Source organism: Psychrobacter sp. 1U2 (assembly GCF_051847575.1).
This window is the reverse complement of record NZ_JBPYDC010000016.1, coordinates 1-57,671: the sequence shown is the minus strand read 5'-3', so window position 1 is coordinate 57,671 and position 57,671 is coordinate 1. Positions and strand designations below refer to the sequence as shown.

General features: G+C 44.6%; 47 protein-coding genes and 1 pseudogene (1 of these 48 running past the window's edge). 26 read left to right on the top strand and 22 right to left on the bottom strand.

Annotated elements, in window-relative coordinates; all coding sequences use genetic code 11:
* Window positions 1-128, bottom strand: partial view of an OmpA family protein gene (locus ACS8FD_RS09045; protein ID WP_439275518.1) — the 5' end (the start) only. 529 nt of this gene lie to the left of the window's left edge; 128 of the gene's 657 nt are visible here — the first part of the coding sequence; it begins with the start codon at window positions 126-128; its stop codon lies beyond the left edge, outside the window.
* A 584-nt stretch (window positions 129-712) separates the two neighbouring features.
* Between ACS8FD_RS09045 and ACS8FD_RS09040 the strand changes: the two genes are divergently transcribed.
* The 5 genes from ACS8FD_RS09040 (at window position 713) to minE (ending at window position 5,402) form a co-directional block, all read left to right on the top strand.
* On the top strand, window positions 713-1,702 hold the full coding sequence (locus ACS8FD_RS09040) for an acyltransferase (RefSeq protein ID WP_439275517.1): 990 nt from the start codon (window positions 713-715) through the stop codon (window positions 1,700-1,702).
* 93 nt (window positions 1,703-1,795) lie between these two features.
* The gene (locus ACS8FD_RS09035; RefSeq protein WP_439275516.1) at window positions 1,796-2,851 is read left to right on the top strand and encodes a hypothetical protein; all 1,056 of its coding nucleotides are present in this window, start codon (window positions 1,796-1,798) and stop codon (window positions 2,849-2,851) included.
* Window positions 2,852-3,104: 253 nt separating this feature from the next.
* Window positions 3,105-3,935, top strand: a complete 831-nt coding sequence (gene minC, locus ACS8FD_RS09030; protein WP_439275515.1) for a septum site-determining protein MinC — start codon at window positions 3,105-3,107, stop codon at window positions 3,933-3,935.
* A gap of 361 nt (window positions 3,936-4,296) precedes the next feature.
* Complete coding sequence (minD, locus tag ACS8FD_RS09025; protein WP_439275514.1) at window positions 4,297-5,109, top strand: septum site-determining protein MinD; 813 nt, start codon at window positions 4,297-4,299, stop codon at window positions 5,107-5,109.
* A gap of 2 nt (window positions 5,110-5,111) precedes the next feature.
* Window positions 5,112-5,402, top strand: coding sequence for a cell division topological specificity factor MinE (gene minE / locus ACS8FD_RS09020; RefSeq protein WP_439275513.1), 291 nt, complete (start codon window positions 5,112-5,114; stop codon window positions 5,400-5,402).
* A 222-nt stretch (window positions 5,403-5,624) separates the two neighbouring features.
* Here minE and ACS8FD_RS09015 read toward each other — a convergent pair whose 3' ends face one another.
* From ACS8FD_RS09015 to pilG, 7 genes and pseudogenes are all read right to left on the bottom strand, one after another.
* Window positions 5,625-6,167, bottom strand: a complete 543-nt coding sequence (locus ACS8FD_RS09015; protein WP_439275512.1) for a hypothetical protein — start codon at window positions 6,165-6,167, stop codon at window positions 5,625-5,627.
* Window positions 6,168-6,296: 129 nt separating this feature from the next.
* On the bottom strand, window positions 6,297-12,182 hold the full coding sequence (locus tag ACS8FD_RS09010; protein ID WP_439275511.1) for an Hpt domain-containing protein: 5,886 nt from the start codon (window positions 12,180-12,182) through the stop codon (window positions 6,297-6,299).
* A complete protein-coding gene (locus tag ACS8FD_RS09005) occupies window positions 12,166-12,330 on the bottom strand; it encodes a hypothetical protein (RefSeq protein WP_439275510.1) in 165 nt (54 codons plus the stop codon). The genes ACS8FD_RS09010 and ACS8FD_RS09005 overlap by 17 nt, the downstream gene beginning before the upstream one ends.
* 64 nt (window positions 12,331-12,394) lie before the next feature.
* Window positions 12,395-13,432 (bottom strand): annotated as a pseudogene (locus tag ACS8FD_RS09000) (methyl-accepting chemotaxis protein); the annotation flags it as partial.
* 435 nt (window positions 13,433-13,867) lie between these two features.
* Entirely contained in the window at window positions 13,868-14,398 is a 531-nt protein-coding gene (locus ACS8FD_RS08995; RefSeq protein ID WP_439275508.1) for a chemotaxis protein CheW, read from the bottom strand.
* A 3-nt stretch (window positions 14,399-14,401) separates the two neighbouring features.
* Window positions 14,402-14,764: a response regulator gene (locus ACS8FD_RS08990; protein ID WP_439275507.1), complete on the bottom strand. Its 363-nt coding sequence runs from the start codon at window positions 14,762-14,764 to the stop codon at window positions 14,402-14,404.
* A 91-nt stretch (window positions 14,765-14,855) separates the two neighbouring features.
* Window positions 14,856-15,233: a twitching motility response regulator PilG gene (pilG, locus tag ACS8FD_RS08985; RefSeq protein WP_025644776.1), complete on the bottom strand. Its 378-nt coding sequence runs from the start codon at window positions 15,231-15,233 to the stop codon at window positions 14,856-14,858.
* Window positions 15,234-15,630: 397 nt separating this feature from the next.
* Between pilG and ACS8FD_RS08980 the strand changes: the two genes are divergently transcribed.
* The 6 genes from ACS8FD_RS08980 (at window position 15,631) to ACS8FD_RS08955 (ending at window position 23,243) form a co-directional block, all read left to right on the top strand.
* Window positions 15,631-16,878 carry an efflux RND transporter periplasmic adaptor subunit gene (locus tag ACS8FD_RS08980; protein ID WP_439275506.1) on the top strand — a complete coding sequence of 416 codons (1,248 nt, stop codon included), beginning with the start codon at window positions 15,631-15,633 and terminating at the stop codon, window positions 16,876-16,878.
* Between the two features lie 402 nt (window positions 16,879-17,280).
* Window positions 17,281-18,000 carry a response regulator transcription factor gene (locus ACS8FD_RS08975; RefSeq protein WP_439275505.1) on the top strand — a complete coding sequence of 240 codons (720 nt, stop codon included), beginning with the start codon at window positions 17,281-17,283 and terminating at the stop codon, window positions 17,998-18,000.
* Between the two features lie 81 nt (window positions 18,001-18,081).
* The gene (locus ACS8FD_RS08970) at window positions 18,082-20,256 is read left to right on the top strand and encodes a sensor histidine kinase (RefSeq protein WP_439275504.1); all 2,175 of its coding nucleotides are present in this window, start codon (window positions 18,082-18,084) and stop codon (window positions 20,254-20,256) included.
* A gap of 248 nt (window positions 20,257-20,504) precedes the next feature.
* Entirely contained in the window at window positions 20,505-21,275 is a 771-nt protein-coding gene (locus tag ACS8FD_RS08965; RefSeq protein ID WP_439275503.1) for a methionine ABC transporter ATP-binding protein, read from the top strand.
* 30 nt (window positions 21,276-21,305) lie between these two features.
* A complete protein-coding gene (locus ACS8FD_RS08960) occupies window positions 21,306-21,992 on the top strand; it encodes a methionine ABC transporter permease (RefSeq protein WP_439275502.1) in 687 nt (228 codons plus the stop codon).
* Window positions 21,993-22,289: 297 nt separating this feature from the next.
* Window positions 22,290-23,243 (top strand): MetQ/NlpA family ABC transporter substrate-binding protein, encoded by a 954-nt coding sequence (locus tag ACS8FD_RS08955; protein WP_439275500.1) that lies wholly within the window; start codon window positions 22,290-22,292, stop codon window positions 23,241-23,243.
* Window positions 23,244-23,342: 99 nt separating this feature from the next.
* Here ACS8FD_RS08955 and ACS8FD_RS08950 read toward each other — a convergent pair whose 3' ends face one another.
* Both ACS8FD_RS08950 and ACS8FD_RS08945 read right to left on the bottom strand, forming a co-directional pair.
* A complete protein-coding gene (locus tag ACS8FD_RS08950; protein ID WP_439275499.1) occupies window positions 23,343-24,599 on the bottom strand; it encodes an amidohydrolase family protein in 1,257 nt (418 codons plus the stop codon).
* A 57-nt stretch (window positions 24,600-24,656) separates the two neighbouring features.
* The gene (locus ACS8FD_RS08945; protein ID WP_439275498.1) at window positions 24,657-25,871 is read right to left on the bottom strand and encodes an MFS transporter; all 1,215 of its coding nucleotides are present in this window, start codon (window positions 25,869-25,871) and stop codon (window positions 24,657-24,659) included.
* A gap of 489 nt (window positions 25,872-26,360) precedes the next feature.
* Here ACS8FD_RS08945 and ACS8FD_RS08940 point away from each other — a divergent pair, with 489 nt between their 5' ends.
* Window positions 26,361-27,209 carry an aldo/keto reductase gene (locus tag ACS8FD_RS08940; protein WP_439275497.1) on the top strand — a complete coding sequence of 283 codons (849 nt, stop codon included), beginning with the start codon at window positions 26,361-26,363 and terminating at the stop codon, window positions 27,207-27,209.
* A 126-nt stretch (window positions 27,210-27,335) separates the two neighbouring features.
* On the opposite strand, the gene ccmE is transcribed toward ACS8FD_RS08940, so the two are convergent.
* The 5 genes from ccmE to ccmA all read right to left on the bottom strand — a co-directional run bounded on the left by ccmE (window position 27,336) and on the right by ccmA (window position 30,990).
* Entirely contained in the window at window positions 27,336-27,836 is a 501-nt protein-coding gene (gene ccmE, locus ACS8FD_RS08935; RefSeq protein WP_439275496.1) for a cytochrome c maturation protein CcmE, read from the bottom strand.
* Between the two features lie 239 nt (window positions 27,837-28,075).
* A complete protein-coding gene (gene ccmD, locus ACS8FD_RS08930; RefSeq protein ID WP_439275495.1) occupies window positions 28,076-28,285 on the bottom strand; it encodes a heme exporter protein CcmD in 210 nt (69 codons plus the stop codon).
* Window positions 28,286-28,357: 72 nt separating this feature from the next.
* On the bottom strand, window positions 28,358-29,146 hold the full coding sequence (gene ccmC / locus ACS8FD_RS08925) for a heme ABC transporter permease CcmC (protein WP_439275494.1): 789 nt from the start codon (window positions 29,144-29,146) through the stop codon (window positions 28,358-28,360).
* Between the two features lie 250 nt (window positions 29,147-29,396).
* Window positions 29,397-30,155 (bottom strand): heme exporter protein CcmB, encoded by a 759-nt coding sequence (locus ACS8FD_RS08920; protein ID WP_439275493.1) that lies wholly within the window; start codon window positions 30,153-30,155, stop codon window positions 29,397-29,399.
* 121 nt (window positions 30,156-30,276) lie between these two features.
* Window positions 30,277-30,990 (bottom strand): heme ABC exporter ATP-binding protein CcmA, encoded by a 714-nt coding sequence (gene ccmA, locus ACS8FD_RS08915; protein WP_439275492.1) that lies wholly within the window; start codon window positions 30,988-30,990, stop codon window positions 30,277-30,279.
* A 220-nt stretch (window positions 30,991-31,210) separates the two neighbouring features.
* On the opposite strand from ccmA, the gene ACS8FD_RS08910 reads away from it, so the two are divergent.
* The 4 genes from ACS8FD_RS08910 to ACS8FD_RS08895 all read left to right on the top strand — a co-directional run bounded on the left by ACS8FD_RS08910 (window position 31,211) and on the right by ACS8FD_RS08895 (window position 35,812).
* Complete coding sequence (locus ACS8FD_RS08910; RefSeq protein WP_439275491.1) at window positions 31,211-32,302, top strand: hypothetical protein; 1,092 nt, start codon at window positions 31,211-31,213, stop codon at window positions 32,300-32,302.
* Window positions 32,303-32,380: 78 nt separating this feature from the next.
* Window positions 32,381-33,193, top strand: a complete 813-nt coding sequence (locus ACS8FD_RS08905) for a type III secretion system chaperone family protein (RefSeq protein WP_439275490.1) — start codon at window positions 32,381-32,383, stop codon at window positions 33,191-33,193.
* Between the two features lie 37 nt (window positions 33,194-33,230).
* Window positions 33,231-34,142 carry a histone deacetylase family protein gene (locus ACS8FD_RS08900; RefSeq protein ID WP_439275489.1) on the top strand — a complete coding sequence of 304 codons (912 nt, stop codon included), beginning with the start codon at window positions 33,231-33,233 and terminating at the stop codon, window positions 34,140-34,142.
* 248 nt (window positions 34,143-34,390) lie between these two features.
* The gene (locus ACS8FD_RS08895; RefSeq protein WP_439275488.1) at window positions 34,391-35,812 is read left to right on the top strand and encodes an SLC13 family permease; all 1,422 of its coding nucleotides are present in this window, start codon (window positions 34,391-34,393) and stop codon (window positions 35,810-35,812) included.
* Window positions 35,813-36,009: 197 nt separating this feature from the next.
* Here the strand turns inward: ACS8FD_RS08895 and ACS8FD_RS08890 are convergent, their stop codons facing one another.
* Entirely contained in the window at window positions 36,010-36,786 is a 777-nt protein-coding gene (locus tag ACS8FD_RS08890) for a TSUP family transporter (protein ID WP_439275487.1), read from the bottom strand.
* 47 nt (window positions 36,787-36,833) lie between these two features.
* On the bottom strand, window positions 36,834-38,186 hold the full coding sequence (coaBC, locus tag ACS8FD_RS08885; RefSeq protein ID WP_439275485.1) for a bifunctional phosphopantothenoylcysteine decarboxylase/phosphopantothenate--cysteine ligase CoaBC: 1,353 nt from the start codon (window positions 38,184-38,186) through the stop codon (window positions 36,834-36,836).
* 172 nt (window positions 38,187-38,358) lie between these two features.
* Here coaBC and radC point away from each other — a divergent pair, with 172 nt between their 5' ends.
* The 3 genes from radC (at window position 38,359) to ACS8FD_RS08870 (ending at window position 44,057) form a co-directional block, all read left to right on the top strand.
* A complete protein-coding gene (gene radC, locus ACS8FD_RS08880) occupies window positions 38,359-39,042 on the top strand; it encodes a RadC family protein (protein ID WP_439275484.1) in 684 nt (227 codons plus the stop codon).
* 431 nt (window positions 39,043-39,473) lie between these two features.
* Complete coding sequence (locus tag ACS8FD_RS08875) at window positions 39,474-42,446, top strand: acyl-CoA dehydrogenase (protein ID WP_439275483.1); 2,973 nt, start codon at window positions 39,474-39,476, stop codon at window positions 42,444-42,446.
* A gap of 240 nt (window positions 42,447-42,686) precedes the next feature.
* Window positions 42,687-44,057: a dicarboxylate/amino acid:cation symporter gene (locus tag ACS8FD_RS08870; RefSeq protein ID WP_439275482.1), complete on the top strand. Its 1,371-nt coding sequence runs from the start codon at window positions 42,687-42,689 to the stop codon at window positions 44,055-44,057.
* A 97-nt stretch (window positions 44,058-44,154) separates the two neighbouring features.
* On the opposite strand, the gene ACS8FD_RS08865 is transcribed toward ACS8FD_RS08870, so the two are convergent.
* Window positions 44,155-44,910: a TSUP family transporter gene (locus ACS8FD_RS08865; RefSeq protein ID WP_439275481.1), complete on the bottom strand. Its 756-nt coding sequence runs from the start codon at window positions 44,908-44,910 to the stop codon at window positions 44,155-44,157.
* Between the two features lie 505 nt (window positions 44,911-45,415).
* Here ACS8FD_RS08865 and nhaA point away from each other — a divergent pair.
* The 3 genes from nhaA to ACS8FD_RS08850 all read left to right on the top strand — a co-directional run bounded on the left by nhaA (window position 45,416) and on the right by ACS8FD_RS08850 (window position 48,760).
* Complete coding sequence (gene nhaA / locus ACS8FD_RS08860; protein WP_439275480.1) at window positions 45,416-46,615, top strand: Na+/H+ antiporter NhaA; 1,200 nt, start codon at window positions 45,416-45,418, stop codon at window positions 46,613-46,615.
* A 91-nt stretch (window positions 46,616-46,706) separates the two neighbouring features.
* Window positions 46,707-47,279 carry a DUF2799 domain-containing protein gene (locus ACS8FD_RS08855; protein WP_439275479.1) on the top strand — a complete coding sequence of 191 codons (573 nt, stop codon included), beginning with the start codon at window positions 46,707-46,709 and terminating at the stop codon, window positions 47,277-47,279.
* Between the two features lie 143 nt (window positions 47,280-47,422).
* Window positions 47,423-48,760 (top strand): oxygenase MpaB family protein, encoded by a 1,338-nt coding sequence (locus ACS8FD_RS08850; protein ID WP_439275478.1) that lies wholly within the window; start codon window positions 47,423-47,425, stop codon window positions 48,758-48,760.
* 41 nt (window positions 48,761-48,801) lie between these two features.
* On the opposite strand, the gene ACS8FD_RS08845 is transcribed toward ACS8FD_RS08850, so the two are convergent.
* Window positions 48,802-49,575, bottom strand: a complete 774-nt coding sequence (locus tag ACS8FD_RS08845; protein WP_439275477.1) for an NUDIX hydrolase — start codon at window positions 49,573-49,575, stop codon at window positions 48,802-48,804.
* Window positions 49,576-49,905: 330 nt separating this feature from the next.
* Between ACS8FD_RS08845 and ACS8FD_RS08840 the strand changes: the two genes are divergently transcribed.
* Window positions 49,906-50,469, top strand: coding sequence for an NUDIX hydrolase (locus ACS8FD_RS08840; RefSeq protein ID WP_439275476.1), 564 nt, complete (start codon window positions 49,906-49,908; stop codon window positions 50,467-50,469).
* Between the two features lie 100 nt (window positions 50,470-50,569).
* Here the strand turns inward: ACS8FD_RS08840 and ACS8FD_RS08835 are convergent, their stop codons facing one another.
* Window positions 50,570-53,626, bottom strand: coding sequence for an insulinase family protein (locus tag ACS8FD_RS08835; protein ID WP_439275475.1), 3,057 nt, complete (start codon window positions 53,624-53,626; stop codon window positions 50,570-50,572).
* Between the two features lie 289 nt (window positions 53,627-53,915).
* Here ACS8FD_RS08835 and ACS8FD_RS08830 point away from each other — a divergent pair, with 289 nt between their 5' ends.
* Window positions 53,916-54,377: a universal stress protein gene (locus ACS8FD_RS08830; protein ID WP_439275474.1), complete on the top strand. Its 462-nt coding sequence runs from the start codon at window positions 53,916-53,918 to the stop codon at window positions 54,375-54,377.
* 148 nt (window positions 54,378-54,525) lie between these two features.
* A complete protein-coding gene (locus ACS8FD_RS08825) occupies window positions 54,526-54,981 on the top strand; it encodes a universal stress protein (RefSeq protein WP_439241795.1) in 456 nt (151 codons plus the stop codon).
* A gap of 137 nt (window positions 54,982-55,118) precedes the next feature.
* Here the strand turns inward: ACS8FD_RS08825 and ACS8FD_RS08820 are convergent, their stop codons facing one another.
* Window positions 55,119-56,051 (bottom strand): LysR substrate-binding domain-containing protein, encoded by a 933-nt coding sequence (locus tag ACS8FD_RS08820; protein ID WP_439275473.1) that lies wholly within the window; start codon window positions 56,049-56,051, stop codon window positions 55,119-55,121.
* Window positions 56,052-56,296: 245 nt separating this feature from the next.
* Here ACS8FD_RS08820 and ACS8FD_RS08815 point away from each other — a divergent pair, with 245 nt between their 5' ends.
* Window positions 56,297-57,379, top strand: a complete 1,083-nt coding sequence (locus ACS8FD_RS08815; protein ID WP_439275472.1) for a YeiH family protein — start codon at window positions 56,297-56,299, stop codon at window positions 57,377-57,379.
* A 215-nt stretch (window positions 57,380-57,594) separates the two neighbouring features.
* On the opposite strand, the gene ACS8FD_RS08810 is transcribed toward ACS8FD_RS08815, so the two are convergent.
* On the bottom strand, window positions 57,595-57,671 hold a 77-nt coding region (locus ACS8FD_RS08810), incomplete at its 5' end, for a cold-shock protein (RefSeq protein ID WP_439275529.1).

The window sequence follows — 57,671 nt, the reverse complement described above, 5'->3', positions numbered from 1 at the left end:
CCTGCCGCGCCCGCTAAAGTACCTAGAGCGGTCTTGTTCAGACGCTGTTGCCCAGTGTTTGGATCAGTAGTACAACCACTTAAAGCTAGACCTGACGCTACTGCTGCAATCATAAGTTGGTTACGCATAATTGTTTCCTCTCAAATTAAATGAATCGTTATAATATATAGTATCACTTGAAAACGTTGCTATTTTATTTTGATAACTTGTGATTAAAAAGCCAGTTCAGACCGCCTAGTTAAAAACAGTTGAGCTTACTTAACAGCTATATTTCTAGTTAATTATATTTTTACTTTGTCCTTAAGTAAAAAACTATAGCAATTACAAAAAACAGCTTACTAGTTATCAATGACAATCGTTACTATTATGACCAGGCAAAGCTCTCTATGTGTAATATTTTGTCATACCTCTGTACAAGAACTGCATGAATTGTTTTTGATTGATTCCATTTACTATGGAATAGATTTAGAGTCATCGGATAGAGTCCATAGAGTGGTACAAGTTTAATGACTTCTAGATTATTGAGGTAGTCCCCATTAGCCGTAATCAATTTAATGTACCGATAGTTAATATACCAATAGTTTTAGTATGATTATTTACGTTTACACTCGTACACTCAGCGAAAAAACTGCTAGAATCGATACTATTTTTTAGTCATCTTTTTAGTCATCACCACCGAGTAAGCGCCACTTAAGATCAGTAAGGATACTTTATGAAACTAGCGACATTCATGCAAAAACTCCATCAGCGCACGCCAAAGCTTGGTAAAGCCGTTTCTTTGACCACTGCTACTGGCGTGATTACTGGCACTAGTATGGCAGCAGGCTTGCCAGTATGGTTTATGGGTGCAGCCAAAGTCATTACCGGCTCAAAAACAGCTGACAAAACCGTCATCAATGTGACCAATCGCTGGATTCATAGTAATAATGCGCTGATAGATAATATTTTACCTAACAAGGATTGGCGTATCAGCCTGCCTGAGGATATCAGTCCTGAGGGCAAGTATTTGCTGATTAGTAACCATCAGTCTTGGGTCGATACCAGTATTGTGCAGTATATTAGCGAAAACCGTTTGCCACTGACGCGCTTTTTTACCAAGTTTGAGCTTATTTATATTCCAGTTATCGGTCAGGCCTTTTATTTTTTGGACTTTCCAATGATGCGTCGGCATTCTAAAGAGGCGATTGCCAAAAACCCGGCGCTCAAAGGTAAAGATATTGAGGAGGCCAAACGCGCTTGCGCTTTGTTAAAAAACAAACCCTTTACTCTACTCAACTATATCGAAGGTACGCGCTTTACTCCAGCGAAGCGCGATGCACAAAATGCTCCTTATACGCATTTGCTCAAGCCGCGTGCAGGAGGGCTATCGCTTGCTATCAATGCGTTAGGAGATGAGATTGATGGAATATTGGATATGACCATTGTTTATCCCGATGGCATACCGACTTATAGTGATTTATGGAAAGGAAATATCAAGCGCTTAGGAGTTGATGTGCGCTATATCGACATACCCAAGCAGCTACTGAACGATATGCAAAGCGAGAGTTATCAAACAGACGCTGCCGTAAAAGAGCAGTTTTTTGCTTGGGTAGAGCAGGCTTGGCAACAAAAAGATCAGCGCATCACTGACATGCTTGCCGATTTTGAAAAAAACCCTCAAAATGATTCTGTGTCTGCGGCGCAAACTACGTTAAACTCTTAAGCCATAAGTTGCCTTGATTAGTTTTTACAAGGTAAGACTAAGTCTAAACCATCGCAGACTTTATGCACTCACTACTTAACAAAAGGGATAACTGTGTCCGTACTTCATAGCGCTGCAAAGCCAACTATAGACCCAAAGCTATCCCCAGATCGTCCAAAGCCCAATCGCTTCAAGCTGACTTACGATATCATTATGATTATCGTTATCAGTATCGATTTATTTTTGATTAGTCTCGATGCTATCTTAATGAGCAATTTTAGTAGTAATGTTGCAGGATGGCTGTCACTAAGCGAAGGACTGAGCTGGTATAGAGAAGTGCTGCATGATCCACTACGTACCTTAGGTGGATTTTTTACGCTATTTTTGATTTTTGAGCTACTGGTACGTTGGGCTATTGCTATCAAAGAAAACATTTATTATCGTTGGTTTTTCTTTCCCTTTATTCACTGGTATGAAGTGCTTGGTTGTTTTCCGCAATTGCGAGCGCTGCGTCTGTTTCGAGTCGTGATTATCGGTCGTCGTCTCTATCAGCTTGGTTATCAAGTATTGCCTCAGCCTTGGTTGAACCGAATTAAGTTTTATATCGACTTAGTCTTAGAAGAGCTGTCAGATCGGGTGATACTGACCGCGATTGACAACTATCGGCAACAGCTCACTAATCCGACTACCCAAAAGTCACTTATCGAATCAAGCTTAGGCAGCAATCGTGATGATATCGAGGCGGTACTACTCGATTTGCTACGCTCTGAGCTAGTGCCGCAGCTACGCAAAATTAACAATCAATCCACGGGTGAGGATATTATCGCTCAAGAGTTGGGGCATGCTATCCAAGACGGCATCGCTAATACGCCTGAGCTGCATCGTTTGCTACGCCTGATTCCTATCGCAGGCGGTCTTATCGAGTCGCAACTGCAAAGCATCGCGCACAATATCGGCGTCAACACAGCGACTTCGCTCAATGCGCGTCTACTCGATGATAAAAACCTAGATCCCCTTATGGTTGCCATTGCCAAAGGTGTAGCACAGCTTGATATCGACCATCCTGCTCTAAACACCCTGATAGCAAAAATTATTAGTGACAGCTTAGTCGCCTTTGAAGCGCAAATAAAAGTACAGCAATGGAAACATAAGGATATGCTGAGATTCTGATTGATGCTTTTTTATGAGTACTTTCTTGATTAGTAATTTTATAGAAATATAGAAACAAGCGCTTTTATAGCAAGAGTAATCGAATCGGTTGAACCTGCTAATTTTTATGCGTAAAGGCTTGTTAATATCTAGCCACCCTTAGTACACTGTCAGCTTAATAATAGTAAATGTCTGACAATCATCATAAACGTCGTTTTACTCTGTTACTCTTACCCTGTAGTGTTTTAAGCTTAGCCTTTTAAGGATTTATATAATGACCATGACGGATACTAATAGTCAAACGGCTGCTCCTGCTATGACTTTGTATGGCAAAATGCTGACGTTTTCGCGCTTACAACTACATACTAACGACTTGAGCCTGATCGACGCACAACTGGCTACTACGCTTAGTAATAAAACTAGTAATATACCCGTGATTATCGATAGTAGTGTCGAACAGGACTTGCCTGCTTTAGTTGAATTTTTATGGTCATGGGGGCTACAGCCTATCGGCGCAGTCACTGGCATACTCGAAGAGCAAGCGCGCGCGCAGCGTCTAGCCATATTTCCCGCTGACGGTAAGCGTATTGAACGGATTTTACCGGTCAAAAAGCCTGCCACGCAGCCAATAGCCGATAGCCGCGTCGAAGCTACTGATAACTCTAATAATAGTGCTATCAATGACGCAGATTCGGTAACGCCTGATTCTCAAACTAGTGCAGCCGCAGCAGCGACAGACTCCGAATCTTGGCTACCTACTGAACATATCACCAGTATGATTTATGATCAAATGCTCCGCTCAGGTCAGAGCCTAAATCACGTTGGCGGCGACTTAATCTTGACCAATAGTATCAACAGTGGCGCTGAAGCGATCACTGATAATAGCCTACACGTGTATGGCCGTGCTCAAGGGCGCCTGGTCGCCGGTGCCACAGGCGACAAAGATGCTCGTATATTCTGCCAAGTATTTAACCCTTCGTTAGTCTCGGTCGCCGGTACTTATTGTTTGCGTGACAACCTACCTCAAGATATCATCGACAAATCGGTGCAGGTGCGTTTTGTAGAAGGTGAAGGATTAGTGTTTACGGTTATGGATGGCGCCTAGTTCTTGCTATAGTAAGTCTTTGGTAGAAAGGATTGACTCATAAGAAATATAACGGTAGTTTACGGTAACAAAACTGCGCTACCATAACCTTGTTAATCCGCCATTATGGGTAGTTATTTTTATATACTATTGATAAACATTGAATTAATATAGCTTAAAGGGCAATAGCGGTAGCAACTGTAACTCTCTATCGATTTATGTTAGGGTTACGGGCGCAGACTGTAAATAAACCTTAAGTTTCAAACATCGCTAATGGTTTCGATAACTGTGAGCGCATGGCGAGTTAAAATTTATTCAATAGCTGTTTTATTAGGGTCTAGAATGGACTCTAGCTTTCATTCATTCATAGGAGTGTGCCACTGTGGCAAAGATTGTTGTAATCACTTCAGGCAAAGGCGGCGTCGGTAAAACCACGACTAGTGCCTCTTTTTCCGCCGGTTTAGCATTACGTGGCTATAAGACAGTGGTCATTGATTTTGATGTCGGCCTGCGTAACTTAGACTTAATCATGGGTTGTGAGAACCGTATTGTCTACGACTTCGTTGATGTCATCAACGGTAACGCCCGCTTGTCACAAGCTTTGGTCAAAGACAAGCAACTTGAAAATTTATATATATTGCCTGCCAGTCAAACTCGTGACAAAGATGCGCTTACTGATGAAGGTGTCGCTGAGGTTATGGCTGAGCTGTCTAAGCAATTTGATTATATTATCTGTGACTCTCCAGCCGGTATCGAGCGCGGAGCACAATTAGCCATGTATCATGCCGATGAGGCCGTTATCGTCACTAACCCTGAGATCTCGTCAGTACGTGACTCGGATCGTATCATCGGTATATTGCAAAGCCGCACTAAGAAAGTTGAAGAGAATCAAGGAACCGTACGCGAGCATCTTATCATTAGTCGCTATAATGCTGAGCGCGCGGCAGCTAATGAGATGATGGACATTGATACTATCTCGAACGACATTCTAAAAGTGCCTTTGCTTGGCGTCATTCCCGAAAGTCATTCTGTACTTGAAGCTTCTAACCATGGTGAGCCGGTTATTCACTATACCGATTCGGTAGCAGGTCAATGTTATGATGATATTGTTGCGCGCTTCTTAGGAGAAGAGCGACCACTACGTCATATTGATGTGAAGAAAAAGAGTTTATTACAGCGCTGGTTTGGGGGTTAAGGATGAGTAAAAAGAAAGGATTTTGGAGCAGTTTATTTGGCACAGAAGACAACCGCAGTGCCGGAAGTGCCAACATGGCCACTGAACGATTAAAAGTAATCGTTGCTAGTGAAAACCGCCTGAATAGTCGGTTAACCACAGACCGTATCGAAAAGATGAAACGTGAGATATTAGAAGTGGTGAATAAATACGTCAACGGCGTTCAGATTGATGATGTTAATATCAATCACCGCTCTGAAGATAGCCTTGACGTGTTAGAGATGAATATTAATTTGCCTGAACACAAGCGCTGATCTTGTTAGCTGACTTATTACAAGCACTCTGTAAATATTAGCAGCAGCGCTAACAATAAAGCCCTAAACATAAGTGTTTAGGGCTTTATTGTTAGCGCTTTATTTTTATCAGCTTTTAGATTTATCAATTCTCAGATGTATAACCCTTCAAGTTCTCTATTAGCGTCTTTACTGCTATAACTCTAAATAGACTTATTAAAATAGGTGAGAGGTTTAAAAGGCCTACTGGCTGACAGTGACTCGCTGATACGCGATTTTGTCTAAATCTGGTACGATATAGACCGTCTCTTCAATGATAATCGCCTGAAACAAATAAGAGGTAATTGACTCTTCGCTTACCTCGTCATCTGTTGCGCTTGTATCCATGACGCTATCTTTTTCATACTCTTTTGGTAACTCGCTATCTTGAACTTCGGAGATACTGACTTCAATACGGCGTAGCTCACCTTTGGTGTATAAAGCTAAGCGCTCCTGTGCCGTATTACCTTCCAACACAACCACTGTATCTGGCACTTGCTCTTTAGCTAGCAAACGAAATACTGCAACTGACTGCTGCTGCCAAGCATAAGTCTCAACAGACTCCTCGATGCTGTTCTGAGCTGCCTCGCTATAATCTCCAATATAATCTAGGCTATCTAGTATCAGTGAGCTTGGTACTATCCAGTCTGGTTGATTCATCGCCGGGATAATAGTAGCTTCAAGCATACCGTTAGCGGCAGTCAATAGACTAACGGCTTCGAACGAATGTTTCTTTATCTGACTCATACACCACTCACAGTAGATAGAAAGGTTACTCAATAAGAGACCATTTAAGTCTTTAGAGGCTTAACAAAGGCTTAAGTTGTCTTTGCTTATAATCGCTAATGCTTAATCGTAAAGCTGCAGATATAAGCCTTATACCTGTTGCTTGTCATCAATTTTTATACTTAGCAATGCCTGAATTTTTTCTAGTAGTTCGCTCTCTTGGAAAGGCTTACCCATATAGTCATTAACACCAGTCTCAAAGGCTCGCGTGCGATGTTTATCGCCAGTACGCGAAGTAATCATGATAATCGGTATCTGTTGCAAACGCTGATTATTACGGACTTGGGTCGCCACCTCAAAACCATCCATGCGCGGCATTTCGATATCAAGCAGTATCAGATCAGGCGTAGATTGTTGCAAAATCTCCATAGCGTCGACTCCGTCTTTGGCGACTACAGCGTTTAGACCTTGGCGCTCTAAGAACCGAGAAGTTACTTTACGTACCGTTACAGAATCATCTACTACTAAGATAGTCGCTTTGCGTTCTGCCGCTTCGAGGTTAGACTTTGGCTCGACAGCTTGAGTTGGCGTCACTGTTTTAATAGTCGACTGACGCAATAGTGCAATAATATCTAATATCAGCATGACTGAGCCGTTACCCATAATAGTAGCGGCTGAGATTCCTGCTAAGTGCGACAACTGTTGTCCCATAGGTTTAACAACAACCTCGATACGAGAGCCGGCAATCTGATCGACTTGTAAGGCTAAGTTCTGACCTGAGCTGTTTTTTACGATAATCACCGGTAAGCTGGTGTTGGTATTCATCATTAGCTCATTGAACTGACTACCCGATATTAACTCATTAAGATAGCGGACACGATAGTCTTTATCTTCAATCTGCATGGTTTCTTTAGCGGAGTGATAATAGTCGTATAGCGCTTCTGGATTAACTCGGACTACCCTCTCAATTTGGACCAGTGGAATAGCATAATAGCGATCTGCTACTCGGACGACTAAGGCGTCAGAGACCGCTACTGTCAATGGTATGCGCATAGTAAAGCGTGTGCCCGCGCCGGTCTCAGAGCTAACAGAGACGGCTCCGCCTAACTGGCGGATTTCACTGGCGACTACATCCATGCCGACTCCGCGGCCAGAGATTTGGGTGACTTGTTTTGAGGTTGTTACCCCAGCATTAAAGACGTACTGCATGACCTCTATATCAGTGTATTGATACTCGCTTGGGTTGATTAAGCCCTCTAAGACCGCTTTTTCGCGAACTTCATTAACGTCGATACCGCGGCCATCATCAGTGAGATGAATGACCACCTCACTACCTTCACGTAATACCTCTAAGGTAATATGGCCGCTACGATCTTTACCTGCCGTTAAGCGCTCTTGTGGGCTCTCAATGCCATGATCCACCGCGTTACGTAGCATGTGCTCTAAAGGCGATGTAATACGTTCTAAGATGGTTCTATCTAGCTCATCATCCGCGGTAATAATCGTTAGATCTACCGACTTATTCAGCTCATTTGCGGTTTGCCTTACAATTAAATCTAAGCGCGGTTTTAGGCGCAGGAACGGCACCATTCGTGAGTTCATCAGACCATCTTGCAGCTCAGTTTGGGTACGAGATAATTGCAAGAGCAAGTTTTCGTTATCTCGAGTTTTTTCGAGCAGTGTATTATTAATATCGATTAAATCTGAAGCAGACTCTGACAATGATTTTGACAACTGATTCAGTGAGGAGTACTGATCCATCTCGAGTGGATCAAAATCTTCAGATTGGATTAACTCTTCATCAATCTGCGATAAGATCTGGGCCTCAAGCTCAATCTCCATACGGCGCAGCTGATCAGCTAGACGCTGGACCGTAGCGCTCATCTCGCCGATGCTGCCAGTCAGGCTGCTCATACCCATATCGATACGCGCGCGGTTGATCGCTGACTCCCCTGAGAGGTTAATCATATGCTCAACTAGACTACCAGAGATACGGATCATCTCATCGCTACTATCCATACTGCGCTCAGGCTCAGCGAAACTACCAGACATAGCCGGCATCTGACTGATGTCCATATCGCCGCGCACCTCTCGCTGTTTAGCTTGTACAGCTAATATCGCGCTAATCTCAGTCTGTAAAGACTCAGTCGGTACGTGTTTGGAGGAGAGAGTGTCTTTGCTAAAGTCTTGCAACGCGTTAATCAGCGCCGTTGGCATAGGAGGATTAACGTGATGTTTGAGGATAAATACCGCATCCTTTAGCCAATCATGACAGCTAATCAATAGCTCAGAGATAATCTTGGTCGCTGGACGACGCCCAATCGCTAAAGACTCATAGACGCTTTCCATCTGGTGCGCAAGATCAGCGATACCATTGGCCGCTACCATACGCGCGCCACCTTTGATGGTGTGCAAGTCTCGCTGTAGAGTCTGTACCGCTGCCACATCGCTGGTATTATTTAAGAATAGTTGCAGATATTTTTGACTGTTTTCGACCAGTTCTTCTGCCTCTTCTAAGAAAACCTCCAAAATATCAGCGTCGGGCAAGCCCTTTGACCAAGATTTCGCTATTAACGACTCTAAGCTGATAGTCTCAGCGGCGGTAGTTGGCTCTACCTGCCCCTCACTATCAGCCGTTACCGTCTGCGCAGGATTCTTTAGAATTGGCAGTTTTAGAGTGACTGTTTGCGGTAGCACGTTTTGTTGCTCAAACTCATTTAGCTGCTCGATGAGCTCACGAGTCCAAAATGACTGCTGATAACGCGCGACGTATTCGAGCTGTAACGACAAGGTATCTTGTATCATTTGCATGACACTGACCCACTGTAGGCTTGCTGATACCTTATCATTAATAAAGGCTTCATAGATGCTTTCAGCAGCGTGCGTCAGATCGCCAATACTTCGGATACCTGCCATCCGTGCACCACCTTTGATGGTATGCAAGTGACGCTGCAATACTTTTAGCGTGCTGATATCAGTGACGTCTTGACGCCACTGATTGAAGGTTTGGGCAATAGCGCTATCAAGCTCCTGCGCCTCTTCTAAGAAGATTTCCAATAGCTCAACATCAGTATTGACGGCCTCTAATTGTAACTCTTCCACCGAGATGCTTTCGACGACAGGTTGTACATCCAAAGTCTCAGTTGACACTGATAACAGCGCTTTATTATCAGCGTCATTCTCGCTAGTAGCGGCAAGCTCGCCGGCATGATGCTGGCGATGACTACTGATAGCCGCTTGCAAGTCATCGAGTATTGCGTGATTTACTTTGAACGACATACGTCCTGCTAAAGAGTCGAATAAAGCCACTAAATGAGTATGAGCGGCTAATAATGCAGCTTGAATATGGATATCATTACTCGCTTGGGGTGAGCTAGTAAGGTAGCTATAACTATCAGCTAGCGCAGTTAGTATCGCTGTAAATTTCGGCGACTTGGCAGTACTATTTGCTAAGCGTGAAATCTGCTGTGCTATTTGCTCGATATAATCCTCAAGCGACTCTGTACCGAGCTCAGTGAACGCCTCTTCTAACTGCCATTCCGCATCTAACAAAGTATCGATATCTAATGCTAGTAGCTGCTCTATACTTAACTCGTTATCAGTTGGCGTACTCGGCTCTTCTGAGCTATCTAGCATCGCTTGTAGAGACTCTACGTCTTGCTTACTCTGGGTAGTCGTTGCCGAAGAGTGCTGCTGAACATTTTCTTCATAAGCATTTAGGTAGCCTTTGATGAGCGCTACCGACTGCGCTAACGCTTCTATATGTTGGGCATTGAGTGGAGTATCATGTTGCTGCAAATGCTCTAAGCTTTTTTCAATAGTTGCACTAACGTCACTAATGGCTGCCAATGCGTTAGAACCCGAAGCGGCGCGCATAGTATGAAAAGCCCTAACGATCTCTTCACTGACCTGTACTTGCGGCTGATGTTGATGGATACTGATAAAGTCATCAATTTGCTGCAATAACTCTTTGGCTTCTTCTACAAATATATCGAGGATTTCGCGCTCTTCGCTGCTTTGTGCTGCTATAACGATAGGTTTTTCGGTCATCATATCGTTGATAGAGTGGATGTTTTTTAACATCGTTTCAGCGCTACTGACCTCATTAACAGCCTTATCATTATGAATATTCTTGTCATCAACATCATTCATAATAACAAGGCTGTCTACTGCCGGGACCTCATCAATAGCAGTATCCGTCACTGCAGCGCTTGCCTCCGGCACTTCTTGAGGGAATAGCGCACTATAGCTGAACTCATCGCCCAACTGCTGACTATAAGCGTTTGCAGCAGCGATCCATAGTGGCACCATAGCTGGATAGTCCTGACTACCTTCTGCAAAAGTGTTAATGATCTCAGGATAAGCGGCTAACACATCAGCCACCAACTGCTTCATATCTTTCGATGGCGTCAGACTCTTATCCAAGAATCGATTAAGCATAGACTCTAGTGCCCAAGCAAGCTCAGCGCTGTAGTTAGCACCTACCATACGGCCTGAGCCTTTTAGAGTATGAAAGCCGCGTCTAATATCGGTTAAGCTAGCCACCTCTGTATCGTCTAGCTGCCAATGATCGTAAAGCGGCACAATCTCTTCTAAGACCTCATAAGCCTCTTCTATAAAAATCTCTTTGATATCAGGATCAGCGTCATCGGTATCTGCAGGCATCTGTTCTGTTTTTTCTACAAAAGGTAGAAGCACAGCCGGTACCTCTATGGCGGTAACCTTGTCGGCCTCAGCGGTCACTGGTTGCTGTGATTGCAGCTCTGACTCAAGAGCAGACGACTCTGTCACACTGGCTTCATTAAGCTCATCTTGCGCTTCCATACCATGAGATAACGGCAAGCCGGCGAGTAAGTTATGGCTTTGTAAAATAATCAGAGCAGGATCGAGTTGTGGCGGCTGTGCGGCGCTAAAGTTGGTAATCAAAGTCGGTAGCTGCTCTACCACCTGGGCCATTAAGCTGAAGACTTCATCATTAACCGGCAAAGACTGGTCTAGTAGATGAATCAGTATATTTTCAATAGCGCACGCCGTCTCACTGATGCTAAAAGCGCCAATCATCCTTCCTGAGCCTTTGAGGGTATAAAAGTTATGATGTATCGCTGTTAATGGCGTTAAGTCATGGATATCTTGTTGCCAAACAGGTAATAACTTCGTTAATTCTGCCAAACTCTCTGTGGCTTCCTCTATAAAGATCTGACGGATCTCTTCATTCATATCGAAAACATCAGGCTGCACTTGCGCTCTCGCCGTTTGCCAAGCTGTCAAGGCTACTGCATCACTGTCGTCGAAGCGGTCTTGATTAGCATTAGCAGCATCAGTATTAGCCACACCAACACTAGCATCAGTGCTCTTAACGTTATACGTTTCAGTCATTTGCGCGGACAATCTCTCGATCAGCGCGCGCGATGAGTCATCTAGTGTAGCAAGAGAGCTCATATTAATATAAACCATCGCCAATAGCTTATCGAGTAAATCATCAAAAGAGCGATTGTCTAAGTCTTCTACTGCGCTAGCGTCTTTGTCTTGTTGACCGATGGTCTGCTGATAGCTCGTCTCAAGCAGCTGATCTAATCCTGATAATAGTGGCACATAGTCTTGTGGTAAGGGTGATTGGTTATGAGCTAAATTATGTAGCCAAAGCTCCGCTAAGTACCATAAGCGCTGCTGTTTACTATAATTGTCTTCAGATAAATCAACGCCTTGCCATAAATAATGACAAGCCTTGGCAAGCGCAGTTAGAGCTTCAGTTTCGTTAGTGTTGGTATTTAATAGCTGCTGTACTTGCTGACGCCATCCAGCCAATAATTGCTGATAGTGTTTCGGCTGTAGGGGTTCAGTTGGCGAGTATTCAGGAAGATAGTTAGGCGCATTAGCCTCAGTCAAAAAAGAGCTAATCGTCTTATAAAATTGGGTGATTTGCTCAGCAGTAGCATCCGTGCTGCTCTGCCAGCCATCAGACAGCTGTGATAATTGCTCTTTCGACAAAGGCAGCAATGATCCTAGCGCCGCGATATCATTAGGCTGGTTTTTCATAAGGTGGTCCCAAATCGTTTATATTGCGAGTCTTATCAAGTATTGACTGACTGACAGCGGCTAAGCCACAAAGACTCATTATCAGACCATAACTATAATGACCAAAGCCGTTATAGCTATCGCTCGATAACGATAAGTTGTGACTCATCTTTTAACCTCAGTAGTGCTCTAAATACCAAATGTCGGTAGTGCCATTTAACGCCAATAAGGCATTAAACAATCTCTTCGACATCCTCAAAATGCTCGTCATCATTAGAGACTTTGAAACCAGTGACTGACTCTTGCAAGGCGGCTGCCATCTCATTTAGCTCACCGACTGAGCGCGCGGTTGCCATCGTACCTGAGGAGGTTTGTGAAGTAATACCTTGAATAATCGTCATGGTGTTAGAAATCTGACCGGCAGAGGCAGCCTGCTGCTGTGCAGTATTAGAGATGCTTTCGATAAGATCGGCCAAAGTGTTCGATACTTTTTGTACTTCTTCTAGAGCCTCACCCGCATCTTTTGCTAAGCGAGCGCCGCGTACTACCTCGGAGGTCGTTGATTCCATTGAGGTTACCGCTTCACTGGTATCGGCCTGAATGGTATTGACCAAGGTTTTGATCTGTTTGGTGGCGTTGGCTGAGCGCTCTGCTAGACGCTGTACTTCATCGGCAACAACCGCAAAACCTCGTCCGGCTTCCCCTGCCATCGATGCCTGAATAGCGGCGTTCAATGCCAAAACGTTCGTTTGATCAGCAATATCATTAATCAAGCTAACGATATCGCCAATCTCTTGCGAGGACTCACCCAAACGCTTAATACGTTTAGAGGTTTCTTGAATCTGATCCCGAATGACGTTCATACCTTCTATCGAACGCTGAACCACTTCAGCACCATTATGAGCAATCGCAACCGAGCGCTGGGCAACATTTGCCGACTCAGTAGCGTTGTCAGAAACTTGGTCAATTGAGACGGTCATCTCACTGATAGCTTTAGAGACACTAGCAATCTCTTGTGTTTGATTTTCAGAAGCTTCTACCAACTCTACGGCGTTAACCTGAGTTTGTTCGGTAGAGTTTGTTACCCTATCCGCTGTCTCGTTAATAACCAGTACCAGCTCACGTAACTGCTCAATGGCAAAGTTAACGGAGTCAGCAATCGCTCCAGTAAAATCCTCTGAGACCGTAGCATTAACGGTCAAGTCACCATCTGCCAAGTCAGCGAGCTCATCAAGCAGGCGCAAAATAGCCATCTGGTTACGCTCATTCTCTTCTTGGATTTGGCTTGAGCGTTCTGATTCGATATTGGCTTCTTGACGACGGCGCAGTGTTTCTTGTTCAATCAATAAGCGTTCGTTAGCACCTCGTTCTTTAAGCAGCCGTGACAAAGCGTAAGCTGCTCCAACCAGCGCTACTATAAAGATAACAGCGGGCAAAGATATCAGCTGATTAAAATCATTCACATATTGGCTGATTGACGCCAGTGAGCTGACAAGCCATATCAAACAGGCCACACTCACTAAAGCAAAAACGGCTAATACAACTCTCCACTTGCTTGCAGCATCTTTTACAGCTGGTGTTTGGTTACTGACACCAGTACTAGGACTTTTTATAACATCACTCATCGTGCTTATTCCTTTCAAACAGTGGTCTAAGTTATATCATGACTGAATTGACTAATTGTACGTGCAGGATTTACTCTTTACTTATATAGCGGCATCTATATAGCGCTTGTCTTGCGCCAGTAAGCTTGGCATAAAAACAAACCAATCTTCATCATCTTTAAGAAACTTACCATGATTATAAGGCGCAAAAGCCGAATCACTAGGTAAGGCTTCAGGGCGGTATTGATCCTGGGTGAACTGCTCAATGCCTAAGACTTTGTCGACAATGAGACCTGAGAACACCGTATGATGATCGATGACCAATACCTTTCTTGAGCTGTCTTGAGCCGAGGTGCTCGGTGTCTGTAAGAACTTTGCCAAATCCGTCAGTGGTAACAATCGGCCACGTACATTAGCAATACCAAGCAGCCAAGGCTGAACTAACGGCATACTCGTATATTCGGGCATAGTCAGTATCTCCGCCACCTCGCCTAGAGGCGCAACCAAACGCTGACCACTGCTCTCAAAGACTACTCCGCGCCAGTCATAGTCTTTTCTACCCTGACGACCGCTGCTGCGTGCATTAGCCAAATCAGCCAGACGCAAAAGCTCAATAAACCCTCTAGAAGCCACAATTTACCCCATAACTTTACGAATAATGCGCATAAGCTCAAGCTCGTTGATAGGCTTGGTCAGATACTCAGTAGCGCCTTGACGCTTACCCCATACTCTGTCTGTTTCCTGACTTTTGGTGCTGATAATTACCACTGGGATGTGTTTGGTAGTACGATCGCGAGTGATTTTACGAGTGGCCTGAAAACCATTCATTTCAGGCATGACGACGTCCATCAAAATCACATCTGGTACATGTTCGGTAGCCATCTGATAGCCTTCGATACCATTGGTAGCCTCTATCACCTGAAAGTTATTTTTAGCCAATATATCGCGAAATTTTGCCATCTCAGACGGCGAGTCATCAATGACTAAAACAGTGGTCATGATTGTTTCCTTTGTAGTAAGTATCCGTAGGATCTATTATAAAAATATGCCAAAACGAGTAGCGAGTATAGCCTATAAAATATAAAAACGATTAGCGATAATGACTGATAGCCTCAAATAGCTCGTCTTTACTAAAGGGCTTCGTCAAATACTCATCAGAGCCAACAATACGCCCGCGAGCTTTATCAAATAACCCATCTTTTGATGACAGCATAATGACAGGCTTATCGGCATAATTAGGATTATTTTTTATCAAAGCACAAGTCTGATAACCATCTAAGCGCGGCATCATAATATCAACAAAGATAATATCTGGATTGTTATCCACAATCTTTGCTAAGGCATCAAAGCCATCAATAGCTGTAATCACCTCGCAGCCTGCTTTTTTTAACAAGGTCTCTGCGGTACGGCGCATGGTTTTTGAATCGTCAATCACCATCACGGTTAGCCCTTCAAAATTACTATCCATTCTCACTATCCTATAAACTTTAAATTTACTATCCATAGCTAAGGTACTATAAATAGCTAATACTTTGTCTTATTATGCTTCTACTATTATCTAGTTTGTTAGTTTGTTATTTTGTTTATAATTAGAACCATATCAGCCGCATAACCCTTAAAACTCAATTTAAAAACCAACGGTTGCAATATGACGGCAACCTAACAGTATTACTATAATTGTGTAAGATAAGTTACCTATATAAGACGAAAGTTATCATTATTTTAATAATATACTAAACAAAGTAGTAACAATACAAGATTCATTTGCAATTAATAAAACCGCTCAAGTCACTTTTTAGACACTTTACCCTAAAATATGGCTATATTCCTTCTAACTTAGCTATTTGCTGTCCACGGTGACTGATATGATACGTCTTTTTTATAACAAAAATACTGCTTTATTAATCAGTGTATGGCTGCTAATAGCTTGCCAACCGCCCGAAGATACGAGTCAATCTGCGATAGCACAAGCCGACACAATGACCGAGGACGCAGATTTATCTTTTCTCGTCAGCGATGAGACCGTTACCTTATCTTCCGATAGCATCTTAAACCTCAAGTCTTCACGCTATCAGCCAAGTCTTGGTTTACAAGGTGAGATAGAACCTCTCAGGCAGTCTAGATTTGTCACTGCCAAAGCAGTAACCGTACAAAAGGTGCTGGTTCAACAAGGACAGTGGGTAGAAGAAGGTTCGCCACTATTTATCTTAGCGCCGCAGGCTAGCAATGAAGATAAAACTGCTAACAGTGCTGAGTCGTTGCCTAGTAATAACAAAGCTGAGCAGCAAGCTGATGATATTGCAAGTAATAATATAAATAACAGTATCAATGAAAATATAAATGACAATACGAGCCGCGATAGCGCAAGTAGCGATAGCGCTGATAATCAGCAAGCACAGAATATTGAGCAAGCCGCTAAGCAAACCAGTCCACAGCCTGCCTTAAAAACACAATCAGAATCACAACAAGACACAGAGACAAAAGCGCAAGACGCCACTATCATTGTTCGGACCAGTTTTGCCGGACGAGTGAATAAGCTGCCTGTGGCTAATGGCGATAAGCTTGCAGCCGGTACGGCGCTCTTATCTTTAGCGGATAACACTCATTTGCAGTTCATTGCAACTTTACCTATTCAGTCTGAACCGCAGCTTTCTGTCGGTCAGACCGTCAACTTCAGTACTGATAATAATGCCAAAAAATATACTGGCCAAATCAGTAAGCTTAGCGTTGGCGACAACCCGAACCAACTAAAAGTTCATGTGCAAGTGTTAAAGAACGATGCCAGCCGTGAAGGTGGTCTTAAAGTAGGTATGATTGCTACAGGCCGCGTTAATTATGGACAAATAGCGGTAGGTACTATCGTGCCCGAGCTCGCCATACATGATGCTGATCTGAGCGCTTTAAAACGACCTCCTTATCAGCCTTTAGCACCGCTTACCGCAAACGTTTGGATTATTAAACAAGATCAGCGCTTGACTCGCCAGCCTATCGAGATAATTGAATATAATCCAGACACAGAGCAGTACCTGATTGCTGGAGTCAATAACGACAGTCTAATCTGTTTGGCTGATTTGCCCGTTGAATCGGCAGGTAAAAAAGTGGTTATCTCTTAACGCTATAACTGCAGAATAATTTTATCGCACTACTTTCGTTAACGTGGCTCTCGTTGAAACCGCTTCGCTGACGCGAATTTGATTCCTTGTTGTTTTAGCGCTTCTACGGTCTTAAATAGCTACTAAGTTTTTAAATAGGCAGTTACATTGTGTAGAAATATTAACAAAGCGCGTCTTGTTTGCTCAGGTGCTTTTTTGGCAAACTGATAAATGGATATAAACGTTCGGCATAAAAAGGCTAAGCGCAAAGCCTACTATTTACCAATAGCGCTAAATCTAGAAAGCACTAAAAAGCTAAATATAAATAATAACGACGTAGCCCTTATAAAATAGTACTTATTAAGATGATGGAAACTATTTATCCAAATATCTATCACTGGAAGTATTTTTAGGAGATGAACCATGAGTAAACAGATTTTATTAATAGAAGATGATCCAGATTTGGCTGAGCTTATCAGCGATTATTTAACGATGAACTATTACGATGTCCATCATGCTGGTCTCGGTCAAGAAGGCTTAGATATTTTAGACACCAAAGAGCGCGACATTGACTTGGTCGTGCTTGATCTTATGCTACCGGATATGGATGGTATGCAAGTCTGTCAGAAGATCCGCGGTAAAAATAATATGACCAATAAGGTACCTATTATTATGCTTACTGCAAAAGGCGATACAACCGATCGCGTCTTAGGGCTAGAGATGGGCGCTGATGATTACATTGCCAAACCATTCGAGCCTCGTGAGCTGTTAGCTCGTATTCGTGCAGTGATTCGTCGCCATGAGCAGCCAAACCAAGCAGATAGCCAGTCAGATAGCTTGACCTTTGGCCGTTTGAGCGTTTTTCCCGATAGCCATGAAGTGACTATCGACGATCAACCAGTGCGCTTGACGACGCATCAGTTCCAATTGTTGCATTATTTTGCCACTCATTCAGGTAAGGTTTTAAATCGTGAGCAGCTCTGGCAAGCGATGCCCAATGATGACAGCTCTGATAATATCGATCGCGCCATTGATGTGCATATCTCGCGCCTGCGAGCTTTGATCGAAGATAATCCACGCCAGCCCAAACGCATCATCACGGTACGCGGCGTTGGCTATCAATTTGCCACTGATCAGGTATGATAGTGCTTAGCATACTAGTATCTAGTATGCTAGTGCTCATACGCATATAACAAATACGTGCCTGATAGTAGAGACTCTTTAATGCAGCAGCTCGGTTTTCGCTCTGTTTTTGCCAAGTTATTTGCCAGTGTCATGCTGGCACTTATCTTGTTTGCAGTCGCTATGGTGCTTTTGACGCAGCTAGTACACGATAAAGATGCGGGTATCCGCTCGGAAGTTTTAGCGACGCAAATCCTTGGGCAGATAGATCCTTTTTTAAATGATTTGAATGTTGCTGTTAGCAAGGATAATCGTCTGCAAGCGCGCTTTATGCTAGCGGTCGTCAAAAAAAGCTTTGATATCTTCGATGAGTCCTTACAGGCGAAAATGGGCTTATATGATAACGAAGGTCATCTGTTGATGCAGACCGACAACAGCGACTTGCCGTTACTGCTGCCTGATGAGCCATCACTGATGACTCGCGTTTTCCCCTCCTTTTCTGACACGCCGACTAATCAGCAAGCGCAAGTCTACAGTAGTACGGGCTATACCTTGTTATATGAGTCGCGCTTACCGCCCAAAAAACCGGTACTCTCCGCTGTCCTTAATTTGTTTACAGGAACACTGCTGCTACTGCTGATTATGGCAGGGGTTCTTTGGTGGATTGCGCGGACGATGACTTGGCGAATCAACCAGTTAAGCCAGCAAATGATTGAGTTGGGTGACGGCGACTTTAGCGTACGGGTCAATGCTCGCGGTAATGACGAGATTGCCTCCCTCGCTCATGGTTTCAATCAAGCGGCGCAAAAGATTGAGCATCTCATCAATGCTAATAACTTACTATTAGCGCATGCTTCACACGAACTGCGCACCCCGATTACCCGTATCCGTTTGCAGATCGAAATGATGGATATGCTCGCCAACGTTATGCCTCAAGACACCAAAGAGAAATTCGACAAACGCGCGCAAGCCATCAACCGCGATCTATCAGGTCTTAATGATTTGGTTGAGAGTATCTTATTGGTCAGTCGCTTGGACGCCGGTCATGTGCTGCAGCAAGTTGAGCGTCTAGATCTGTATGATTTGATCAATCAGGAGCGTCAGCATTATTCTGAAGCTACTTTGATTGGCGAACATCTAATCATCGATGGTCAATCGGCGATGCTAACTCATTTGATCCGCAATCTACTCAATAATGCGATGCTACACGGCACCCCTCCTGTTACGGTATTTCTGTATGGTGTACAGCAGATCGAAGAAGCGGGTAACGTACCGGACTATCTACTGCAATCAGTGCTCACTAGTAGCTTTGCTGATTATGATAACTTAGAGTACAAAGATTATGAGACGTTAGACGATAGCCATCAGCCCTTAAATAATGAGCTTGATCTGTTTATGACCGCGCCTGTTAAAGATAGTACTTTTAGTAACTCAGCAGAAAACCAAGATACGCCAGTACCTTTGCCGCCGATTTATCGTAACGGCGAGAGTATCAGTATTGATCTTGTCAATGATGACGAGCAGTCTGTAGACCCTAACGGGGTCACTGATATAAACACTAATGTAACCACTAACGAGGCAACAGATGCCTTAACGCAAAGTCTCAAACAGAACTCAATACTCACTCATTCGCTTATTACAGATAGCATTTACACTGCTCGCTACCCTATACTTACAGCCGAGCAGATAAATGGTATTAAACAAGCCACTTGGCAAGCCATCCCTAAGCAGCTCTCTACTAGCAATGCCAATGGGACCAATGAAGCCTCTGAGACTAATGAAACTAAGAAGTTAAGTCACCATAATGTGAAGCTTACTGCTGACTCTGACCATCCAACCGCTAACATCACCTCTCCAAAAGAAGCGAATGTTAACGATAAGTCGGAGGTAAAAGCAGACACTGATGAGCATAAGAACGAAACGACAACAGCTCCAAAAAAAGAAGGTTTATTCAAAAAGCACCTCAAAAAAGCTAAAGCCGAGCCCGTGCGCCCCGCGCCTAAATACGCTGTTCTTGCGGTAATTGATGAAGGCTCAGGTATTCCCGAAGACAAGCGCGAAGAGATCTTTAGTCCTTTTGTCCGTTTGCAACAGAAGAAAAAAGGCTCAGGTTTAGGGCTATCGCTAGTCTCACAAATCGTCACCGCACATCAAGGCCGTATCTTGACGGATACGGTTAATGGCCATACTCGATTCTTAGTCGTGATACCGGTCAAGCATGATCCGCATTATAGCTATAAAGAAAGTCAAAGCGTACAACCTAACTCCAATCGCTGATTTGCAAAGCTAATGCTTGTTTGTAAAATTCGTCTACCTTAAACATTCAAAACCGCTGCCGCTTTATTGTGAGCTTGACAGCGTTTGCTTCGCCTTGTCGCTCATCTAGATTATCCACCCTATTTGTACTGCTCGATTGACAATTGCCTGTGCCATACCATTCAATAATGTGCTATATTACCGCCCCTTATTCTATCGTTAACGCTAGTCCTTATTTACTTTATTCTCTATCAAATTTTGAGCATTCCATGAGTGACATGATCGTCCTAAATGATGTGACTAAAAGCTTTATGAGCGACCGCTCCATAAAAGGGGCGGATGGTAAAGCGCATTGGTTTACTGCTGTTGAGCCGACCTCTTTGACAGTCAAACAAGGTGAGATCTTCGGTCTCATGGGCTATTCAGGTGCGGGAAAATCGACCTTATTACGTCTGATTAATATGCTCGAGCGCCCCGATAGCGGGCAAGTTATCATCGATGGTACTGACTTAACCACTTTAACGGCTAGCGACTTACGGATTGCTCGTCATAATATCGGTATGATCTTTCAGCAGTTTAATCTGATGTCTAATCGCACGGTCTTTGACAATGTGGCGTTTAATCTAACCGTATCAGGATATCCCAGTCGTGATATTCACAAACGCGTTATGGAATGCTTAGAGATTGTTGATCTCACAGACCGCGTTAATCACTATCCTGCGCAGCTCTCCGGCGGTCAAAAGCAGCGCGTAGGTATCGCCCGCGCAATCGCCCCTAGTCCCAAAGTACTGCTTGCCGATGAGCCCACTAGCGCGCTCGACCCAGCAACAACGCGTAGCTTACTCACCTGTCTGCGTGATATCAATCAGCAGCTTGGGGTGACTATTGTCATTGTTACCCATGAGATGAGCGTCATTCGTAGATTGTGTGATCGTGCTGCCCTACTGCACGAGGGGCAGTTACTTGAAGTTGCCCAAGTCCAAGACGGTCTGATTCAAGCCACCACTCCGATAGGCCAAGGCTTAGTCCACGAAGATTAGAGATAACCTGATAAGGCAAGAGAAATAGATATGTTGACTGGTGCTGAATTATCCGCCTCGATTGATAAATTGCTGACTCTAAAAAAAGAGATCTGGCAGGCTACCCTCGATACTTTTATCATGCTCGGTATCTCTACTACCGCTGCGGTTACTATTGGTGGTCTATTCGGGATATTTTTATTTTTGTCTAGTGACCGGCAATTTTTACAGAATAAAGCGCTGTACGCTGTGCTTGGTGGCGTCACTAACTTTATGCGTGCCTTTCCCTTTGTGATTTTGATGATTGCGATGAGTCCTTTTACTAAAGCTATCGTTGGCACAGGTATCGGTCCAATTGCGGCCTCCTTAGTGCTGGCTATTGCCGGCTCCTTTTACTTTGCGCGCTTGGTCGAACAAAACTTGCGCGAAGTCCCGCGAGGTATTATTGAAGCCACTGAATCTATGGGCGCTCGCCCCTTTACTATTATAAAAGTACTCCTTAATGAGGCACGCTCAGGATTAGTGCTATCGGTGACTATCCTGTGTATCAGCCTACTTTCGTACTCTGCAGCGGCTGGTATGATTGGCGGTGGCGGTTTGGGCGACTTAGCTATTCGTTACGGTTACTATCGCTATCAGACTGAAGTCATGGTGTTTATCGTTATTATGCTCTCTGTGATGGTCATCTCCATTCAAGCTTTTGGTAACTGGCTCGCGACGCGTTTAGATAAGCGTTAATCTCAGACCTTCTTATCAAGATGCTATTGTTAGCGCTAATACCGATAGAATGGACCTATCGACTCTCACTGCTTAATACGAGCTTATGAATAATACGCCGCTTTTGATGCAAATTACTCATAAGCAAAAGGCTTGACTTTATACAGTACTAAAGTTACTTTTGTGCTCTTTTTATTCGCACGTTATTTAGCAGCATTGCCTTGCTGTGAACGTCCAACAGATTCTACTCTAATCATTCTTTTTTAATGGCTGATTGATAAGCCGTGACATTTAATGCATTTTTATTAAGGATAATTTATGAAGTTAACAGATATCAGCCGTCAATTAGCGCTTGGACTTGCCACTGTCGGCGTTTCAAGTTTAGTATTAGTTGGCTGTAACAATTCATCAGCGCCAGAAGCGACCAAAGAAGCCCCAACTAACGAGACTGCGGCGGCAACCGACATCGATCCTGAGCATAGCAAAATTGTCATCGGCACCACCGAAGGCGACTTTGCGGACATGGTACGCAACCAAGTCAAAGGTTCGCTAGAAGAGCAAGGCTATGAAGTTGAGCTGATTACCTTTACTGACTATGTGCGTCCTAACTTAGCTTTGGCTGATGGCGACCTAGATATCAATATCTTTCAGCACAAGCCTTATCTCGATACGTTTAAGACTGAAAACAATTTAGATCTGGTAGAAGTCTTTCAGGTGCCAACTGCGCCGCTAGGGATTTATTCAGGTAAAAAGAATGATCTACAAGAAGCTTATAAAGGCATGAGCGTTTCAGCGCCGAACGATCCGAGCAACTTTGCTCGTGCGCTAGTCATGATGGATGATCTAGGCTGGATTACTTTAAAAGACGATATCGATCCACTAACCGCAGCCAAAACAGATATCGCTGATAATAGCAAATATAATATCGATATCATTGAATTAGAAGCCGCGCAGCTGCCACGCGCGCGTGATGAAGTGGACTTCGCGGTTATCAATGGTAACTATGCGACCGATGCCGGTATCGAATTGACCGAAGCTTTATTCCAAGAGCCAAGCTTTAACTATGTCAATTGGTCAGCGATTAAATCAGCCGACGTCGATAAGAAGTGGGTTAAAGATGTGACAGAAGCCTACAATTCTGAGGCTTTCAAAAAGTACGCGCACGAGAGCTTCCCAGGTTATAAGTATCCAAAAATTTGGGATGCAAATAGTAACCAAGTTTCCGCGACTGCGGGTACTGCGTCTGCTACTGGTGAAGTTGCCGCTGAATAAGCTAGTTCTGAGTACAATAGCTTTATCATAAAAACGCCCCTTACTTAGGTAAGGGGCGTTTTTTAGTTTAAAGACATCCTGTAGTCATCTGACTGATCGCTACTTGGTCGCTCGAAACACATCCAGCGCAATCTCGTAGCTAGGCTCAGGTTTTTTGAACAGATATTTGCCGTTACGAATAGAGGCTAGCACGTCAGCACGTTGGCGCACCGCTTCAAATGGGGTTTCAGCATCTAATACTAAGAAGTTCGCGGCGCGGCCGACTTCTAAACCGTATTCCTCTTCAATGTTCAAAGTTTTAGCCCCATTAAAGGTAATGAAATCGAGACAAACATCCAACTGCGGCAGTGACATGGTTTGCGCCAAATGAATACCGTTATCCAAGATATTCATCATATTACCATTACCGGCGGGATACCAAGGGTCATTAATAGAGTCTTGGCCAAAAGAGATATTAATCCCATTCTCCCAAAACTCTTTTACTCGCGTGAGACCACGGCGCTTAGGATAGGTATCTTGGCGGCCTTGTAGATAAGCGTTTTCAGTCGGTAGTGCGATAAAGTTCATACCCGACTGCTCAAACAATCCCATCATTCGAAACGCGTAAGCATCATCAGCGGAGCCAAAGGAACAAGTATGGCTCGCGGCCGTACGTGCACCGATATCTTCAATCATCACCAAAGCGTTCAATAGCTGTACGTGACGGCTCATCGGATCATCGGTTTCATCACAGTGTACGTCGATAAGTTTGTCGTATTTAAGCGCCAACTCAACTGTTTTTCGCACCGAATCCTGCCCAAACTCATACGCCCATTCAAAGTGCGGAATACCGCCCACACAATCCGCGCCCATCTTCAACGCCTCCTCCATCAGCTCTACTGCACCTTTGTAGGCATACATGCCCTCTTGCGGGAACGCCACAATCTGAATGGTGACGTTGTCTTTGAGCTCTTCACGCAGCTCGAGCATGGCTTTGAGTCCGGTAAGATCAGGGTCGCAAATATCGATATGGGTACGAATGTACTGCACGCCTTTGGATACTTCTTCTTGTATACCTTTAAGCATACGCTGTTTAGCATCCTCAAAAGACTGGTTCTTTTTGACATCGTGCCAACGCGCGATACCTTCAAACAAGGTACCAGAAGCGTTCTTCGCATCATCACCGCCGCCCGTGTAGACATAGTCTAGATGTAGATGCGAATCGACATAAGGCGGTACAATCAAGCGACCTTTTAGATCAATCTCTTTTTCGGCAGCAGGCAGATTTTTACCCATCTGCTCAATAACGCCATTTTTGACTAGGATTTCAGTAGCCTCTTCATTGCGATAGATATTAGCATTGGTAAATTTAATCATAATGAACTCCTATTATTATTAATGATTTATTTATTAGAAAATACTTCTGAACAGCCACTAGAGCGTAGGAGCTTGTAACGTCTTTTTTGATATAAAAGTAATAACTATGGCTGGGATAAAACAAAGAATAGACAGATAAACAATACCGAAAACCCCAGTCTCTGGCATATTGACCAAAATCAATCCTGCCAGCCACGTGGCAATCATAATCGAGAAGTTAAAGACGCTAGACTGTACTGAGGTAGCAACGGCTTTAGCTTCGGTAACCTGATGACTCACCGCCGTCTGGAACATAGTCACAAGCGGACCAAACGCCAGCCCCCACAATAAAAAAGCAATATGTGCAAAACCATTAGCGCCTCTAAAGAAGACGAATAGCAGCATCGCTATGAGGCCGCCGCCTAGCATGCCAACGATAAGACCGCGTAGATGAGTATCAATAATTTTAGCGGACAATATTACGGATATGACCGAACCGATACCAAAGATCAGTAGCGCTAGACTAATACCGCCGGTAAAGGCAATCGTTTCTACCAGTAAGGTAATATAGGTATAAGTACTATAGTGCGCGACGACGGCTAAGAAAGTCAGCGCCAAAACGATCCATACGCCAGGAATTTTTAGCACCGCTAGCGGTGAGTTGCTTTGGGTCAGTTTCTCGCCCTTTACCGCGGGCAAAAACTTCATCGCCAGTAGCGCAATAAGGGCACCTAACCCACCAAGGACCAAGAACGACATACGCCAACCGACATGAGTGCCGATAAAGGTCATAATTGGTAAGCCCAAACTAACGCCAAAAGTATTGCCCGCCATGATGATCGTAATCGCCTTACCATGCATACTCTCAGGTACTAGCGCCGTACCATAAGCGGCAATCATCGGCCACATAATACCGGCGCAAATCCCGCCAACAATACGCATGATAACGATAAGATAATAAGAGGACGTTAGCCCAACGACGATGTTAGAAACTGCAAAACCTGCTAGTAGAACCATCAAGAGGATTTTTCTATTAACCCATAAAGTGGCACTGATAAGCGGAATAGCAAATATCGCCGAGGCAAGTGCGTAGATTCCGACTAAAAACCCCACTTGGGTTTGCTCAATACCTAACCCTGCTGTCATCTGCGGCAAAATACCTGACGGCATCAGCTCTGAGAGAATACCGATAAAGGTGACGCTCGCCATCAAACCAAAAATAAACCACGAGATAGGCTTTTGCGCCATAGGCTCACCCGCTCCTATAGAGCTATCGGTTATCGTACCTGGCATGTTTACTCCTGAAAAATATCTCTATAGACAGTATTTCTACACCTAGTTTCAGCTGTCATAAATAGTTGTTTTATATGCGTTTTAATTCAGTTCTTATTTCATTCAACTATAGCATAAATGATGTAGATAAAACCTTTATTAAAGTAAGGTTTTATAAGCTAGTAATATGAAGTTGAGATCGTTACATTTACTACAAAAACAAAGCTAAGACATTATTACTTTCAAAATTTAGCGGACGTTACAAGCTGTTTGTGCTTTGTAGGAAAGCGTCACTCCCCCTTTCACATTGAACGTTTTTTTCTTATAGTAATCAGATAGTCTTATAGTAATCAGATAGTCCTAGTCGTTAACGGGTCTAAAAGGCTAATAAGATGTAAAAGTACTGAGCTATATTAGTTCTGTTTCATCACGGCTAGTTTTAGGACAGGTCTGTAATCTGAAAGATAAAACATGCAAATAAATAATCGATAAAATAACAAGGATAATAATATGAGCACAAAAACATATAATATACGTACGGCAGGACGAGCCAATATTCCGGTACTAGGTTTAGGGACTTGGCAATCGACAGGAGACGACTGCGTAGAAGTCGTCAGTAAAGCGCTACAGATGGGCTATGAGCATATCGACACGGCGCAGGCTTATGGTAATGAAAAGCAAGTTGGTGAAGGTATCAAGCAATCTGGCGTTGCGCGCGATAAATTCTTTTTGACCACTAAGATATTTCCAGACGATATGAAGTTTGAACCTGAGAAATTAAAAGCCGCAGCACAGCAATCACTAAAAGACTTAGATACCGATTATGTGGATTTACTGCTGCTACACTGGCCAGATGATCGTGTGCCTCTATCCGAGACGATTCCTGCGCTATGTGAGCTACAAAAGCAGGGTCTGACTCGTCATATTGGCGTTTCTAACTTCAACATTGCTAACATTATCGAAGCGAAAAAACACGCTGATGTGCCTATCGTAGTCAACCAAGTCGAGTTTCATCCGTTTATTAAGCAAAACACCTTACAGACCTTTTTAAACAACCACCATATTTTGTTAGAAGCATACTCACCACTAGCGCGCGGTGATGTCTTCGATAATGAGGTAATCAAGAAAATCGCTGATAAACATAATGTCACCCCAGCGCAAGTCTCATTAGCTTGGATACTCTCAGATAAAGATCGCGTCGCTATTCCAAAGACTTCCAACCCTGATCACTTGCAAGGTAACTTAGACGCAACTAAGCTCGAATTAAGTGCTGATGAGCTAGAGCAAATAGGTAGTTTGGCTCGTAGTGATGGCCGCAAAATTGAGCATCCTGACTATACACCTGAATGGGACGATTGATTTTAAAGGCTTGTTTCAGTAAGTTAATTACTTATTAAAATAAAATTCTTAAATGCAAAAAAGCCACCGATACTTATATCGGTGGCTTTTTTATTTGAGCGAACTGAAGTTTTTATCAGCCTATTTTTACTGCTGTAAAGTTTCAGTTTTATGGATAGGCTCAGCAGGATTGTATTGCTCTGATGACGGCGTAACACTCGCACGGTTATTTTCTTTTAGAGATTTTGCGACCTCTGGCGCCATATAGTTTTCATCGTGCTTAGCCAATACTTCCCCGGCGACAAAAGTATCACCTTGCATCTTACCAGTAGCGACTACTCCTGAATTTTCAGCGAATAAATCTGGCAAGATACCTTGATAAGTGACGGGCACTGTCGATTGAAAGTCAGTAATAGCGAACTCGACATTCAAAGGATCGCTAGCAGCTCGCTGGACGCTACCCGCGACCACCATACCGCCCGCACGAATACGTTTATCTTGCGGCGCCTCGCCTTGAGCAATCGCCGTTGCATCAAAGTAGTAGTCGGTCTGCTGGCCAATAGCATAGATGACGAGCACCACAGCGATAGCCGCACCTGCTAGCGTAAACATAACCCACATAAGCTTTTTACGTCGAACGGCGTTCATATTTTACCTCATTAAAAATAGCTCTTTTACAAACTCTAGATTTATCAGCTCAAAACGCTCAATAAAACTTCACAGCTTTTATATGGTAGCCTTTATCACACAAATCAATGACAGCTGTCATCATTAAGCAAAATGGTTCCGTCATTTTATTAACGCAATAATAGCAGTAAAAACAGTGGCTTATCAGAAAAATAAAAGGCTTGAGTTAGCCAGCTGAGTAACCTCTAAGAAATAGAGGCTTACGTTTTACGCTTTGGCACTCTGCTGCTTCGCTGTGCTTGCCGCGCTTGTTGAATAGTCAATTGTTTCAGTAGCGTCTTTCTCTGAGCACGGCTATAGAGGATAAAAACTAAAACGATACCTACCGTGATGGCCCAACAAGACCAAACAAAAACGCCATGCTCACCCATAGCAAAAAATTCCGAGAGGCTATAAAAGTAAGGCTGCATTATTTCTCCTACGGTACTTTTCAAAAGTAATCTACAATAACGCTATGCTAAAACATTCAGAGTGTTTTGATATTATTTACGTTGATTACGGATATATTCTTTCACCCAAGCTTTGCTTTGGTCACGATTTAATATCAGGGTATTAGTCCGATAGATCGCAAGCGCTGCTACTAATAAATAGCTACCAATCACCATTAGCAGCAATGGCAGCCACATATCTGCCGACATTTTTGGCGCTTCGGTCAGCGTAAAGGTCGCGCCTTGATGTAGCGTATTCCACCACTCAACTGAGTATTTGATAATAGGCAGATTCACCGCGCCGACGATAGATAAGATCGCGGCCGCTTTACCGCGATTGGCGGTATGTTCAAAAGCGGCAAATAGCGCCATTACCCCTGCGTATAAAAATGCTAAAATCAGCATCGAAGTCAGACGCGCGTCCCACACCCAGTAAGTACCCCAAGTGGGTTTAGCCCAGATAGAGCCTGTTAATAAACTAATCACGCACAACAAAAACCCAAAAGGCGCTAGTGCCTGCGCCACTAAGCTAGCCGTTTTTATCTTCCATACCATAAAAATCACCCCTAATATGGCTAGGGCAAAATAGATGGAAATCGCAAGGCTGGCAGCGGGAACATGGATGAAAATAATCCGGTAACTATTGCCTTGCAAATAATCAGGTGGCGCAAAAGCCAAACCCCAAATGCTGCCTACAGTGAGACAGAGAGCTGCCAAAATACCAAGCCACTTCACCCAAGGTGCAAAAATACGAAAGAACTGCTTAGTCCCTACAGTAATCAAGAAACCTTGCCAGAGGCGCTGCCACACGTTTGGCGATGGGACATTGTTTAGGTTGGGCATGAAATAGACCTATTACACAGCAAGTGGATGGAGCATACTAATGGGATAATAATAAATCATAAAGCTAGTAACGATAAGCTAGTCATTATTGCTAACGCCTTGTTTATAGAAGTTTTTTGGTCACCTTATCACTACTAGGTAACCAACAATAACGAGCGCCTTCTATTATAGCAAAGTTGGCGCTTTTAACCACGCTGTAAACCTAAAGCTTAAACTTTTGCCAAGATAGTCGCTAAAGCGCCTGATTGATTTAATTCAGCCAAGACATCTTCAGCGTCATCGCAATCACCCAAGGCATCACTAGCACTGAGACAATGCTACCGGCTAATAGTAAAGCCAAAATAGGTAGGCCATTGAGACCAGTCGAAAACAAATCCACTGCGCCCGTCGCAAAAATCAAGACTGGTAGCTGCATCGGCAGCGCAATCAGCGGTACGAGTACGGCGCCATTTTTTAGCGACAAGGTTAAGCTACTAGCAATCGCCGAGAGCATCAGTAGCATCGGGCTACCGACGATAATTGATACCATTAAGATACCCGCCTCAAACCAGCCCAAACCAAATAGCGGTACAACCAGTAAACTCAGTAGCGCCACAATCCCACTACTAAAGATCCAATGAATGCTTAGGCGCATCAGCACCCATAACGGCAGTGAGGCTTTGGCGACTACCAGTTGCGCGAGCGTGCCATTGTCGAGCGCGGGCTTGAATAACCCATCGATACCCATCACTAGCGACAATAAGGCAGCAATCCACACCGCTGAGACGCCTAAGCGTTGTAATAGCTGCGGCTCACTACCGACTGCCAACGGAAACAAAGTAATAATCACCAAAAACAGCACCAACGGGTATAACCACTGTACCGCTCCTTGCTGCTTGACTTGCCATTCGCGTCGCCACAACTGAGTGAAGCCAATAGTGCGGGCAGCATAATTTATGTCGCTAACATTAGCGCCGCTATTACTATTTATATGCTCACTATTTATGTTTTGTATGTGGCTCTCCGTCATTCGTTACCCTTTTTAGCCCATTATCCTATACATCTAGCATCATAAATCTAACATAAGCAGTTCTTAACATAAGCCGTGTCTAGCATTGTCACTACTTAAAAACAAACACTACCTAAAACAATTACTGGGTATCTAAATCTTCATAGTCTGACCAATCGGAATCAAGCTCTGTTATATCAATATCTGATAAATCATACTCTGACAAATCAAGCACTTGATTGGCCACGTCGACTGCCTGATGACTGGTCATCATTATCGCCCCTCCTGCCGCGGCAAACGCTTGTAAGCGCTGCTGCATTCGCGCCACCATATCGACATCGAGCGCAGTAAAAGGCTCATCGAGTAGCCATAGCGGTGTGACTTCGGGTGTTAATAAATAGAGGCGGGCTAAAGTAATACGCCGTGTCTGCCCAGCTGATAAGTGGCTTGAGCTGATGGTCTCAAAACCCTGTAAGCCTACCCAAGCTAAAGCTTCGTCGATTTCATCAAAACTTGGTGTTATACCATACAGATTAAGTAAAAAAGTCAGATTTTGTGCAACAGTCAGATTGGGGTGAATACCAAGCTGATGTGAGATATATAGCGGCTGTATAGGCAAACCGGCGCGGCCTTGATACTCAATTGTGCCAGTGAGTACCGGTAGCAATCCAGCCAGCTGCATAAGTAGCGTGGTTTTACCCGTACCATTAGCGCCAATGAGATGACAAATATCGCCAGCCGCTAACTGCAGATCGACGCCCGCACACAAAGGCGTCTCACCGCGCTGCAGGGTCACCTTATCAAGCGCTAGCACAGGCACCGTTTGAGTAGCAGAAAAAGATGACTCGCTCATCATAACCTCTTAGTTATTAATGTCTTAGCACAGTTTGAGACGCAAGCTTGCAGCGGATTTAAAATATACGCTAAGTATGTGTTATAAATAGTCATCATCAACATAAACATTCACCAAAAACATCCGTTACGTTCATGTCATAATACGCTATGCTAATAAAACCACTGCAAACCTATAGTATAGCAAATAGTCGAATCTCATAATTATAAAAATGGCTGTAAATATGACCGCAAATACCACATCACCATACTACCCTATGCCTAATACTTCACCAGACCCTAAAACAAGCCCCGATGCTAATAAAGAGCAGCGATCCATCTCCTCATTGTATGAGCTAATAGAAGCGCAGATTGACTTTATGCAGCAGTGGCTGCTTCAGCAAGCAGAGCCGCTGGCTAATGAAGCTTGGCATTGGCTTAGCGCACAGCCGATGAGTCGATATCTAAGCTGTGAGGACTTGCAGCATCTCATTAATGACTGGCTATTGAGTCAGCCCATGACTGAGGTCATGCGCACGGATATTAGAGCTATCCTGCAGACTCTTATTTATCATCCTAGCAATGATAATGTGCCGCTCTCTGAGCTCGTTGATGAAACGCAAGTACATACCTTAGCGAACTATATTGGCAGTCATCAGCAGCAGCGCAATGGGCTGATACACGCACTCATCGGTAACGACACCTTCGCCGATCTACTGACGCAAACCTTGTACCACGCTATCAATGACTTTATGGAAAACACACTTGATAAAGCTGGCGGCGTCGGTAAGCTGATGAAAATGGGGCGCAGCTCTTTTGAAAAAGCTACCAATCGTAATTTAGACGAAAAACTGCAAACTTACTTACACCGCAATATCAAGGACTTGACCAATAAAGCAGAAGCGAATGCCCAAGCGCATCTGTCGAACGAGGAAGTCTCAAGGCTATTAGTAATGGGCTGGGCCCGTATCAAAGATCAGCCCGTTAGCCAATTACAAACCTACTTAAATAACGACCCTGATAATGGCAGTATTCAGCATATCGAAGCCAGCGTGCAGCAAAGCTATAATCGTCTGCGACTCTCGCCTTATCTGCGCAGTTTAGTCGCTGCTAGTGTCAAGACTTGGTATGATAATCATCAGGCCGACACTATCGCAGCCTTAGCCGCTAGCGTCAATATTGATGAGCTAGCCGTAACGAGATTCACCCCCACTCTATTGCCTATCATCAATGATGCTATCAATAGCGAATGGCTGAGCGCTCATCTACGGGATATGTTGCAGGCCTTTTATAGGCAGCCTAATATTCAACAGGCATTAGCAAAAAAAGACGAATAGCCGCTTATTTGCTATTATTTTACCAACGAGAAGATAATGGATTATCTCTGCATCAGCTCACACTTATAAGACAAAACTATGGATAGTAAGTCTAAACTCAGCTTATGGCAAAAACTCAAACGGCTACTGACCAGTGGCGCGCCGAAAGATATTCGTCCTGCTGATAATGTTGAAAATGTTGTCGATGCTGACACTATAAAGCCTGAAAGCTTAAACGCTGAATACAGTGCAACGGGTGATAATAATAAAAACGCCAACCGTGCAGCCAGTAATCCTAGCACCAACAAGACGACCGAGACCTCGTCGAAACAAGCTTTTGCAAACCAAATCTCTTTGAGCAGAGACGCCGTTAATGGTCCGAATCAGACGCCGATTGTCGATTATTTGAAGCTCTATTTTCGTAGTAAACACTGGCATTATACTCACTACAAGCCTAGGATCTCGGACGCTCAGCAGTCGCACCATTTATCACTGCGCATGAGGAATCGGAAAATAGATTGCGGCTACTTATTTCGAGTACAAGAAAAAGAGGGTTTACTCGCGGTTTATGGGATTTTGCCGTTTTTGATACCAGAGAGTCATCAGAGTGCGGCGATGTTACTGATGACCCAAATCAACTACGATATGATCGTTGGTAATCTAGAGATGGATGTCAATGATGGCGAGATACGTTATAAAAACGCGCTTGATGTCGAAGTATTAGGCCTTAATGACGATATTACCGAGCATTTGCTACAAAGCGTTGTCGCTATGACCACTGTCGCTTACGAGGTGTTTAGTGACTTGCTGAATACACAAGAGCCTAGCGAGGATATGCCTACCCTATTAGGTGAGCTACGAGAGCAAGCGGATGCGCGTACTTTTTTCTTAGCGAGCAAAAAAATGCAATAACCACCTTTTTAAAATCACCGTTCTAAAAGATAGCCTTATGTTAAAAATAGCTTATTCCGAAGTATTTCGTTATGTCGTACCTGAAAGACACCGCTTTCCTATGCAAAAATACACTATGATTCCTGAGCGCTTACTGCGTGAAGGCACGATTACTCCCGATAATTTTTTTGCGCCAAAACGGCTGACAGAAGCGGAGATTTTAACTACGCATACTGAAGATTATTGGCATAAACTTAAGACTCAGACTTTAACCCGCAAAGAAGCACGGCCTATTGGTTTTGAGATGACTGAGGCTTTAGTCGATCGCGGTCGTCATATCGCGCATGCGACTTATGAGTGTGCATTGTATGCCCAACAGTATGGGGTGGCAATGAATGTCGCCGGCGGTACCCATCACGCTTTTGCCGATCACGGTGAAGGCTTCTGTGTCTTTAATGATGTCTGTATCGCGAGCAATTTACTGCTAAATCGCGGACAGGCGAGCAAGATACTCGTTATCGATTTGGATGTACATCAAGGCAATGGCAACGCCAGTATTATGGCGAATGAGCCAAGGGTGTTTATCTTTAGTATGCATGGCGCTAAGAATTACCCTTTTCGCAAGCAAGTCTCTGACTTAGATATTGAGCTCGATAACGATACCGGCGATGAAGAGTACTTGCGGGTATTAGAACAGACTTTGCCACGCCTAATAGCAGAAGTCGCCCCCGATATGATTTTTTATCAATCGGCGGTCGATGTTTTAGCCACCGACAAGTTAGGCAAATTAGCCCTGACGCAGGCCGGCTGCAAAGCTCGTGATGAGTATGTATTGCAGCAAGCCAAAGACGCTGACATTCCAGTCGCTATTGTTATGGGCGGCGGTTATTCAGAGGATATTGAAGATGTGGTTGAGGCGCACTGTAATACTTTTCGGGTAGCGCAGCGGCTTTATTTCGGCAACGAGTGATACGTTCATCGATAGTAGTCAATAATTAACCAGATATTTAACCTTTTACCCTTCACTTTATTATTATGGATTGGCTTTGAAGCATCAAAAATAGTCATTATTTTAACCCTTATTATTCTGCTACTATGACCACTTTTTTCATTTGAGCAGCTATAACACTTTTGAGATAGCCGTAAAAGAGCGGCTTGAAACTATAAGTTTGTTTAACAAAATTCCGATAATATTTCTGCGCATAATAAGGGTTATTCATGTCAGAACAAAAATTAGATGATCACCTGCCTAAAGATGGTAATGAGTATTTATTTACCGATACTTTTCCAAAAGGTACTGGCAAAGGATTGATTGTCGTCGCTATAGCAGCAGTGGTTAGTCTAGTGATTTATAACATTCTGCCATTCGATATCAATGCCAATAAAGGCTTGGCCATGTTGTTCTTCATCGGTGCGCTTTGGCTTACCGAAGCGGTCCACGTCACTATTACCGCCATACTGGTCGTGATAATAGGAGCGCTGATTGGCATTCCAGATTTTGATGCCAAGATTGGTTTACAAAGCTTTGCCAATCCCATCATTTATTTGTTTTTTGGTGGTTTTGCTCTCGCAGCAGCATTACACGTTCAGCAATTAGATAAAAAAATTGCCCTGAAAATACTGTCAATGTCAGGTGGTAAATTAGGGACGGCAGTATTTTTGATATTTGGGGTAACGGCGTTTTTATCGATGTGGATATCGAATACGGCAACTGCCGCGATGATGTTACCGTTAGCGCTGGGTATCTTAACCCAAGTAGACCGCGAAAAAGATCGTGGCACCTTTGTATTCGTGCTTTTGGGTATCGCCTATTCTGCTAGTTTAGGCGGTTTGGGTACGATTGTCGGTTCACCGCCTAATGCTATCGCTGCAAAAGCACTCGATATAGCCTTTGTTGATTGGATGAAGTTCGGTATTCCAATAATGTTAGTGCTTTTGCCCTTATTATTGGGAGCAATGTATTTTGTTCTAAAACCCAAACTTAATCGCAATGTTGTGATTAATGAGGATGAACCAATAGCGTGGAATAAACCCCGCGTACTGACTATTATTGTGTTTATAGTAACCGCGCTTAGCTGGATACTGTCTAAAAAAATTGGGGCGGCTCTTAATATCGCTGATACTGATGCCATTATTGCTTTGACAGCAGCGGCAGCTGTAGTGAGTTTGGGTCTAGTCTCTTGGAAGCAAGTCTCTGATAATACCGACTGGGGTGTGCTCATGTTATTCGGTGGCGGTATCGCGCTATCGACAGTGTTAAAAGTCTCTGGTGCCTCTTTGGTGTTAGGGGAAACCGTTGCTAATGCTTTATCAGCTGCGCCGCTCATCACGGTGATGATTGCCATTTCAGCTTTTATTATCTTTTTGACCGAATTTGCCTCTAATACGGCATCTGCTGCACTATTAGTCCCTGTGTTTGCAGCGATTGCTGAGCAAATGGGTATCCCAAGTGAAGTATTAGTGCTGGTTATCGGCATTGGTGCCTCGTGCGCCTTTATGCTACCTGTAGCCACGCCGCCGAATGCGATCGTATTTGGGACTGGGTTAATCAAACAATCTGAGATGATACGTACCGGCGTCATTCTTAATATCATAGCCACAGTCGTCATTGGACTATGGGCGTACTTCTTTTTACTCTAGTCTAGTATAAAAAAATAACGACAATAACAAAGCCAAAACCTCGCTGTTGACGCCATTACTTAGCAAAATATTTACCTAAATATCTTGCTAAGTATTAAAGTGACAAGCTAATGCTAAACAGTGAGGTTTTTTAGAGATATACAGGTGGTTGTTATAACTTTTGAAAGTACGTTGTGGCTGTCACTTTATAGGGTTAATCACATCATTAATGCGCTTATTCCCTGCCAGCCAACCCGCAAACCAAGTACCGTTAAAATGAGCAGAATAAGCTGACGAAAGCGCGCTTGCGGTAAGTAACGACGCAAGCGAATGCCTAGCAATAACGCGGCAATAGACAAACCACTAAGCACCGCAATCAGCTGCCATTCACTACCTGTCAGCGCCATAATAGGCTCACGCAAGATAATAATCTGTGCAATCTTCCCTAAGAAATAGCACATATTGCCGACTTTAGCGATGGTATCTTTATCATCGCTCGCCGACAGCAGATACATCATCAAAATAGTCGACATAGCATTGGTCGCGCCACCAATGATACCCGCACTCAAGCCGATTATAATGAGCACAGGCTTAGTATTTGGCAGACGTATTTGCTTACCTAGCAGCGCGCTTATCACATAAAAGCTTATCACTACCGCCAAGACTAGTAAAATATAAGCACTCTCTACTACTAACAGTAGTTTCGCACCCAGCAAGCTGCCTAGCAGACTCATCAAAGCTAGTAACCAATAGCGCCTGCCATAGTAAGTAAAATTCTGCCAAAGACTACGACCACCGCCACTTAACCAAGTCATCGCATTAAGTAGTAATGAGGGGAATATCACTAGTACGATAGCTTGTGGCAGGGGATAGATACTAGCAAGCGCTGAGGTGGTAACTAAGGTTACACCCAAGCCACTAATGCCGTGTAGCAAAGAGGCAAAGGCAAAAATAGCCAACAAAATCAGCGTTTGGGTACTATCGCTATCTAGCATAAGGAGACAGGCTCGCTACTGATCTGCCATGAAACAAAGTATAAAGCCTAGCTTTTATGACGCTGTAACAGCATCGTACCGATTATAGTCGCTAATTGTTCAGCGATTTTGTCCTTACTGGCTTTCTCTAGAACGACCGAATCTTGATCATAGTGTTCAGCAAAAAACACTTGCATGGCATTGTCATCGCTCGCGAAGCCTATATCAGCTCGGGAGACATCATTACAAGCAATCATGTCTAAATCTTTGGCCACAAGCTTACCACGCGCATAACGCTCAACGTCTTGAGTCTCCGCCGCGAACCCAACCACGAAAAGCTCTGGATGCGCTAAAGAAATCGTTGCTAGAATATCTGGGTTTTTAACCAGATCAAGCGACATAGCGTCCTGAGTTTTTTTGATTTTTTGCGGAGCAGCATCGCGAGTCCGATAATCGGCAACGGCAGCGGTAGCGATAAAAATATCTGCCGATTTAGTTAGACCGCTATCTTCTGTAAAGCTATCCGTCTCCTCACAATCACAACAGTCGCCATGCTCGTGGTCGTGGCTATGCTTATGATCGAACGATAGGGTTGGTATCATTTGCAACGCGCTATGAGTGCCATCGACACACTGCTGCGCAGCGATGAGCATTTGCTCAGCTGACAAAACATCGATGCGAGTGACACCCAGCGGCGTCGGTAGGTTCACCTTACCGCCGACAATGAGCACCACCTCAGCGCCAGCATCACGGCAGACGTTGGCCAAAGCGAAGCCCATCTTGCCAGAGGAATGATTGGACAAGTAACGCACCGGATCTATCGCCTCAACCGTTGGTCCTGCGGTGATAACCACGCGCTTGCCCGTCAAGCGCTGCTCAATAGATTGCTGCTTATGAAACAGTTGCACCTCAGCCAATAACTGCTCAGGCTCAGGCAAGCGCCCGGCACCAACGTCACCGCAGGCCTGCTCGCCACTCGCTGGCATAATGATATGATAATTCATATCACGCAAAGTCTGCACATTGAGACTGACCGCCGGATGCGCCCACATTTGCTGATTCATCGCAGGAGCGACGATGACGGGTGCGGTAGTCGCCAGACAAACTGTCGTCAGCAAATCATCCGCCATGCCCATCGCTAGCCGCGCTAAAGTATTGGCAGAAGCGGGAGCGATAACGACTAAGTCGGCCCACTTTGCCAGCTCAATATGCCCCATGCCAGCTTCAGCTTCTTCATCGAGCAGTGAGGTATGTACTTCATTACCGGTTAAAGCTTGCAGCGTGAGCGGAGTAATAAAAGCTTGCGCCCCTGTGGTCATGATAACGCGCACCTCGAACCCTGCTTTAATCAACAAGCGGGCAAAAAAAGCAGATTTGTAAGCGGCGATACCACCGGTGATAGCAAGTAGAACTTTTGACATAGGCGTGACATCGATAGGTAGAGGGTAAAAGGAAAAGATAAAAATTGCGCTTATAGTAACAATTATGAGATAAGTTAGGTATGGTTTTATAGTGCTATTATGGATGAAGCGCTGTTTTTTAATAGGAAGTCAGAATTAGCTCAATAAATAAGCCTAATAATAAGGAAGAATAATGGCGATCAAGGACTGGCACGAAGATGATAGACCAAGAGAAAAGCTACTAAAATTTGGCGCAAGTCATCTCTCTGACGCCGAGATATTGGCAATATTTTTGCGTACCGGTACTCAGTCGCAGTCTGCTATCGAGCTGGCAAGGCACTTGATCGATGAGTTTGGCTCGCTTGCCGAGCTGTTAGCTGCGCCAAAGGAGGTCGTCCTCGCCTGTCATGGCATTGGCCCTGCCAAATATGCGCAGATATTAGCATCGCTTGAGATGGGCACGCGCTACTTAGATAGCAAGCTTAAAACCGGACAAGCGCTAGGTCGCTCGCAAGTGGTCAAAGACTATATTAGCACTCAGCTGCGCGGCGAACCGCGAGAGGTCTTTGCCGTTTTGTGTTTAGACAACGCCTTAAGCCTTCTTAACTTTGAGATACTATTCACCGGCGGTATCTCCTCCTGCTCTATCTGCATCAAACATGTATTACGCCACGCGCTCACGCATGCCGCTAGTCAATTGATAATCGCCCATAACCATCCTCATACCGACTCTAAACCTTCAGCGGCGGATAATATACTCACTTATGAGCTCAAAAAGGCTTGCGATTTACTAGATCTGTCTTTAGTGGATCATATCATCGTTGGCCGCAATGATACGCTGTCTTATGCCGAAAAAGGCTTAGCCCCTTTTGCTTAAATACTTCTTATCTTAAATTGGTATTGTAAAAGTTATCGGTCATTGCTGATGATATAAATAATAGTACAAAAATCATGACTGCGAAAAATACAGTCTAGTAGCACCATGACGCTTTCAACATCGGATGACTATCGTATCCACTTTATTCTTATATTTCCTTATAGCAGGATACATATTATCGACATAGAACAGCATTTTTATCCTTGATACTTGTCAAGTATTATTTCATATTGAGAGATAAAATTACATTTCTGTGTTATTGCAGATTGAGAAATTGATATTTTTATATCTGTCGCAATTAACGCAGTCTCTAACGTTATATCGAGCCACAAGTATTGTGATTATAATAATTTTATAACGACAGCTTGATAACGACTCTTTATTTATCACTATTTTTTAGTTTCTACTAGCGCTTGTTAAGGAGACCCATCATGGCGATTGGTTTATTTGTTTTGGCAATACTCATTCAGTTAGCCGTGATTTTGGCCATCTTTTTAATGTCATTATCAAGAGTAACGGGTAGCATAGTCGCTATCGTTACTGTAATAGTGACTGCTATTATCAGTCCTTGGTCACTGATTTTAGGGGTGCCGATTGCCCTGTTGTGTTTAGTGCTGCTTATCACTCCTATCCGGCAAGCGCTTATCACTAAGCCTGTCTATAAAACCTTAGGCGGGGCAATGCCGAGTATGAGTGATACGGAACGCGAAGCACTCGATGCCGGCACTAGCTGGTGGGAAAAAGAGCTGTTTATGGGTGCGCCTGATTGGAACACCTTTGCTGAGTACCCTTATCCTAAGCTGTCTGCTGAGGAGCAAAGCTTTATCGATAATGAAGTCGAAGCGCTCTGCGCGATGATCGATGAGTGGCAGATTCAACATAAAGATAAAGATCTATCCCCTGAAACTTGGCAATTTATCAAAGACAATGGCTTTTTGGGCTTAATCATCCCTAAAGAGTTCGGTGGTCTAGAATTTAGCTCTTACGCGCAAAGCCTTGTGATGAGTAAGATTGCCTCGCGCTCGCCCACAGCGGCGGTCAGCTGTATGGTGCCAAACTCTCTCGGTCCAGGTGAGCTGCTGATGCATTATGGTACTGACGAGCAAAAGCAGCGCTGGCTACCTGGACTGGCGAACGGTGAGGAGATTCCTTGCTTTGGTTTGACAGGCCCTGAGGCGGGCTCAGATGCAGGCGCCATTCCTGACACCGGTATCGTATGCTATGGCAGTCATGAGGGTGAGCAAGTCCTTGGCCTGCGGATGAACTTCTCCAAACGCTGGATTACTTTAGCGCCTATCGCTACCGTTGTCGGTTTAGCCTTTAAGATGTACGATCCAGAAGGTCTACTGGGTGATGCCGATAAGACGGATTATGGTATTACTTGTGCGCTAGTTCCTGCCAGCCATGAAGGCGTTATCATCGGCCCTCGTCATCATCCTAGTGGCTCACCCTTTATGAATGGTACGGTCGATGGTACCGATGTCTTCATTCCGCTAGATTATATTATCGGCGGAGTAGAGAATGCGGGACGCGGTTGGCGGATGCTGATGGAATGCTTAGGCGTAGGCCGCGGTATCTCCTTACCAGCGCTCTCGACCGCGGCAAGCGAGATGACCTATCTCTCGGTCGGTGCTTTTGCTAAGGTGCGCGAGCAGTTCAAGATCTCAGTAGGTAAGTTTGAAGGCGTGCAAGATGCGACGAGCCGCATGGCAAGCCAAACTTATATGCTTGAAGCTTTTCGTCATTTAGTGACTTGTGGTCTTAATCAAGGTGGTACGCCTTCGGTGATGACGGCTATGGCAAAATACTATGCCACAGAGACCATGCGTGAAGTCGTCAATGACGGCATGGATGTCCTTGGTGGACGCGGTATTCAGATGGGTCCACGTAACTTCTTATCTACGCCCTACCAAGCTATCCCGGTCTCCGTTACCGTTGAAGGCGCCAATATCTTGACGCGCTCTTTGATGATATTTGGTCAAGGCGCTATGCGCTGTCACCCTTATTTGTTCGATGAGCTACAACTTCTACAAAGCGAAGATAAGCAAAGCGCTGTCAAAGAATTTGATACTCTATTCTTTAAACATCTAGGCTACACCTTTAATCGCGGAGCACGTGCCTTTGTGGCAGGTTATGTTGGTGGTAGTAGTAAAGCGCCGAGCTTTGCCGATGCCTTCACGCGTCCTTATTACAAGCACATTAACCGCTTGAGTGCGAGCTTCGCGCTGACCGCAGACATGGCACTTGGGCTACTAGCAGGCGACTTAAAACGCAAAGAGATGCTCTCTGGCCGCCTAGCAGATATTCACAGTCATCTATTTATTGCCACTGCAATTTTGCAGTTCTATGAAAATGGTAGCAAGTCAGAAGCAGAGCGCTTGCATGCTGAGGTCGCTTTACAAGATAGCTTATATACTATTCAAGAAGCCTTTGTTTCTTTGTTTGCTAACTTCCCTAACCGTATGGCAGCAAGCTTAGTCAGCTTTGTCACTTTCCCTAGTGGCCGTATCTTTACGCCGACAAGCGACGAGCTCAAAGTGAAGCTTGGCGATACCTTTATGGATGACTTTGAAGCGAATCCGTTCCGCGATTATCTCAAAACTATGGTCTATTATAGTACTGATCCTGAGGATCCTAATGGCCGTATGGAAAACGCGTATCAAACCTTGCTTGAGGTCGAGCCATTATGGCAGAAATTTAAAAAAGCGGAGCACAAAGGAGAGTTTGCGGGTCTGACCTTTGAAGATCATGTGGTGCAAGCCAGTCAAAATGGCGATATCACAGAGAGCGAAGCAGAGCAGTTAATCAGCTATAACGGAATCCGTTACGATTCTTTATTAACGGATGTCTTCGATAAGCACTTACAGCAAGCACAGGAGCGTGATAATCCTCATAGTCTAGAGAATGCCGTCCATAAGCTTACCGATTATGCACAGCTCAATAGTGACGCCGCAGCTAAAAATACTCCATCGGCCACTTATGACGAAGCAGCGACAAGCTTTCATGAGCAGACCGGTGATGCCAATCCCAATCATGGCTATGAAGCAGATGGTGATGTGGAGATGCTCAGCGAGCAAGATACCGTCAAAGAAACTGCTGAGCAAACTAACTTTGCGAAAGCCCACCCTGAAGAAGACGCGCTCAAACATCGTCATCGCGATGCAGAATCAACGCTGAATGAGCGCATGAGCTATAATCACAATCGTGGTGATACTCTAAAAAACAATGACCCACAAGATAACGACACGGCTTCTATTCAAGACTCGTTTGCCAAAGCGGAAGATACTGCGGAAACAGCGAACAAGCCTAATCATACTCGTGATCATGACCTGAGCGATGCTAAAACCAGTAAATGGCAAGACGGTCTACGTCGAGGAGAGATTGACGAGAGCGATAAAGCTTAACAGTCACACCCTCGCTTAGTACTAGCATATATAAGGCAAGACTATCTTTAATGATGGTCTTGCCTTTTTCTATGGGGCTACTTCACTACTGAGGATTTGACTGGAGTAGATTTTTTATCTTGAAAAGTATATTTATATTTTAAAAGCATATAGAGGATGTTATCTTTCTATAAATAAGAATAAATTTCATAACCCTAAACCTTTTTTTATGCAAGCTGTAGAGACACAAGGATATAAACTATGTGGAAAAATATGGGACTAACCGGCAAGATCATTGTCGCTATGGCTTTAGGTATTATACTTGGCCTCACCATCAACGTGCTCAATTTAAATGTCGAAGGCGGCTTTATCAATACTTACGTGATTGAGGGCTTGTTTGCCATTATCGGTAAGTTATTTATCAATTCACTAAAAATGTTAGTGGTTCCTTTAGTGCTAATCTCTCTTATCTGCGGTGTTTGCGGCATCGGCGATATTCGCCTACTAGGCCGCATCGGTACTAAGACCTTTTTTATCTATATGATAACCACTGCCTTAGCTATTACTACGGCTATTGGCATGGGCGTGCTGTTAGGCATAGGTAAAGGGATGAATATCCCTAGCGAAGCCACTTTTGAAGCCAAAGAAGCACCGCCTCTGATGGAGGTGTTTGCTAATATTATCCCCGCCAACCCTATTAGTGCGATGGCTAATGGCGATATGCTCTCTATTATTTTCTTTGCGGTGCTTATCGGTATCAGTATCTTAATGGTCGGCCAACCTGCCAAGGGTTTGGTTAAGAGCTTAGAGCTGATCAATGAAGTCATCTTAAAGATGGTCACTATCATCATGAATTTAGCGCCTTATGGCGTCTTTGTGCTATTGACCAACGCTATGGCAGATCTGGGCCTTAACTTGATTGTCTCGTTGCTCGGTTATGTCGCGGTGTTGGTAGGCTCGCTGGCCTTTCACTTCTTTGTGACTATGATGATCGTACTCAAGCTATTTTCAGGCTTATCAATTAAAACCTTTTTGGCCAAGATGCGCGAGGTGCAGATATTCGCTTTTAGTACCTCAAGCTCTAACGCCACTATTCCTATTACTTTGCGTACTGTTACCAAGCGCATGGGCGTTAACAACTCAGTCGCCTCGTTTACGGTGCCTTTTGGGGCGACCATTAACATGGATGGTACGGCCATTATGCAAGGAACGGCGACTATTTTTATCGCCAATATTTATGGTATCGATTTGGGCATTACCGAATATCTAACGGTGATATTGATGTCGGTGCTGGCCTCTATTGGTACTGCTGGCGTACCCGGTGTCGGACTCATCATGCTCTCTATGGTATTCGCGCAAGTCGGACTACCCGTTGAAGGGATTGCGCTCATCTTAGGGGTCGATCGTATTTTAGATATGCTACGGACAGCTGTGAACGTTGGCGGTGATGCGGCAGTCACCACTATCGTTGCTAAGTCTGAGGGCAAAATGGACTTGGCAATCTACAATGATCCTAATGCCGGCGCTAAGGATGTATTCGATGGTCATATCGATGAAAATAGCGAGCGCGAGTTCTCTGAAGTCTTTAGCGATGGAAAAATGGGAAGTGAGTACGACGACGTCAATCGTTGATGATAAAAGTTATGATAACCTCTATTGGCTGAGCTGAACCACTATTCATAACCTCCCAATCTGCGATAGATTGGGATTTTTGCTTTGGGCTTGTTCGTTAGCCAAAAACGTATTTTGCAATCATAGCTAAGCAAACCATAACAATCATTGGGCGAATCAGTTTACTGCCACCTTTGACTACCATATGTGAGCCAAAATAGGCCCCTAGCGTTTGCCCAACCATCATTGCAAGACCTACTTTCCACAGCACATTACCGCCTAAAATGAAAAATATCAATGAGCCGATATTAGTAGATAGATTGAGTATTTTAGCCGCGCCAGTTGCTTCAACGATTTTCCGACCTCGTAGCGCCACGTTACCTAAAGCGAAAAACATACCTGTGCCTGGACCTAAGTAACCGTCATAAAAGCCAATGATAGGTGCGGCTATTTTTTGCCATTTACTCTCAGAGATACGCGGCGCAGCTTCTACCTCGCCAAGCTTAGGGGCAAATAAAGTATAAATCCCGATAGCGGCGATAAAAAATGGAATGAGCTTTTCTAGTACATCAGGAGGCGATAGCTGTACGGCAATAGCGCCGATAATCGAACCAATAAAAGCGGCGATAATAGCGGTCTTTATACGAGCTGGTTTCACTACCCCTTTTTTGATCATCGTTAGCGACGCCGCTAATGCTCCTGATGCCGCTTGTAGCTTATTCGTGCCCAAGGTCAGCACTGGCGGGATATTGGCAAGCAGCATCGCCGGAATAGTTAGTAAGCCGCCACCACCTGCAATAGCATCAATGAAGCCGGCTAGCGCTGCGACTGCCGTCAGCATTAAGATAACCTCTAAAGAGAGCGATACGTCCATGTTACTGGCCTTATAAATACTTTATGATGAAATAACTGCTGATTAGCGGTTTTAATATTATTTAAGCCTCAAGCTCTAGAGACTTGCATGCTTTAAGCACTGTATTGATAAAATCGTTGACTCACGACGGCTAAAATAGCTCATTATAGAGTCAAACCGATAAGAAAACCCAAAAGCATGACAAAGTCTGCTAAATTTATCTAAAGCATCGTTTATATAAAGCACTTTTGCATTAACACTAGACAGCATTTTGTCAGCACTTTATACGCTCTAAGGGTTGACCAATATGTTTATGATAAAAGCAACAAACCATTCTAACTTTAAGTAATAGGCCCTAGAAATCAAAACCTTTTTGCTCATTTGTATTATCTTATAGTGACATTCCATGCATTAAATTTTTTATATTGAGAGAATTGTGAGAAACTAAAGCAAACTATTTGTCACCTTATAACATATAAGCAGAGCTACTTAAGTTGACAGTATTCATTGAACACATGAGGATGATATGGCAGTAAAAAGATTTAAAGCGTTTCTTGAGCTCGATGCGTCAGGCGGCATTGTATTAGCGCTGGCAGCTATCGCGGCGATGATTATTGCCAATAGCCCTCTAAGTATTTGGTACGAATCCTTTATCCATGCGCCAGTAGCCATTCAAATAGGGAGCTTTGCGATTGCCAAAGATGCCCATCATTGGATTAATGATGGTTTGATGGCAATTTTCTTTTTTTTAGTCGGTCTTGAGCTCAAACGCGAAGTGCTCATCGGTGAGCTCTCTAACGTCAAACAAATCATCCTGCCGGCCGGTGCCGCTATCGGAGGTATGATTTTTCCGGCCATCGTTTATATTTTATTCAATATAAATAATCCAGAATACTGGAAAGGATGGGCGATTCCGGCGGCGACTGACATTGCCTTTGCCCTTGGTATCTTAAGTCTGCTTGGCAGCCGAGTACCCAATTCTCTCAAGGTGTTTTTAGTCTCGATTGCTATTTTTGATGATATCGGGGCTATTTTAATCATTGCTTTATTTTATACCAATGAATTATCGATCGGCTCTTTAGGCTTCGCAGCGCTTTGCCTACCTGTTCTATACATTCTTAACCGTCGCAATGTGACTAGTATCACCCCTTATATCCTCGTTGGTGTAATCATGTGGATAGCGGTACTCAAATCTGGTATCCATGCCACTTTAGCTGGGGTGGTATTAGCATTATTTATTCCGATGTTTGATCGCACCGATCCTGAGCACTCCCCGCTTGAAGAGCTTGAACACGATCTACAAAATACTGTGTCTTATGGTATTTTACCGCTATTTGCTTTTGCCAACTCTGGCATCTCGCTCAAAGGGGCAGGTTTTGCCGAACTATTCCATTCTGTACCACTAGGCATTGCCGCAGGCCTGTTTATCGGTAAGCAAGTCGGCGTTATGCTCGCTTGTTGGTTGATCTTCAAACTTGGTATCTCAAAAATGCCAAACGGTATGAACTTTCAGCAAATTTATGGCGCCGCGCTGTTGTGCGGTGTTGGTTTTACGATGAGCTTATTTATCGGCGGTCTTGCTTTCGGTGGCGGCTCGCCATTATTCGATGAGCGCTTAGGCATTATTATGGGTTCTATTGTCTCAGGTGTTGCCGGTTACCTCATGCTCAAAGCGACTTTAAAGGACAATATTAGTAGCACTTCTGTGGATTTAACTCGTCATTAATATGGGAACTAGTATCCACTTTAAATAGGTATGTATAATGAGTTCAAAGGCTTAAAATTTATTGAACAGAGCAGATAAAAGAGAGCTTACTATGAGGTTACCCAAGCGAGTCTTTATCGTTCTTAGTAGCGTTACGTTGCTCTCAAGCTGTGCGACGTTATCAGTGGAAGAATGCGTAGTCGGTAACTGGCAAGCTATTGGCTACAATGACGGTGTGGCAGGTTACCGGGCTAATAGGCTTGCTGCGCATTCCAAAGCTTGCGCTAAGGCGAATGTCGCCGTGGACTTTAAATCTTGGGAACGCGGGCGCCAGTTGGGACTGAAACAGTACTGTACTGTGAGTAACGCCTACAATATCGGTCGGCGTGGTCTTGAGTTAAATAGCGTGTGCCAAGCCTCGATGACCCGTACTCTACAACAGGCAAATCAACAAGGCCGCGAGTATTACCGTTTGAATAAACAGCTTAGCGAAGATAAAGAGCTGCTAGATAAATATGAAGCAGACTATATTAAGCTGCGCGCCGGTCAAATGCTCGATTTTAAGGACGAAAAAGAAGCACGCCGCTATCTATTATCCCTACCGGCAGAGTTTCGAAGGCTCGAACGTCAAATAAGCAACGCTGAGAGACGGCTCAACCGCTTGAATTATGCCCATCGCTACTAACCATTACTCACTCGCTATTTAGTCCGGTTCAGAGTACTCAAAGCGGCATCTATAGGCGCTTTATGAGGCGGACTATAGCTTGTGAGTAGCAACGTCAATGCTATAATGAAGATATCAACTCCTCGCAAAACGGTGCTGCAAATATGGCTAACGGTAACGATATAGAGATGACCAGCTATCTGCGTCATGGTCGTAGCACTGCTACTAATGACCATAGTGATCTGCAAGTACTCAAGCGCATTAAACGTTATTTATTACCTAAAGGTTTTGAGATTGACCCTAAGTTATTGGCTGAGATTGTCGATGGTTACGATATTGGTGATCCCTTAGCCGATCAACTAGCCGCTGATAATATTCGCTTTGCTAAACCTTTGCAGCAATTGATCTTGCAAGCGAGTACTGATGATGCTCAGACAAATTATCAGCTAGATGACAACACCCGATCCCATCCCGTTTTTATGGCGATGACTGAGCAATTTAGCGCTCATCCTGATTGGTTCGATCCAAAGCTGGCACAAATTGGTGCTGTCGCCTATCGACGCTATCCGCTGATGCTGATTTGGCTACTGCGTAATGTGGCGCTAATGGCAGGCTATAGCATTCCGGCGCTGTCTTTACCGCTGATTCAGACTGGGGCATTAATGCACGATGCGCTGCCGCGTTTGATGCGTACTTATGCTTATATTCTAGCCGTCTCTGAGCATCCACACCTAAACGATTCTGCTCAAGATAAAGCCCCCCTCTCACAAGTATTAGCGATTGGCTCTGAGGGCTGGCGTCAGTCTATTAAGGTACGGCAAATCCATACCTTAGTGCGACAAAAACTGCTAACCGGCAAACTCACCGCAGCGGATGGGGTGATTAGCGCGAGCGCTCAGCATCATAACCCTGATGGCAGCTGGAATAGCGACTATTGGGGTTTGCCGATCAATCAGACCGATATGATTGCTACTCATTTGCAGTTTTCTTTACTGATTATGCGTGGCCTACGCTTGTTAGGAGCGCGTATCAGTAGCGAGGAAGCTGAAGGTATCTTGCATTTATGGAATCTTGCTAGCTACTGGATGGGAGTGGACTTAGCGCGTTTACCAAAAGACGAGGCGGCGTGCTGGGAGTGGTTATATACCTACCTATCCATTCAGCAGCTTGACTTTAAGATGGGTCGACCGTTAGCTAAAGCGCTGCACGATTTACCGCGTCAGCTCATGGGCGAGGACAATCGCCGCGGGCGCTTTGTGGAGATGGTCAATGCGAGTGTCACTCGCACTTTAGTCGGTGACGATATCGGCGATGGACTAGAGTTGCCCAAATCCAAAATTCGTTTTGGCGTACTATCCTCAGTACCTATTCTCTTCGCTCTCGATACGGCACGCCAGCACAATAGTACTATGGCTGCGAAGCTTGAGCAGTTCCGTGCTAAGCGCCAAGATAATATGAACTGGTGGCTAAAGAAAAACGACAGTTATTATAAACAGCCATAAGCGGCTGCTGTCTAAGAAGGCTTTGAATTAGGGCGCGTCAGTTAACGATCTAACTCTATCCCTGAATCTTTTAGACGGTAATACCAGTCGAGCTGGCGATCAAATCCAGTCTCTAGTAAATTAGCGATAACCTTACCCGTTAGCCCCCAGACGGTCTCCCCATCGACCTCCCAACTTGGGGTGAGTATCGTTGCCGTCTGCTCAAGCATCGTATATTCTATCGCATATTCCGTCGTAGGCTGAGTGATGAGCGTCTCAAAGTCCGCCCAAAAGATACGGGATATCTCACCAATCTCAGGGATCAAGGGTAAATCTGGCGCGATAAGCGCCACGATGGGACGGACACTCATTCCACTCTTTGAGGTCTGGATAGGCAGTTGGCCGAGGAGCTGGACTTTATTGGGCGGCAGCGCGGTCTCCTCGCAAGCTTCACGTAGCGCAGTGACTACGTTGTTACCATCACTCAGCTCATACTTACCGCCTGCACAAGAGACCTCTCCTGCATGACTTTTCATGTGCGCAGCACGGCGCGTCAACAGCAGCTTAGGCCGGCGCTCACGGGTAATCGCTACGAGTACGGAAGCATCAGCGATAGGAGTCTGATATAAGCTTTGTAACACTCGCTCGTTATAAGTTTTGTCATAAAGACTATAAGGAGATGCGCTAACTAAAATGTCAGGCGGCGTCTCAGATAAGGTCTTTAGCGTTTGTTGTTGCACACGCTCAGCCAATTGTCTGAGCCTAGGATGACGAATAAAGGCAGGCCGCGCTACTGTTAGCTCATCAAAGCTTTCAAAATCATGCATTACTGTCATTATTACTGCCTATTTTTATCATCAGTAGCCTGTATATGAGGTTATCTTAGCATGTCAGTAGTATGGTTTTGATGACTGCGTAGGCCAATTTAGCTGCCCTGCACATCAAGTCATCTATATCGCATACCACTTATAATATATGGCATCAATGACGGACTACTTTTCCCGCTTTATCGTTTATATAGTGTTTTTTTGTTCTTGAATAAGAGCATTATGATATCGCTCGCTGCTAACATTCAAATATATGCTATCTTAGAGCTATCTAAGCTTAAACGCTAAATATTCGTAAGCTAAAATTTTCTAAGTTCTAAATCAAATAAGGCAGCTGTTATGCAATATTGTCTCCAGTGCGGTCATAAAGCCGAACGCAAAATTCCCCCTACGGATAATATGCCGCGCTTAGTCTGTCCTAATTGCAACTACATTCACTACGAAAACCCTAAAGTTATCTGTGGATCGCTAGTGATTTACGAAGACAAAGTCCTCTTATGTCGCCGTGCTATCGAGCCACAATATGGCCTCTGGACGTTGCCGGCAGGCTTTATGGAAAACGGTGAAACCATGGCAGAAGGCGCGGCACGCGAAAGCTTTGAGGAAGCTGATGCAGTCGTCATCAACCCTCAGCTTTATTGCCTTTATGACATTCCTGATATCGGTCAGATCTATGTTATTTACTTAAACGATCTAAAGGACGGCGCTTATGGTATTGGCTCTGAAAGCTTAGATAGCTCTCTTTTTAAAGAAGAAGATATTCCTTGGGATGAGATCGCCTTTGAAGCGGTCAGACGCACATTAAACAACTACTTCGCCGATCGTAAGCAGTTTGATAAGCGTGAAGACTTCCCGATTCATCAAGATCAGATCGCTAAAGATAAAAGCATTAAGCGTTATTAAAGCTCAAGCAGTTGAGATCTTGCAGTGAAGCTCAACCACTCACAAAAAAGCCAAGCACGATGCTTGGCTTCTTTTACTTTAAAACGTCAGTCAGTATCGGCTAGCTATTAATTTTACAGACCTTAAAGCCCAGATCTTTTACGGCGTCCTCTTTATCATAAGGCGCTAGTACCGCTCGCACGTGTTTTTGATCTAACAGATACTGCTTGGCAACGCGCTGTATATCTTCGATAGTTACTGCCAAGATAGCAGCTCGCATCTTACGCTGCCAGTCCTCACCGCGATGATGCAGGTTAGCAAAACAAGCCTTTATTGCCTCACCTGCTGGAGAGCCGGGCTTATCCATGCCGGATATAATACCAAGTATCGCTTCTTCTAGCTGCTCAGCGCTTTGTGTCTCATTCAGTAACCATTCAATACTGGCCTCAAAATGCGCAAAAGTCTCGCTGCAGTGCGGATCACGGTAGCTGAAGAATTTAAAGGCACAAGCATTGGCATCATAACCCGCACCACCGCCATAAGCGCCGCCGCGCTCACGAATAGCACTGTGCAAATAGCCATTGCGTAAATAAGGCGCTAGTACCATGAGAGCCGCCGTATCCGGATGGTCGGCTGCTGGTACGCTATAGGCGCTAGCATTATGATAGACGTTCGTGGCGACCAGCCAAGCTAAGTCTTCGGCGATAGGATCACTCTCAAGCGCCTTGACGGCATCTGGCTCACCGCTCAGCGTTGGATCTAATTCAAGCTGAGTGAACTCGCTTGGGATACTAGTGTCCGTAAGCTTTTCATTCGCCTTAGTGGCTTGCGGCGCACTGTCCTGCCAGCTATCCACAATCAAGTCGCTTAAGCGCTCGGTTTGCTCGGCCTCACAGATGATCACCGCGTGCTTTGGCAAGCTTAGTAGACGCTGATGCAGCGCCATCAAACTAGTAGCAAGCTCATCCCACTTTGTATCATCACTACTAGCATGCCCCAAGAAGTCCTTTAAGGCATTAAGCGCCGGCAGACCGCTGCGCACATACTCCAGTTGTGCTTGACGGCTCATCGCGCGGCTAGCCGTTTGTAGTGCGTAGGCATGTCCAGCACTAGCGAGACGCGACTGCCAACTGGCCTGACGCTGCTGCAAAATCTCTTTGATACGCGCGTGTTCATCGAAGACACTATGCTGCATCACTTCTTTTAGCAGCTCTATCGCTTCAGTCTTACGGTTCAATGCTCGGGTCGCCACCACAAAATAGCTGCTAATCGCGTGGCTATCATCAATAGTGGTGCGTTGGCTGATGCGCGCGGTCACGCCGGAGGAGTGCGCCGCTTGCTTAGCCTGCATCTCATAAGCGTCTAGCTGATCTGTGCCGAGCTCTGAGAGTAAGCTTAGGTAGATAGGCAGTAACGGGTGATTGATGACCTCGTTAGCCGGCAGCTCTTCAGCACTTTTGCCATTGATAGCATCGGTCAGCGGTACAACCACTTGATAATAGTACAAGCCATTGGTCCCTGCTTCGTATTCAAACAGGGTGCTGTTTTGACCGCTTAACGTGATCTGCTTTTGCGTGCCGTGTTTAAAGCTAATGTCGGTTGGTACATCCTCTAAGCCCACTTTGGGTAATAAGCTCAAATCATCAGGCGCAGCTTGACGCGCGGCTAGATCTAGCGCTTGCTTTTCAAGAATCGCTTTATCATCTTCTGTCAAATCCATAGCAATGGTATCGAGACGCACTTGCTCGGCGGCGGCTAGACGCGCTGATTTTTCGCTATCAGGGACTAAAGTCACGCGCACTCGGTGGTTATTGTCGAGCAAATGCGTTTTAATTAAGTTAGGCAACCACTGATCATTCTTAACTTGCTCGCGTAACCACGCCAGATGCTCATCGACCTCCCACACATCGATAGGATTACCGTCGTGAATGGCAGTGCTAAAACCTTCTAGCATCAAGTTTAGCCCATAAGGCATACTATCGCCGCCGATATGACGTTGGTCAATCTCTATCTGATGTAATATGGTCTCGATAGTCTCGCTATCGATAGCTTGGCTTGCGACATCGGCGAGCAAGTCCATAATACCTTGCTCCACGGCCTCAGCGTGTTCAGGCTCAGAGCCGCGCAGTCCAGTGTAAAACACCATCTCATAATGGCTATCATCAAGACCTAACAGCGGACTTGGCGACGTGCCCAGTGGATGACTATCTAGATAAGCGCGCAGTGGCGAGCCAGCATGCTCGATCAGCACCCCTTCTAATAATCGCAGTGCTAAACGCTGCTTAGGGTCAGTAATCGAAGGCAATAACCAAGCCAACACATGGTGGGTTTGCTCAGGACCGGCTTCATCGGCGGTATAAGTATCGATGGCGCTAATCGGAGCTGATAGGCGTACTTCTGGACGCGAGACGTGTTTTTTGCCCGCTGCGAACTGAGTTAACGCATCATCATGAATTCGCGCTTGCGTTTCACTAACGGGAATATTACCGAAGCTCATGATGACGCTGTTTGAAGGATGATAATGGCTTTGATGAAACTCCACCAGCTCAGTATGAGTCAAATCCGGAATATCAGCAGGATCGCCACCAGAGTTATAATGATAAGTCGTCGTCGGGAATAGGTGATGCGCGACAGCATGATAGAGCTGATCAATCTCGCCGCTCATCGCTCCCTTCATCTCATTAAACACAATACCCTTAAACTGCGGTTTGTCCTCGCTGTCTAACTCAACACGGATACCTTCTTGCGCAAAATCAAGCGGATGGATATTAGGGAAGAAAGCGGCATCAAGATAGACTTCTAACAAATTAAAATAGTCGTTTTTATTTTGCGTAGCATAAGGATACGCGGTCCAATCGGCAGCAGTCATCGCGTTCATAAAAGTATTCAAAGAGCGCTTAATCATGGAGAAAAAAGGGTCGCGCACTGGGAATTTCTCAGAGCCACATAGCGCGACGTGCTCTAACACATGCGCTTCACCTTTGGAGTCCATCGGCTGAGTACGAAAGCCTACCAAAAAAGCATTCTCGTCACTAGGGTGCGCTAAATGATAATGCATAGCGCCCGTTTTGACGTGTTGGCTGATGAGCACATCGATAGAGAGCGCTTCGATGTGACGATGTTCGATAAGCGCAAATGCAGGATGCAAAGTAAGATCCGCGGTAAATGTATCAGTCATAAAGATCCTTGTGGCCTATTATTTTGTTCTTTAGTTCGTTATTTAGCTAGTGAGTGCTTTAACTAATAAAAGTTCTAAAAAGTATCGTTGCTGCTAGATGGGGCTAGTGGTTTGATAAGTCAAGCTACTAGCGATAACGCTCATAACTAGATTTGCGCTATGGGTCTTAGCTATATCGCTTTGTTTATAACCACAACTAAGTTATGGATTTTACTTAACAAAGCTTAGTACTACTGCTACTATGAACTAAAGTAACATTAACAAAATAATATTAATAAAGGAGTCTATTATGGGTTACCAACATATCTTATTAGTCACGGATTTGCTATCAGACGCCGACATCGTCGCGCAACGAGCGAAACGCGTGCTTGCAGGCTCGCCTGGGGCCAAATTATCGGTATTACATATCGTGGAAGATGATATGGTGCGCTTCGGTTATGAGCTGGTACCAGCGTCTAGCTTATCTGGCGAAAAAGATAATGAGCACTGGCAAGAAGCTAGAGCAAAACTGGCACAATTTCTTGAGCGTAATGACCTACATGCGGTCAACTCTGAAGTGACAGCAGCGATCTCCAACGACAAAGGTATCGTCAATTACTGCCATGAAAAGAATGTTGACCTGCTAATCATCGGACGCCATGAGCGCCGCGGTATCGCAGCTTGGCTAGTTGGAGCCACTGCGGACAATATCTTGCCCAATGCGCCTTGTGATAGCTTAGTGGTCAAGCTTGACCAACCAGTAGCAAAATAGCTAAGGTCATTACGGTAGACATGGGTTAATACGGCGAACATGACTCCGTCAGCATCCACTATCAAACGTAGCAAAGAGCGATGAGCGCTACTTAACAGCAGCTATCAGTAGTGCTATAGTAAATAGTATATAACACGAGGAAGACTCTATGAGCTATCAACATATTTTATTAGTCACTGATCTTTTACCAGATGCTGATATCGTCGCCCAAAAAGCTAAGCATATCGTTGCTAATCGCCCGAACTCTAAATTATCGGTACTACATATCGTAAAAGATACTATGGTCGGCTTCGGTTATGAGCTAGTACCAGCGTCCAGCTTATACGATGAGATCGACGATGAGCGTTGCCAAGAAGCGCGCGCAAAGCTAGCGCAGTTTTTGGATCGCAATGAGCTAAACGTAGTCAACTCGCAAGTAACTACCGCTATCTCTAACAGCGAAGGCATTGTCAATTACTGTCATAAACACGAAGTCGACTTATTAGTTATCGGTCGCCATGAGCGCCATGGTATCGTCGCTTGGCTGAGCGGAGCCACTGCAGATAACATCCTACCAAACGTGCCCTGCGACAGCTTAGTCGTTAGACTCGATAAACCAGATTAACTCACCCTTTAATACTCTATCTGTTTAAAGAACGTATAAGCTATTAAACAAAAGCGCTGTGTAGCTACTACATAGCGCTTTTTGGTGGCTAAAAAAGTGCGCCGTTTGTAGAGTGGGCTAAGAGCGTCACACTTTATTTATTGGATAATATCAATAAAGGTCTGCCAAATCGGGCTTTGATGCCGAGATTTATGCCAGACGAGCCACCACGTCCGTGTTAGATCTATCCCCTGAATTCTAACAGGTACTAAGCTTGTCTCAGCAAGCTCTTTTTCAATGACGTGCTGCGAGAGACAGCCCAGACCAATATCCGCGTTAACCATGTTTTTTATGGCTTCTGACTGCGCGACTGCCTGAATCACCTCAGCACCAGATAGATGCTGTAATAACTGCTCATCAATAATTTGCCGAGTGCCTGAGCCTGCTTCTCGCACTAGCAAGGGCAGCTTTGAGAGCTGCTTGGTCGTCAGCTCATAATACCCGCCCGCTTCGTTGTAGTCACTTATCTCTCTCAACCAGCGGCTATGACGCTTAGCAAATACCATCAAAGTATCGGTACGCCAAGCACGCTGCTCTAACACTTTACTATCGCTAGGTCTTGGCATACCTTCTACAAGGGCAATATCGATATTAAGCTGCTCGACTTCGCTAACGACTTCACGCGTATTAGCGATATATAGCTCGATACTGGCTTTGGGCAACGCCTCATACACCTGCGCCACGAGCTCAGGCAAGACATAATTGCCTATCGTAGTGCTCGCGCCGATATGCAGCTGGCCGGCTTGATGCTTATGATAATGCTCAAGAGTAAGCGCTTGTCCTAATATAGCTTGTGCTTGCACGTAGACTGCTTGGGCATTGCGATGAGGATTGAGGCTACGGCCTACACGCTCAAATAGCGGCATGTGCAAGCGCTCCTCTAGCGCCGCCAAAGCACTACTAACCGCTGACTGCGACAAATGCAGCTGCTCGCTGGCACGGCTAGTGCTCCCCGTTTGATAGATACTGACGAAGACTGCAAGCTGCTTTAGGGTAATCTTTGGCAGTATCTGGCTAGATTTTTCTATCAAAATAAACATCCTATAACGAATAAATCACTGATAAGCGGATCCTATTAAGCTTACAGATACCTACTTACCTAAAAAATAGATAGCTCCTATCTTATCAATCTGTTTTTATTATATATGAGCTTTGCTTATAATATCTATACATAAGCTAATGCTGATTAAGACTATCAGTGAGTATGATGGTACTGCCCTGGCATAGCTTTAATAGCAGCAGCCATTGAGTAAAAAACGCCCGTTAGGATCTAAGTATGCCCTCTTTTGTAAAAGCCATAACTGACTATATCCCTCGGACTCGCCATCTAGCAGGTCTGATCGTGGTGCTTATCGGTAGCTTGTTTTGCTTATGGCTAAATACTCGTTTGGACATCTGGAGTCAGGGGCGCATCATAGGCTTGTCTTCGTTAACGCTAGCGATTTTGCTTGGCATGGTTTTGGGCAATACCATTTATCCCAAGTTTGCAGCCAGTCTCAGCGCTGGGGTTGGCTTTGCTAAAGCTCAAATTCTACGTTTGGCGATTATGTTTTATGGGTTTAAGCTGACCTTGACAGAAGTGGCTGGTGTCGGGACGCCTGCCGTACTTAGCGATGCTCTCGTGCTGACTTCCACCTTTTTACTGACTTATTGGATCGGCACTAAGCTGCTAAAAGTCGATAAAGAGACGACGTTGCTCATTGGTTCTGGCGCGAGTATTTGCGGGGCAGCAGCCGTCATCGCAGCTGAGCCTGTCATTAAGGCTGAAGCGCATAAAGTCACTATCGCAGTGGCAACCGTCGTCGTGTTCGGCACTCTTGCCATGCTGCTGTATCCCTTTCTTTATCATCTAGGCTGGTTACAACTTTGGCTCAGCCCGCAAGACTACGGCGTCTATACTGGCTCCACTATTCACGAGGTCGCGCAAGTGGTCGTCGCTGGCAACGCCATCAGCGATGATGTTGGCGATACGGCGGTAGTGACTAAGATGATTCGCGTGATGATGCTAGCACCTTTCTTATTGATACTTTCGTTTGCACTAACCAAAAGCGGTAACGGTGAAGGTAAAAAGCTATCCCTTATAAGCCGAATCAAACAAGTCAAAGTGCCTTGGTTCGCTTTTATTTTTATCTTAATTGTGTTGCTGCATACTTGGCTCAGTATATCTAATAGCTTTGAGAATACCATGATTATACTCGATGATATCTTACTCACTATGGCGATGTTGGCGCTAGGACTCACCACGCATCTCAGTGCCATTAAGCAGGCCGGCGCTAAGCCGCTTATTTTGGGCGCGATTATGTTTGGTTGGCTGATTCTTGGCGGTGGTCTTATCAATATCGGCATTAGCTTTATCTAACCGATATAAACTTAAAAGACGAAAAAACCTACGCTATAATCAGATATAGCGTAGGTTTTTTAATGTCTATTATAATCAGTGGGTTACGCTTTGCTAACCACACTCACAGAGACAACTCTCGATAGCCAAATCTTAAATGACAGGCACAAAAAAACGAACCCTAAGGTTCGCTTTTTTTAACATCTATTTATCTAATAGCTCTTAGTAGAGACAACTTAGATAGCAACGATGTTATGTGCTTGTGGGCCTTTTTGGCCTTGAGTTACAGTGAACTCAACTTCTTGGCCTTCAG

Excerpts from the sequence above, each read along its gene's own strand:
- ACS8FD_RS08895 (WP_439275488.1), top strand. The coding sequence starts at position 34,391 with ATGTCAGAACAAAAATTAGATGATCACCTGCCTAAAGATGGTAATGAG.
- coaBC (WP_439275485.1), bottom strand. The coding sequence starts at position 38,186 with ATGTCAAAAGTTCTACTTGCTATCACCGGTGGTATCGCCGCTTACAAA.
- ccmD (WP_439275495.1), bottom strand. The coding sequence starts at position 28,285 with ATGCAGCCTTACTTTTATAGCCTCTCGGAATTTTTTGCTATGGGTGAG.
- ACS8FD_RS08840 (WP_439275476.1), top strand. The coding sequence starts at position 49,906 with ATGCAATATTGTCTCCAGTGCGGTCATAAAGCCGAACGCAAAATTCCC.
- ACS8FD_RS09010 (WP_439275511.1), bottom strand. The coding sequence starts at position 12,182 with ATGAAAAACCAGCCTAATGATATCGCGGCGCTAGGATCATTGCTGCCT.
- minC (WP_439275515.1), top strand. The coding sequence starts at position 3,105 with ATGACCATGACGGATACTAATAGTCAAACGGCTGCTCCTGCTATGACT.
- ACS8FD_RS08865 (WP_439275481.1), bottom strand. The coding sequence starts at position 44,910 with ATGGACGTATCGCTCTCTTTAGAGGTTATCTTAATGCTGACGGCAGTC.
- ACS8FD_RS08955 (WP_439275500.1), top strand. The coding sequence starts at position 22,290 with ATGAAGTTAACAGATATCAGCCGTCAATTAGCGCTTGGACTTGCCACT.
- ACS8FD_RS08980 (WP_439275506.1), top strand. The coding sequence starts at position 15,631 with ATGATACGTCTTTTTTATAACAAAAATACTGCTTTATTAATCAGTGTA.
- ACS8FD_RS08870 (WP_439275482.1), top strand. The coding sequence starts at position 42,687 with ATGTGGAAAAATATGGGACTAACCGGCAAGATCATTGTCGCTATGGCT.
- ccmA (WP_439275492.1), bottom strand. The coding sequence starts at position 30,990 with ATGATGAGCGAGTCATCTTTTTCTGCTACTCAAACGGTGCCTGTGCTA.
- ACS8FD_RS08890 (WP_439275487.1), bottom strand. The coding sequence starts at position 36,786 with ATGCTAGATAGCGATAGTACCCAAACGCTGATTTTGTTGGCTATTTTT.
- ACS8FD_RS09040 (WP_439275517.1), top strand. The coding sequence starts at position 713 with ATGAAACTAGCGACATTCATGCAAAAACTCCATCAGCGCACGCCAAAG.
- ACS8FD_RS08830 (WP_439275474.1), top strand. The coding sequence starts at position 53,916 with ATGGGTTACCAACATATCTTATTAGTCACGGATTTGCTATCAGACGCC.
- ACS8FD_RS08945 (WP_439275498.1), bottom strand. The coding sequence starts at position 25,871 with ATGCCAGGTACGATAACCGATAGCTCTATAGGAGCGGGTGAGCCTATG.
- pilG (WP_025644776.1), bottom strand. The coding sequence starts at position 15,233 with ATGGATAGTAATTTTGAAGGGCTAACCGTGATGGTGATTGACGATTCA.
- radC (WP_439275484.1), top strand. The coding sequence starts at position 38,359 with ATGGCGATCAAGGACTGGCACGAAGATGATAGACCAAGAGAAAAGCTA.
- ACS8FD_RS08910 (WP_439275491.1), top strand. The coding sequence starts at position 31,211 with ATGACCGCAAATACCACATCACCATACTACCCTATGCCTAATACTTCA.
- ccmC (WP_439275494.1), bottom strand. The coding sequence starts at position 29,146 with ATGCCCAACCTAAACAATGTCCCATCGCCAAACGTGTGGCAGCGCCTC.
- ACS8FD_RS08900 (WP_439275489.1), top strand. The coding sequence starts at position 33,231 with ATGTTAAAAATAGCTTATTCCGAAGTATTTCGTTATGTCGTACCTGAA.
- ccmE (WP_439275496.1), bottom strand. The coding sequence starts at position 27,836 with ATGAACGCCGTTCGACGTAAAAAGCTTATGTGGGTTATGTTTACGCTA.
- ACS8FD_RS08815 (WP_439275472.1), top strand. The coding sequence starts at position 56,297 with ATGCCCTCTTTTGTAAAAGCCATAACTGACTATATCCCTCGGACTCGC.
- ACS8FD_RS08835 (WP_439275475.1), bottom strand. The coding sequence starts at position 53,626 with ATGACTGATACATTTACCGCGGATCTTACTTTGCATCCTGCATTTGCG.
- ACS8FD_RS08990 (WP_439275507.1), bottom strand. The coding sequence starts at position 14,764 with ATGACCACTGTTTTAGTCATTGATGACTCGCCGTCTGAGATGGCAAAA.
- ACS8FD_RS09015 (WP_439275512.1), bottom strand. The coding sequence starts at position 6,167 with ATGAGTCAGATAAAGAAACATTCGTTCGAAGCCGTTAGTCTATTGACT.
- ACS8FD_RS08905 (WP_439275490.1), top strand. The coding sequence starts at position 32,381 with ATGGATAGTAAGTCTAAACTCAGCTTATGGCAAAAACTCAAACGGCTA.
- ACS8FD_RS08875 (WP_439275483.1), top strand. The coding sequence starts at position 39,474 with ATGGCGATTGGTTTATTTGTTTTGGCAATACTCATTCAGTTAGCCGTG.
- ACS8FD_RS08850 (WP_439275478.1), top strand. The coding sequence starts at position 47,423 with ATGGCTAACGGTAACGATATAGAGATGACCAGCTATCTGCGTCATGGT.
- ACS8FD_RS09005 (WP_439275510.1), bottom strand. The coding sequence starts at position 12,330 with ATGAGTCACAACTTATCGTTATCGAGCGATAGCTATAACGGCTTTGGT.
- ACS8FD_RS08970 (WP_439275504.1), top strand. The coding sequence starts at position 18,082 with ATGCAGCAGCTCGGTTTTCGCTCTGTTTTTGCCAAGTTATTTGCCAGT.
- ACS8FD_RS08825 (WP_439241795.1), top strand. The coding sequence starts at position 54,526 with ATGAGCTATCAACATATTTTATTAGTCACTGATCTTTTACCAGATGCT.
- ACS8FD_RS08845 (WP_439275477.1), bottom strand. The coding sequence starts at position 49,575 with ATGACAGTAATGCATGATTTTGAAAGCTTTGATGAGCTAACAGTAGCG.
- ACS8FD_RS08855 (WP_439275479.1), top strand. The coding sequence starts at position 46,707 with ATGAGGTTACCCAAGCGAGTCTTTATCGTTCTTAGTAGCGTTACGTTG.
- ACS8FD_RS08920 (WP_439275493.1), bottom strand. The coding sequence starts at position 30,155 with ATGACGGAGAGCCACATACAAAACATAAATAGTGAGCATATAAATAGT.
- ACS8FD_RS08975 (WP_439275505.1), top strand. The coding sequence starts at position 17,281 with ATGAGTAAACAGATTTTATTAATAGAAGATGATCCAGATTTGGCTGAG.
- minE (WP_439275513.1), top strand. The coding sequence starts at position 5,112 with ATGAGTAAAAAGAAAGGATTTTGGAGCAGTTTATTTGGCACAGAAGAC.
- ACS8FD_RS08950 (WP_439275499.1), bottom strand. The coding sequence starts at position 24,599 with ATGATTAAATTTACCAATGCTAATATCTATCGCAATGAAGAGGCTACT.
- ACS8FD_RS08960 (WP_439275502.1), top strand. The coding sequence starts at position 21,306 with ATGTTGACTGGTGCTGAATTATCCGCCTCGATTGATAAATTGCTGACT.
- ACS8FD_RS08940 (WP_439275497.1), top strand. The coding sequence starts at position 26,361 with ATGAGCACAAAAACATATAATATACGTACGGCAGGACGAGCCAATATT.
- ACS8FD_RS08965 (WP_439275503.1), top strand. The coding sequence starts at position 20,505 with ATGAGTGACATGATCGTCCTAAATGATGTGACTAAAAGCTTTATGAGC.
- nhaA (WP_439275480.1), top strand. The coding sequence starts at position 45,416 with ATGGCAGTAAAAAGATTTAAAGCGTTTCTTGAGCTCGATGCGTCAGGC.